The sequence below is a fragment of the Serratia sp. YC16 genome, from assembly GCF_009707615.1.
GTDB lineage: Bacteria > Pseudomonadota > Gammaproteobacteria > Enterobacterales > Enterobacteriaceae > Serratia > Serratia surfactantfaciens.
In genome coordinates this window covers 1-56,682 of the sequence record NZ_WLYN01000011.1, presented here as the reverse complement: position 1 = coordinate 56,682, position 56,682 = coordinate 1, and the positions used below count along the sequence as shown (strand labels likewise).

Below are 56,682 nucleotides of genomic sequence, written 5' to 3'. Positions count from 1 at the left end.
CGGCCGTGTTTCCTCATGCAGAAAAAGGTTTGGTGAAGCCCAGCCGCTCTCCTTCGGTGGTTTCCCTGGTTCAAATCTTTTAGGGAAATGAGCATGCAAGAACATGTTATGCAGGCCATATATGAGCATGCCCGCTCGGTGTACCCGAATGAAAGCTGCGGTTTTGTGGTACTCAGTGGTCGTAAAGTACGGTATTTGCCGTGTGATAATGTGGCTGACAGCCCGCTGGAGGGGTTTGTTATTGCTCCGCAGGACTATGCTCGTGCGGAAGCGTGTGGGGAAATTATTCGCATTATTCACAGCCATCCCGATGTGCCAAATGTAGTTCCTTCTGAGTTGGACCGGGTTCAGTGCGATCATTCGGGTATTGTCTGGGGCATTTTGTCGTGGCCTGAAGGGGATTATCTCGAAATTGCACCGCGTGGCGATCGTCCGTTGATTGGCCGTAACTGGCTGCTGGGACATGCCGATTGCTGGTCATTGATCATGGATTATTACCACCGGCAGCATGGAATCATGCTGAATAATTACTCCGTAGAGCATGAGTGGTGGAGAGATGGTCATACCCGACTCTATGACGAGCATTGGTATCGTGAAGGGTTTCGTGAATTTGCGGGAGAAATACGGCCGGGTGACATGATCATGATGCAAATTTCAGCTCCGGTGACAAACCATGCGGGGATTTATTTAGGGGATAGCATGATGTTGCATCATCTCTATGGCCAGTTAAGCCAACGTTATCCCTATAACGGCTATTTCCAAGAACGAACGGTACGAGTGGTCAGGCGTAAGGAGTTGTTATGAACAAGGTAGCGAGAACAATCAGGTTAGGAGGCCAACTGGGCAAGCGGTTTGGCAAGACTCACCGGTTGGTGGTCGAAGATACTTGTGAAGCCTTGCGCGCGTTGTGCGTCACGGTCGAGGGGTTTGAGAAATATATGATGGGCGCTCATCGCCAAGGCATTCACTTCGCTTTTTTCAACGGTGATCAAAATATCGGGGTTGAAGAGTTCGCAACCTCGAAAGGTGATGCCGTGATCCGCATCATGCCGATCATTGCGGGCAGCAAGAACGGCGGCATGTTCCAGATAGTGCTCGGCGTTGCCGCTTTGATAGGGGCATTTTATACAGGGGGCGGCACGTTGGCGCTTTGGAAGGCATCCATGGCAACTTCTCTCACCGTTTCAACGCTCAGCATGATGGGTGCTTCCATGGTGATGGGCGGTGTCATCCAGATGCTGACACCGCAACCCAGCTTCGGCATGTCTGTTTCACAATCGGTGGAGAACAAACCCTCGTATGCTTTCGGTTCCCCGGTCAATACCACTGCACAGGGCTACCCTGTGCCCATTTTGTACGGTGAACGCGAGATCGGGGGAGCGGTGATCTCAGCGGGCATTTACGCCGAAAACCAACAATAGGACGTTTCTTTATTCATCACGGTCGCTCAGGCGGCCTTTTTTTATGGGCGCAATATGGCACAGACACTTATTCGCGGGCGCAAAGGTGGTGGTGGAGCGGCGCATACACCGGTCGAATCACCTGATGACTTGCAGTCCAATGCAAAAATTAAAATCCTCCTGGCGTTATCGGAAGGTGAGATCGCCGGCGAACTAGACGGCACGCGCATTCTGCTGGATGGCACGCCGATACACAATGCCGACGGCAGCGAGAATTTCACCGGACTGAAATGGGAGGTGCGCAATGGTACGCAAATGCAGGATTACATTCAGGGGATGCCGGACGTTGAGTCGGAAACCTCCGTCAACGTAAAACTGACGACGACCAATGCCTGGACACGTACTTTCACTAATACCGACATTGATGCATTGCGCATTCGGATGGGATTTCCATCGCTGTTTCGTTATGAAAATAACGGTGATATGCATGGCGCGGTTGTGGAATACAAAATTGAACTCTCTACCGACGGCGCTGCTTATCAAACGGTCGTTGCCGGAAAAGTAGAGGGCAAAACCACCAGTTTGTATGAGCGTGACCATCGGGTTAACTTGCCCAAGGCAACAAACGGCTGGACGTTGCGTGTAAGTCGTCTGACGCCGGACTCCACCAGCAGCAAACTGGTAAATAATACCCAGGTTCAGACTTATACCGAGATCGTTGACGCGAAGTTTCGTTATCCCAATACGGCACTGCTGTTCATTGAGTTCGACGCAGCTCAATTCAACGCGGTCCCTAAAATTACCGTCAGGCCAAAAGGCAAGATTATACGCATTCCCGCCAACTACGATCCGTTGGCTCGCAGTTACTCCGGCGCTTGGGATGGCAGTTTCAAATGGGCTTGGAGCAACAACCCTGCCTGGGTGTTCTACGATATTGCGCTTGATAAGAACTATGGGTTGGGGAACCGGGTTTCCGCATTGGAAATGGACAAATGGGGACTCTATCGAATCGCCCAGTATTGTGATGAGCTCGTCAGTGACGGACTGGGTGGTGAGGGTAAGGAACCACGCTTTTTGTGCGATGTGTATATTCAATCTCAGCAAGATGCTTACACCGTCTTACGCGATATTTCGGCTATTTTCCGCGGTATTACCTACTGGGGTAACGATCAGCTATTTGCCTATGCGGATATGCCGCGCGATATGGATTTTGTCTATTCGCGAGCCAACGTGATTAACGGTGAGTTTACCTATGCCTCAGGTTCTTACAAGAATCGCTATACCTCGGCGTTGGTCAAATGGGGAGATCCATCCAATCATTATGCCGAGGCCGTTGAGGCGGCCTACGATAACGATTTGGTTAAACGGTATGGGGTGAACCAGACCGAAATAACGGCTATTGGCTGCACACGCCGGACCGAAGCTCATCGCCGCGGTCGCTGGGCTATTTTAAGCAATGCCAAAGATCGTACCGTCAGTTTTAACGTTGGACTGGACGGCAATATTCCTCTGCCTGCGCGTATTATCGGCGTCGCGGACGCGATGTTGGCCGGTAAGGCCAATGGCGGCAGGATCCGAACTGCACAGGAACGAACAGTCGTTTTGGATCGTGAGGTCGAGTTTACCGCGGGCGATCGTTTGTGCGTCAATCTGCCGGATGGCACGGCCCAACGCCGCACCATTGCCAGCATTGCCGCTGACAAGAAAACCGTAACGCTCACTGCGGCTTTTCGTCAGCAACCGGAAACGGAAGCGGTCTGGAGCATCGATTCTGACGACCTGGCCGTTCAACAGTTCCGCGTGATTTCAGTGCAATCCAACGATGATGGCACTTTCACCATCAGTGCGGTAGAGCACGATCCAAATAAATACGCGTTTATCGATAACGGTGTTCGGTTGGATTCTCCGCCGCTTACTGTCACCCCCCCTGGCACGATAGCCGCACCCGCCAATATCACTCTTTCCCGGTATGACTATGTCAGCCAAGGGATCAATATCGCCACTCTGCGCGTGCAATGGGCGAGGGTGACCGGTGCGCTGAAGTATGAAGCGCAATGGCGCAAAGACAGCGGCAACTGGGTGAATATCGGTGCGACCTCTTCGCTGGGGTTTGAAGTCAACGGTATTTTCGCAGGCAATTATGATGTTCGGGTGCGTGCGGTTAATGCAGTCGACGTCTCCTCACCTTGGGGCCGCTCAGAAACCACCTATTTGGCCGGTAAAGAAGGGGCACCGCCGCGAATCGTTGGGCTGCGCGCTTCTATCGATCGGGTATTTGGTATCCAACTTTCCTGGATGTTTGGTACAGGGGCTGAGGATGGTCTGAAAACAACGCTAGCCGTTGCTGCACGAGCGGATTTCTCTGATGAGAAACTGTTGGCAGACGTGCCTTATCCGCAAAATAACTATGACATGCAAGGACTCAGGGCGGGGCAAACGCTGTATTTTCGCGCGGCGTTTACGGATAAAAACGGCTTACAGTCTGAATGGACGGAGTTTGTACGCGGCATTTCCTCCGATAAAGCGGATATCGTTTTGGAACAGATTGCCAACAGCATTACCGAGACGGAGTTAGGTAAAGAACTGTTGGATAAAATCTCCAGTCTGCCGTCCGATCAAAACGTTCAGGATCTGGCGAATAAGATCGCTAAGGCGCAGCGTGACATTGAGCAAAACAAGGAGGCACTGGCCGGCGATGTCGGTGCGTTGGAGCAGGCTCTCGAGAGTGTTAAAGAACAAGTTGCCGGCACCAATACCGATCTGAACATGACCGTAGAAGGTTTGCAGCGCAACCTGGAGCAAATCAGCAAGGCGGCGATTGAGAATAGCCTGACACTCGATTTGGCACGCACTGATTTGACGATGGCGAAGCAAACGTTGGCCGGAGATATTCAAGATGCCCGGCATGAGCTTAGCGGGACGCGAGCGGCTCTGCAGCGGGCCGATACCGAGCTACAGGCTAAAGTAGACGCATTGACCGGCGGTGACGGCACCAGCATTGCAGAGGTGATTTCTCAGGTTAGCGTCTTGCGGGAACAGGACCAAGCGCTGGCAGAGCAATTGGCTGCCGTCGTGGCCAAATCAGCGGGCAATGCGGCGCAAATTGCTCAAGAAAAGCAGGCAAGGAGTGATGCCGATGAGGCAATGTCCCAAGTTATCAATTCGGTAAAAGCCGTTTCCGATAAGCAGCAGGGAACGATCGCCCAATTGGAACAAACGCAGGCAGATGCTCAAGCGGCGTTGGCCAAAGTGGAATCGGATGTGGCCGCCAGTGCCCAAATTGTCGATGACCATCATGCGGAACAAGGTCGGGTTAATGCGGCCGTTACGGCAAAAACGGAAGCATTGGCTAACCAGCAGCAGGCAATGGGTGAGCAGTTGGGCGGATTGGGCGCCGAGTTTAGCGATAATCAGGCCCAGGTTACGCAGCAACTGAAGACTTTGACGGATAGCGAGTCGGCTCTGGCACGGCAACTCAGTGCCCTGGAATCACAAGCGGGCTCCAATACGGCAGCGATAGCAGCGGAATCGCAGACTCGCGCAGAAGCTGACAGCGCTCAGGCGAAAGCGCTTAACACGTTGGGAACGGCCGTTGATGGCCAGGCTTCGGCCATCAATGTACTTCAGCAGGCAGCCAGCAATGCCGAGAGTTCAATGGCGGGCATTACGCAATCGCTGGAAGCACTCAGCAAAGCGGATATCGAGAACGCATTAAATCTTGATAACAGCAAAAAAGATCAGCACGAAGTTAACGCCACGATTACCGTCCAACAGCAAGTTCAGGCCGATCAGTTGGCGTCTCAGGCACGGCAGTTGGCACGTTTGCAGGCCAACTTTGGTGATGTTTCTGCAGAACTCCAGCAAGAGTTAACCGTGCGTGCAACGGAAGACGGCGCGCTGTCACGACGTTTGGACTCGCTCAATAGTCAAGTGGGCGATAGTCGTGCAACCTTGGCCCAACTGCAGCAGGTTGTCAGCGATGCCGAAAGCGCACGGGCGGGAATGACGCAGTCGCTGGAAGCCTTGAGCAAAGCGGATATTGAGAATGCGCTAAACCTTGATAACAGCAAGAAAGAACAGGTTGGGGTAAACGCCGGGCTTATTTCGAAACAGGAGGTTCATGCCGACAAGCTGGAGTCGCAGGCACGGCAGTTGCTTATGCTGCAGGCTAACTTTGGCGATGTTTCTGCCGGGCTGCGGCAGGAGCTCACCGTACGCGCGACCGAGGACAGCGCATTATCACAACGGCTGGATTCACTTAATAGCCAGGTAGGGGAGAGCCAGGCTGCAATTACGCAGCTGCAGCAAACGCAATCTGATGCCGATAGCGCCAATGCCAGTCTGTCACAATCGTTGGCAGCGACGGCGAAAGCCAATATTGAGCTGGCATTGAAGCAAAGTGGGGATGTTCAGCAACAAAACACCATTACTGCGGGGCTCCAGACTCAACAGACGGTTTTGGCCGATAAGCAACAAGCGCAGGCTAGGCAGTTGATTGGCTTGCAGGCCAATTTTGGTAGCGTTGCGGCTAAATTGGCCACAGAGTTGACGGTAAGGGCGCAGGCCGATAGCGCTTTGGCACAACAGTTGACGACGTTAAGCGGCACGGTTGATGAGAATCAAGCGAACGTTGAACAACAGCTGCAGGTTTTGGTGGATACGGGTAGCGCTCAGGCAAAACAGCTTACCGATATATCCAGTAAAACAGAGGGAAACCGCGCTGCACTGACCCAACTGGCGAAAACAGTTACCGATAACCAATCGGCCTCTTCACAACAGATTGTTCAACTTAATACTGAAGTGGGTAAGGTCAAAACCAATCTGCTGAATGAAAGCAGCGTACGTTCAAGCGCCGATAGTGCATTAGGACAACGTATTGATCACGTGACGGCGACCGCCGGTAATAACACTGCGGCGGTACAGGAGGTCAAACAGGCACAGGCTTCATTGAACGGAAAGATATCGGCATCATGGAGTTTGAAGGTACAGGTTGACAACGCAGGGCGGCAGTTTGTTGCAGGGATGGCGTTGGGCGTAGATGGCGCGGGCAACAGTCAGTTCTTGGTCCAGGCGGATCGTTTTGCGTTGCTGAATAATCCAAACGGAAGTGTCTCCTCCCCGTTTGCCGTGCAAAATGGCCAGACGTTTATTAACGCCGCGTTTATCGCCAATGCTTCGATAGACAGTGCAAAAATAGCACAGGAAATCACGTCGTCAAACTACGTTTGGCATGACGACCCCGCTTATCGGCAGGGATGGGCGATCAATAAGAATGGTTATGCCACGTTCAGTAATATGGATGTGCGCGGACGTATTTTCGCCACTTCAGGCGTATTCAACAACGTGACCATCAATGAGAACTGCGATGTCAGAGGCAAGGTTTATGCGAATAGGATAGATGGTGATATTGCCAGCATGCAGGCATTCAGTGCCCAGACGCTACGCAAGCATGATGGCGTATATACCTACGTCTATGCGGGTGGAATGAACTATGCCGTGAGACTCGTCATTCCCAATATCAAGGTCGTGTATTACAGCAGCCCGCGAGGTTCGGTATGCAATATGCGAATCAAACTGAATGGGAATATCCTTCGTCAACATCGATTCAGTAGAGTGAGCGGAGGGGATGTTTATGAAGATGCTATTTCAATCGATATTCCAGCGTATGCCGGCGAGCAGCAAATTAGAATTGAGACTGACGCTATGGATGATCGAGATAGCACAATAGTTTCCTCTTTTGTCATGATGGTTTTCCCTCTTAAGAATAATAGGTTCTGGTCCTGGAGAGGATGAATGTTCTTTGGCGTTTAATTACCTTAATTTAATTTTTAGAAACATGGAGAAATAAGTATGTGGTATAAAGCGGGTAAAATTAATGTTGTCGCTAATAGCGCCTCTGTTTCTGCGACCGGCACACAATGGGGAGATGCAAAGTACGGCGTGATGCCGGGGATGATGTTGCTGGCACCAGATAATAAGCTCTATGAAATCAAGAGCGTTAACAGCAATGCTTCATTGACCTTGAACAGTAGTTATTCGGGTGAGACGGCCAATGGGCAACCCTATGCCATCATTACGACTTACGAAGGAGATATCAGTCAGTTCTCTGCTCGATTCAGCGCCTTGCTAACCTATTTTCAGGGAAGTCGTAGTGAGTTGATCGATGTCTTGACTGGTACCGGCGACGTTAAATTAACCAAAGAAGATGGTTCGTTGATCACTGTACCTTCGTACAGCAAATTGATGGCGGATATGCAAGACAAGGCGCTTGTTTCCATCGATCGTTTACGCTTTGCGATGCCGGTGACAACAACGGCAGATGTCACTTATTTGTGGGGGACGCTGGTGAACTTCCCGCAAAATGGCGCAACGGTGAGTATAGATATCGTTGGCGGGGCGGGATTTAATGGCCAGGTTTACAATAACACTGGAGCACAGGTTATTATCAGAACGGGGACGCAGAATAACGTTGTTAATTCACGTGGGCGCATTTCAGCTAGAGTGGTTCACTCAGGTAATGAAGTTATTATTAAAGCTCTTTCTTTAGTAGAAACATCGGCAAATAATTACGATGTTTATGTGACTCTGGGCAGTTTCATGGCCTCCAACTACTATACGGTGCAAGGAGGGTCACTTTCGACCATGCTGAGCCGTTGGGTCAACAAAGGGACTCGTTTCGAGGGCGACCTTCCTGCCAGCAATATGAACGTGGGAATCTATGCGCAGTATGTCGAGAGTTTGGCAAACAAAAAAATAGATCTGCAGAAGTGCATTTGGGCTGGCGATGGTACCGGGATTGGCGGCACTTCTGTGCACAAAGATGATGCGTTTGAAATGCTCAACCGTTTTTATCGGATAAATCAAGACTCGGCTAACTATCCAGGTGGTGCGGGTAACGTAGCGGTGGTTTCCCTGCCGCTGGATGGCAGCCCATCGGCGGCTTATTTGGCGGTGAGCGGGCAGCGGCATGCCTGGGTAGGGCAAGGAAGCAACTATGGGGAAAATAAAGGAAAAATATTCTGGCAGCGCGTGTTTACCGATCTCTATGCTCCTGCCGTTTCGGAGTTGAGAAATGGCAAAGATTACGGATTGACGGGGGCAGTCACCGCTGCAGCTCGGCTTAATTTAGATTCGCTATACCAGTCCAGTCCGTTGATGGTGATTAATGACGCTATTAATCGACCGGCGGAATTGGGGGTGGGCGCCGCGTTTATTAAAGTTGAAAGCTGGAAAGTGGATGGCGGAGCGGAGCCCGGTTCGCTTCGCACGCGGCAGGTGGTTTCCGGTTATGGCAGCCTTGGTTCTGAAAGCGGCAAGGTTTTTACCCGGGTGTGGAACGGTACGAAATGGACTGGATGGATTAAGGACTGGACAGAAGCGACGACGACGGTAGATGGCAACGGCTTTATCAAGAAAGCTTCGCCGATTGCTCGCTTGTCCAGCGATCCGCAGCGCATGAACAGTGATTTTTTAGCCGGCTTTATGCTTGCCGGCGTAGCGGCGATCAATCCCGAGGCGGCGGGAGTCACTGCAGAAAAGCTCACGACTGGCGTTTATCGCCTCACTGGTGCTCGTGGCTTCGCAAAGGAGGGGTGGACGTTTGAAATACCTCAAGATGGCAACGGCAACCGTTTGTGCTTCGTAGAGACGGAGACTGACGACGATGGCGTCGTCACGGTCAGAGTCAGTAAACGGCGATTCGATGCAGATACGGCGATGGTTATTGCCGGTGAGCCTATGGATATTCCGGCGGGGCGCTGGATCGATCTACGACTGGATGTCCTTCAGAATCAGGAAGTTGATGAGAAGGAAAAACATGCGGCAGATTTTCGCGATATTGATCTTGCCGATGCAGATGATGCCAACGTTGGACCTTTGCAGTAATTAGAATCGACTATTTATTTCTCTCTTTCGTGAGTTGCTAATTATAAATATGTCATTAACGGCAGGCATTGGCGCGCCTGCCTTTTAATCATGATGCAATTGCATATCAAGGAATTTAAGCATGTGGTACAGAACGGGAAAAATTAATGTTGTCAGCAATGGGACATCCGTCGCAGGGGTGGGGACGCAATGGGCTGACGCAAAAAATGGCGTGATGCCTGGGACGATTTTGCTGGCTCCAGACAATCAACTTTATGAGATTAAATCTGTAAGTAACAACAATCTCTTTGTATTAAGTTCGCCTTATGCAGGTTCGACGGCCACTGGGCAAGATTACGCGATTATCACTACTTATGAAGGTGATATCAGCCAGTTTTCCGCAAGATTGTCAGCTTTGCTAACTTACTTTCAAGGAAGCCGCAATGATTTGATGAATTTATTGACTTCATCAGGTGATGTCACCATAGAAAAAGACGATGGGCAACGCATTATCTTGCCGGGATATAGGAAAGTGCTCGATAGCATGGATGTCACGGTTAAAAAAGTCATTAATAACACTCGTTGGAAGATGCCTGGTACGGCAAAGAACCCAGGATGGTATTTGCTTGGTGAAATCAGCAAATTTACGCAAGGTGGAAGTACGCTAAAGATCGATGTTACCGGCGGACCAGGTTATAACGGAGCTTGGATCCATAATGCGATGGCGAGTATTGTTATACGTACCGGTGATGGGCAAGTTTCGACTGTCAACGCAGCTGGACGAGCGGGGGTGACATGTTGGAACGCACTGCAAGAGCGTGCGGCGGTCATTGACGTTTGTTTGATTGAGCGAACGGCGAATATGTATGAGGTACATGTCAATCTTGGTAGCTTTATCAATCAGTGTTTCTATGAGATTTCTAGCGTAGATATGGCTATGGTCGATAACTGGAATCATGTCGCCACCAAAGATAGCGTTATACCTGAGAGCCCTCTGGGTAAAAAAGTGATTGCGAACTTGACCGATGCAACTGTCGTCGATCGTGATTATCTCGACAGCCGGTTGATTTCAAAAGGGGAGTTTGGTCTGGGAGCAGGTGCCCAGCATAAAGATGATGCTTTTCAACGAATTTACAACATGTATCGAGTGACGCCGGCCTCTGACAATGCTCCACTTCCCAACAACATTTTTGGCTGTGTCTCACTGCCGATCGATGGTGGCCCAACAACAGGGTATATGGCTGTGGGCTCATCGGGAGCACTCTTTACCGGTGTATCCAACTCGGTATCGGCGGGGAAAATCAGCTGGGGGCGAACCTTCGGTGATACCTGTTTGCCTACGGTATCGGATATTTCCAACCTGAAAGATTGGGGATTGACCTATGGTGTAACGGCAGCGAGAAAACTGGATTTTAATGATCGATACTTCTCGCGCAGAGGGATGGTAGGAACGGATCCTTTGGGGAATCCGTTCAAAGATGTCGGGACGTATTTTCTGGATGTGTATGGCTGGAAAGTCGGTCAAGAAGACACCAAAGAAAATTATCGCGCGGCGCAAACTTGTTACGGTTATGGGGTGTCGGGAAACCAGAGTGGGAAGATGTTTTTGCGTACCTGGAATGGCACCGAGTGGAGCAAGTGGTTCAAGGTTTGGACAGAGGCCTCCACGATCACGGACACCAATGGGTATCTCAAACCCGCCTCCCCGGTAGTCAAGCTCTTTGGTGATGGCCGCAGCGTATTCAATGAAGACGTTCTGGGGGTAAAAACGGAGAGGCTCAGCGAAGGGGTTTACCGCATGGCAGGGACGCTCGGATTCAATGCCGACCCAATTTGGGGGGGGATAAACGGTGGGATTGAAATCCCATTAGACAGTAACAAGCAAGCATTGATTTGGGTTGATTATCAGGTTGAAACCAATGGCGATATCATTATTCGCAGTTATCACCGTACCCACGACGGTGTTCCTGTTTTCGCGCGGAATATTAAAGAAGGGTATGTGGATGGTCAGCCTATCGACATTCCTGAGGGACGTCATATCGATCTGCGCGTACAAATGCCCGAATTCCCCATAGCGGCAGAGGTGTAAGCGAGACAACGTCTGATAGGCAGCGGAAAAGGGAGGAACGTCAATGGCAGCAGGAGCTGCCATTGACGTATCGATGAATTATTTATTAAATATTTTATAGTCCAGCGAATAACGGCCGGCGCCGGTCACCGCCAGCAACAGCAAACCGCCAATGATGCTGATGTTTTTAAAGAAGTTGATTTCGTTACCCATCATTTCCATGCCGGTCATCTTCCAGAACGGATGGCCGATAAACGCGGTGCCCAGAACATACAGGGCGAAAATGACCGCGATAGGGCGAGTAAACAGGCCGAGAATAAGCGCGATGCCGAAAATAAACTCCACCACCACGGCGATAATCGCCGCCAAATAAGGCATCGGCGTGCCATAACCTTCCATCGCCGTGACGGTCGCACCGAAGTTGACCAGTTTCATCCAGCCGAAAATGATAAACAGAACCATCAGTAGAATGCGGGACAGCAGAATTACGCCGTCTTTTGAGCTATCACCCATTTCGAACTCCTTAGCCACTGTCGGAATTATGTTGTCTTGCTGATTAAAGATTAGATCAATTTACGTTTTTTTCTAGCGGCGGCGGGCGGTTGCGCCTCTTTTTTCGGTGAGCGAGACGCGTGGTGAAGCCGGCGACATTGCCTATACTTGAGCCTGGAGCAAAAACAATAAAACAGGCAATGTGAGGCCATGATGGACGAGGAATTGACCGCAACCGGTTACCGCCGTTATTCCGGCGATAAGATTGACGTTTATTTTAACAGCGCGATATGCCGCCATTCCGCCAACTGCGTGCGCGGCAACGCGGCTATTTTTACCCTGAGCCGCCGCCCGTGGATTATGCCGGACAATGCCGACGCGGCGGAGGTGAAACGCGTTATCGACACTTGCCCCAGCGGCGCACTGAAATATAGGGAGAAATAATATGGATCTTAAAATACTGGCAGACGAGAAGCGTTTTTATATCAATGACGAGCAGGGCAAGACGATCGCCGAGATCTCTTTCGTGCCGAGCGGCGACAAGCTGACTATTATCGATCACACTTGGGTAGATGAGTCATTGAAGGGACAGGGCGTCGGCAAAAAGCTGGTGGCGCTGGTGGTGGAGAAAATGCGCGCGGAACAGCGCAAAATCATTCCGCTGTGCCCGTTCGCCAAGCATGAGTTCGATACCACACCGGCCTATCAGGACATTCGCGCCTGAGGCGATAACGGGGCGCGGCGCGCCCCGGTCATTCAGCAGACGCCGAAATCGCCGTCTTCGTGGTACAGCGCCACGTCGCTGGCCTGCACCTCCGTGCGCAGCTCTTGACCCAGTTCATTCCAGCTGCAAACCAGGGTTTCGCCGTCGATCGCCACCACGGTCATCTTTGGGCCGCCGGTGGTGCGTTGCACAAAATCACCGATATTGAATGCCATGCGTTCCTCCACAACAGATTAAACCTCATCTATTGATAACACAGAATGGCGCTGCCGTTGGCAGATGTTTCGTTATGTATTAATTTATACAGCGATTATCAACAAGGAGAGCAGAATAACATGCCGGGATTATTGATGTTTTATGTGGGCGGTACGGCGCCGGGCGCCAATATTGAGTTGCACGACGTGCAGTTTGCGGCGGCGGATCGGCCGGAAGAGGCTTACCCGCTGCTGCGTGAAAAGTGGTTTGGCGACAAGCGCAAGGTGCATGTCGACGGCTATGCGCGCATCGACTGGGCGGACGGTTACGACGTAAGCCTGGAACCTGCGCCGTTCGCCGGTGAAGAGAAGCTGTTTTTCGTCAATGTGGGCGGTTACCGCAGCGATGAGCTGGCGGAACTGCACCAGTTCGGCCTGTTCGTGGCGCGTTCCGCCGATGAGGCCAAAGACAAAGCCAAGCGGGTGTTGCTGAGGGACAGCGCGCAACAGCACAAGGATGATCTGGCCGAAGTGGACGACTGCCTGCTGCTGCAGGCGCTGCAGGGCTACCACGTTCATCTGCGGGCCAACCCGCATGGCAAACCGGCCCGGCCGCTGTGGCAGGGGTATCTGCCGATCGGCGAACCGGCGTTATAACGCCGCCAGCGCCTGCAGCTGTTGCCGTAACCAGCGGCAGGCCTCCGGTCTGCCGTTCTTACGGTGCAGGTAGATTTTGATCTGATACGACGGCACCGGAAACGGCAGGGGGTGGACATCCAGTACCGCCGCCTGGCGTAATTTTTGCGCGGCGTAGCGCGGCATGCTCATCACCAGTTCGCTGTCGGCGACGATGAACGGTGCGCCCAGCAATGAAGGCGTGCGAATGGCGATATCGCGTTGCAGCCCCAGTTTGTCGAGCTGATAGTCAATGACGCCGCGCTGCTCGTTCCACGGCGTCACCACCAGATGGCGCGCCCGCAGGTAATTTTCCAACGTCAGTTCGCCGTATCTTGCGCTGAACGCGGGCGAACAGATCGCCACATACTCATCCTCCAGCCAGCTCACCTCGTCGATCTCCGGGTAGCTTTCGCCGTCAGTTTCGGTAAAGCCCAGTGCGAAATCGATGCGCCCCGCCAGCAGATCGTTCAGCGCCACTTTGCGCTCGGAATAGCGCAGCTGAAATGACAGCCCAGGCGCCAGACGCTGCATTTGCGCCATCAGCGCCGGAAACACCGCGAAGGCGGTGTAATCGGTAATGGCGAAAGTGAAGCTTTCCCGGCTTTCGGCAGGGACGAAGCGCGGGCGCGGATGCAGCCCTTTAGACAGCAGCGCCAGGCTTTCGCTGACGGTAGGAGCCAGGCTGTCGGCATACACCGTCGGGTGCATGTCGTTGCCGACCCGGTAGAACAACTCGTCCGCCAGCGCCTTGCGCAGCCGGATCAGCGCGTGGCTCAGCGCCGATGCGCTGAGGGCCAACTCTGCGGCGGCGCGCGTCACCGACCGCAGCCGATACACCGCTTCGAACACCAGCAGCAGGTTGAGATCGAGACGTTTCAAATCCAGATGCATGATATTCATTACCTGTTGATGAAAATGCAGTTCATACAGTATTGGAGGCGCTATATGCTGGCAAGCACAGTCATCAATACACTCAGGATTCACCATGACCATTGAGATTTACCCGGCGCAAAAAAGCGATGCCAAACTGATTCTGGATATGATTATCGAGCTGGCGGTGTACGAAAAGGCGCGGGAGCAGGTGCTGGCCAGCGTGGAAGATATCGAACGCAGCCTGTTTGGACCGGGCGCCTGTTCCGAAGCACTGATTTGTACGGTGAACGGCGAGCCGGCGGGCTATGCGGTGTTCTTTATGAGTTACTCCACCTGGCTGGGTAAAAACGGCATCTATCTGGAAGATCTGTACGTGGCGCCGAAGCATCGCGGCGCGGGCGCCGGTAAAACCCTGCTGCGGCACATCGCCCGGCTGGCGTGCGAGCGGCAGTGCGGCCGCCTGGAGTGGAGCGTGCTGGACTGGAATCAACCGGCCATCGATTTCTACCTCAGCATCGGCGCTCAGCCGCAGGGCGAGTGGGTGCGCTATCGCATGGAGGGCGAGGCGCTGACGCACTTCGCGGCGCACGGGGCGGCGCTGCCGGCGCAATAGCCGTTGGGGGGAGGCGGCCTCCCCAAATTTGGCGGTGTTAATGGTGTACTGCGGGTAAATCAGGCAAGCATCAGGCGGGTTTGCGGGCGGCGAGAATGAAGATCATCGGGCGTTCCTGCTCTTCGTCCAGCGCCGGATTAGCGGCGATTTGCTGCGCGCTGGGGCCCCATTCGTTCAAATACGCAATGATAAACCCTTGCTGCGCCAGCGGATTGATATAGCTGCCGAGCGTGCGGTGCTGCTTGATGACGCCTTCCGCCAGCCAGTTGGAGACGCGCTGGCCTTCCCGTTGGTAGCCGTTGACCGGCCAGGATTTCTGCCCGTTGCCGTCGGTCAGCCAGCCCTGCTGCGCCGGGGCGGTGTAGATCGGGTGCTCGGCGGTGAAGATAAACTGCCCGCCGGGTTTCAGCGCGGCGTAAACCGTGGCGAACAGCGCGGCCAGATCTTCCAGGTAGTGCAGCGTCAGCGAGCTGTAGACCAGATCGTAACTTTCCGGTGGCAGCTGCAGCTGCGCCAAATCTTGCCGACGATACTCGATGTCCGCGTCGGCAGTCATCTCCCGCGCCCTGGCCAGCATCTTTTCCGAGACGTCCAGCCCCAGTACGTTGGCGGCGCCCTGTTCGCGCGCGCTGCGGCAGAACCAGCCGTAGCCGCAGCCGAGATCGACCACGCTTTTGCCCTGTAAATCCGGCAGGATGCGGCGGATGGCGGGCCATTCCGGCGCGCCGTCCAGGCCATGCTGCGAACGGCTGAGCTGCGCGTAGCCGTCGAAAAAGGCCTGATTGTCATAGATGTTTTGCGTCATGATGACTCCTTGGAATGAACGATGGCGGCGGAATGCCGCTGCCATACTCTGCATATTGCTGCATAATTCTACGCTGACAATATCGATAACAGGAATGACGATGGACATGATTTCGGTGCGGCAAGCGCCCGAGCTGGCGCCGCGCGCCATTGCGTATTTTCAGCGGCACTGGGCCACGGCAGAAACGCTGATGATGTATGAAGACGCCATCAACCGCAGCCTCGGCGCTGCCAACCCGCTGCCGCAGTGGTACCTGCTGATGGAAAATGACCAGATCCTCGGCTGCGCGGGGCTCATCACCAACGACTTTATCAGCCGTGGGGAGTTGTATCCCTGGCTGTGCGCGCTCTACGTAGAAGAGACGCAGCGCGGCAGGGGATACGGCGCCAAACTGATTGAGCATGTAGCGGCGGAAACCCGCCGGCTGGGCTTCCCGCAACTGCACCTTTGCACCGATCTGGAAGGGTACTACGAGCGTAATGGCTTCGTTTATAACGGGCTCGGCTATCACCCCTGGGGCGAGGCCTCGCGGGTCTATTCGCGGGTGCTGTGAGCCGCCTGCCATTTGCCAGGCTGGCCCGGCCGCTATCCGGGGGATGGGTTACGCTGGTGACTTCAGTTTTGCTCTGTCTGCTACGCTCGGTGTTTCCGGTGCGTCTGAGTCGGGGCGGTTTTGGTTGGTCGTATATTATCATTCATTTTTTTAATTTAAATTAAATGATTCATCTGGTTTATTATTTATGCGGTTTTTCGGGTTTGATGTTGTATATATATGGTTATTAATGGTGGCTGGTGTTGGTTAATCATTAATTAAATATAATTATCATGGGTGTTTATCTGTGGGGTGGCGCATTGCCGCTGTTTTTATGTTGTTGTTCTCTGCGTTTTTGTTATTTATCTTCCTATATATTCTGAATTTTCCTTCATATTTGGCTTTATATTTCAATTGGCTTCGTAGGGCGTTAGATTAGCATCTCCCGTGTCAGCGACGACAACGATGCGGGTAAAACCGTGCCAAGAAATAAAAACTGATGGTTATCTAATGAGAAAACGTTTATCGCCTCTGTATCAGGAGAGGCGGGAACTATTTATCTCGTCGATGGCTTGCGTAATTGCAAGCGTGCGGATTAATGGGAATGGAAACCACGCTGGGATGAAAAAGAGACTGTTGCAAACAAGCCTGATCGCTTTATGGGTTCTTTTTTCCGGTCAACTTATCGCTGCGCCTTCGGCTGAGTTGAAAGTATCAGGAAAAATAAAACATTCAGGATGCACCGTTATCGCCGGTAATGACGGCGTTTATGATTATGGCGCCGTGCGGGGAGGTACTCCGGGTGAGGCGCAGAGATTACCGACCTTGAAACAAACCTGGCAGGTACGCTGCGAAGGCGATGCCTATCTGGCCATCATTCCGACGGATAACCGAGCGGCCAGCCGCAACGAGCCGGATCTGCGCCGTTTCGGGCTGGGCAATGCGCCGGATGGGCAACCCGTTGGCTATTTTCTGCTGGGGCTGTCCCACTCTGCCGTGAATGGCACGCTGGCTACGTTGCGTTCACGCAATGCGTCAGTGCCGCCGAACACTGAAGCCGCGCTGATTTCCGGTGAGCGTACCGATTGGTTGCTGGCGGATGCGACGCGCGCCGCCGGCCAGACCTACACCATGGATATTTCAGTGACGCCGATTCTGACCGCCAATATCCCCGCCGCCGATAAAGTGGAGCTGGACGGCTCTGTCACGTTGAATTTCGTTTTCGGGCTCTGAATAACAAGCAACAAGTGCGCAGCGTCCATTCATGCATTGTTTTTACGCCAGCATGGGTAACGACAACGAATTTGAGTGGGCACAATGGGGATTTATCCCCGCTTAACATCCCGTCATCTGTTTTGAACGGGATAATATTAACTATGAGTATGGATATTCATGATGAAAAAAACAGTAATCTCTGCAAGCATCGTCGCTGTCATGATGATGGCGAATCAGGTCTCTGCGGCCTCCATGTCGCCGGAACTGAAAGTAAAAGGGCAGATGGCGGTGCCATCCTGTGAGGTGTCCATCACCAACGATGGCGTGTTCGATCTGGGCAAGCTGTCGAATAAGATGATTAGCTCCACGGCGGCCACGGCGTTGGCCAAATCGCAAAAACAGCTGGTCGTTAACTGCGAAGCCGAAACCTTCCTGAACTTCACCGTGGTCGATAATCGTGAGGGGACCGCCAGCGCCACCGGCGGCGCCAACTTTGGCCTGGGCAGCGTCAATGGTGCCGGCAAGCTCGGTTATTATAAGGTCAACGTACTCAACCCCGCGGTTAATGCTTCGGTTTCGGCGTTGTTCAGCGTGAAGAAAGGCACCACGGCGTTCACCACCGTCAGTTCGGCCTATATCGATAAAAACAACGTCACCGGCTGGGCAAAGTCGGGCAACGTACAAAACAGCGGCAAGCTGTTTACCGCCATGCTGGAGGTCGAACCTTATCTGGCCTCTTCCAAAGACATGAATGGCCCAATTACCGACAACGTAAAGCTGGATGGATCTTCCACCCTGAGTTTTGCGTACGGCATCTGAGTGCCTGAAAAGTTATTTGGATTGTAGCGATATAAGGATATCGACTGATGAATAAAATTGCGTTGCGCATGTTGGTGGCTTCCACGCTGCTGGTCGCCGGGGGCAGTCTGGCCGCCGGCCCGACTGCGGAAATCAAAGTGGTGGGAGAGCTGGTGGCGCCGGTCTGTGAGGTGTCACTCCCTAACGACGGGGTTTTTGATTACGGCAGCATCAGCCATACGAAAATCAGCAGGGACAAAGCGGTCAGCCTGGGGGTAAATGGTAATGGCATCATGGAGGTAAAATGCGATGCCGAAACGCCGATGACCTTCAACGTTATCGACAACCGCCTGGGCACCGCCAGCGAGGCGGGAAAAACCTTTGGTCTCGGTAGCGTCAATACTACCGGCAAGCTGGGGTTCTATGCGATAGCGGTCTATCACCCACAGGTTGATGGCAAACTCGGTCGGCTGTTCGTGACCCAGGACGGTACTATCACCTCCCCAACGGGTAGAGTACAACTCGAACACGGCAAGCGCGTAGGTTGGGTTTCAAATGACGATACGCTGGCCATCGGCAAGACCTTCACTGCATATCTTAATGTTGAAGCCTATCTGGCCAAAAGCGGCGATATGCATGGCGGTATCGGCGAAGATACCCAGCTGGACGGCTCCACCACGCTGGATTTCGCGTTCGGACTGTAATGTCTGATGGATAACGCAAGGGGGAGGGTTCTCCCCCTTTTTCTGAATCAGTCGCTCCCGGCATTAACCCAGAGAAGATGACGTGTCTATCAGGCAAAGGGCATCGGCGTTGCTGTTTTTGTTGGTCTGGCCGATGACGAAAACCGCCGCTGCCGGATTTGATGTTAAAACCCTGGCGCAGCTGGGGTACAACGCGGATATTGCCGAATTTTTCAATACCGCCCGGTTCTTGCCGGGCGTGCACCGGGTGACGCTGGAGGTCAATGCGGCGCAGCGTTACCAGGAAGAGGTGCGTTTCGATTCGCAGGGGGCGCTGTGTCTGGATGAACGGCTGGCGCAGACGCTGCGTCTGCGGGTCACGCCGCCGCCGGGGGCCTGCGAACGTTTCGCTTCGCACTGGCCGCAGGCGGTGGTGCAGGTGTTTCCCGGCGCCTTTCGGGTGGAAATCACCCTGCCGGAGGCGGCGTTCGATGCGGACAAACTGCGCAGCGAGCAGTCGGGCGGCCATGCGGTGCTGCTGAACTACGACCTGTACGCCAACCGGCGTCAGGGGCGCTACGGCCATCAGCAGACGCTGCAGGCGATGCTGGAGCCGGGCGTCAACCTGCGTAACTGGGTGCTGCGCAATCGCTCAAGCTACAGCAACGACGAGAGCGGCGGTCGGCTCGAGGTGTACGAGACCTCGGCGAGCAAAGACTTTCCCGGCTGGGGTGCGGTGGTTCAGCTCGGCGAGTTCAGCGCCGGCGGCGCGCTGAGCGGCAACGTGCCGCTCAGCGGTGGGCAGTTGCTCTCCCTTGAGGCCGGCGCGCCTGATGCGGCGCTGACGGTGCCGCTGCAGGGCAGCGTGGCGAGCCCGGCGACGCTGGAGGTCAAACAGCGCGGGCAGGTGATGTACCGCACCTTGCTGCCGGCCGGGCCGTTTTCGCTGAGCGAGCTGGGCCCGGTGGCGGCCGGGGTGGAGGCCGAGGTCACGCTGACCGAAACCGACGGGCGGCGGCAACGCTTTACGGTCACCCCCGACGCCGGCGACCCGGCGGGCCGGGCGGGCGGTTATCGGCTGGCGGCGGGGCGTTACCGGCCCTACGGCGCCGGGCGTGAGGGCGCATCGCCGCCGGCGCTGCTGCTGGGGGAGCAGGAGTTCCGTCTCGGTCGGGGGCAGATAACGGCGGGCGGGCTGCTGGCGCGCACCTACCAGCGGCTGGGCTGGCAGAGCAGTGTGAGTGACGACGCCGGCAACTGGCTGTCGGGCGGCGCGACCTTCACCCGTGGCCGGCAGCCCGGCGTGCAGCTGGAGGCTCAGGGGCAGGTGGCGCTGGGACAACATCTGGCGCTGTCGCTGTCGTCGCAGTACCGCACCGAAGGTTTTCGGGACGCGGATGAAGGGTTAAACCCACCGGCAGAGGCGCAAGAGACGACCCGGCTGCGCTACAACGGCGGGGCGGCGCTCGCCTGGCACACCCTGAGCGCCGGGGCGCTGACCTACTCGCTGTCGCACGAGCGCTATTACCGCGACAGCCGGCGCAGCTGGACCCATGCGCTGGCGTACGGCGTCAGCCTGGGAAGGGCGACGCTGAGCGTCAACCTGCAGTCTTCCGCTTACGACCGCGCGGCGGTCTACGCCGGGCTGAGCCTGCCCTGGGGGGCGGGCAGCGTCAGCAGCCGCCTGCAGGCGCGGCGCAACAATCAGCTGACGCTGGGCGGCAGCTGGCAGGGGCCGGTGAGCGAGCGGCTGAACGGCTATCTGGACGTGACGCGGGACGCGGACGGCGAGTACCAGGGAGCCGGCAATCTGAACGGCGAGACGGCTTATACCCGGCTGGCGCTGGGGGCTTCGCACAGCGGGCAGGGCAGTTCCTCGCTGTCGCTTGCATCGTCTGGCGGGCTGGGGGTGGCCAACGGCACCTGGGTGACGTCGCCGCAGCGCATCGGCGACACCTTCGCGGTGATGAGGGTGGCGGGACAGTCGGGGGTCAGGATGTCGGGCGGCGGCAGCGGCATGACGGATTTTGCCGGCGACGCGCTGCTGCCGATGCTGATGCCTTATATGCCGCTGCGCGCGCAGGTCGATACGCTGTCGCTGCCGCTGAACCTGCGGCTGGACAGCACCGAAGCGGTGTTCGAGCTGGCGCGCGGCACGGTGGCGGAGCGGCGTTTTCGGGTGACCGAAGTGCGCCAGCTGCTGCTGACCCTGCGGGATGAGAGCGGCACGCTGCTGCCGACCGGGGCGTCGGTGCACGACGAGCGGGGGCAGCTGCTGGGTACGCTGATAGGCGAAGGCAACCTGATGCTGGTGAACGACGATATCGGCAAGGCGCTGCGGGTGCGGCGGCTGAACATGAACGAATGCGTGGTGAGTTACGTGGTGCCGGCGGCGTTCGACCCGTCGGTGCTGTACGAAGAGGGCGATGCCGTCTGCCGTCCGGCGGGCAGGACCGATAGCGATAATGGATGAAAGGAGAACGGCAATCATGACGATAAAACGGAGTCTGGCGCAGTTGCTGGGTGGGCTGTGGTTGACGCTGGGGGTGGTGCATGCCGCCGGGGCGTCGTTTCAGCTGGAAAGCATGGGCATCGTGCTGGAAGAAAACCCGGGGCGGGTGAACTTCAGCATCAGGAACAGCTCGTCGGAGCCGATACTGCTGGCGACGAAGGTGGAGGATTTGGATGGCAAAGGGTTCAGCAAGGCGGTGCTGCTGTCGCCGCCGATAGCGCGCATCGAGGCGGGGCAGAGCCAGCAGGTGAACTTCGTGCTGAAGCCGGGGACGGCGCTGCCGCACGAGGTGATGCTGAAGGCGTCGTTCGAGGGGATAGGGCAGGCGGTGGACAACAGCGCGCGGATGCCGGTGCGTCAGAGCATCGGGCTGATATTGCAGCCGAAATCGGTGGCGGTGAGCAAGACGCCGTGGGACGACCTGCGGTTGAGCGCGGCGGATGGTCGGCTGACGCTCAGCAACGGCGGGTTGCACGTGGTGCGGCTGGCGCCGCAGCTGACGCTGCAGCCGTCGGGCAAGGTGGTGACGCTGGAGAACTACTACCTGATGGCGGGCGAGACGCAGACGCTGGCGGTGGAAGGGCGACCGACGTCGGTGGTGATCACGCCGCTGAGCCGCTACGGCTTCAAGCAGGACGCGGTCACGCTGGCGGTGAAGTAGCGTGATGCAAGTTAAGGGGCCCGGTGACGTTTACCGGGCTTTTGGGCTTATTTTTTCGCACCGCAACACTTCTTATACTTTTTACCGCTGCCGCACGGGCAGGGAGCATTGGGTTTGGCGCTGCCGGCGCCGGCCCGCTGTTCCTGAGCCAACGCGTACATGATGGCCTGTTCCGGGTAGCCGTTGGCGAGCAAGTCCTTCATCACGTTCATTTCGCGAGAGATATGCCTGAAGAAATGCTTGTATCCCGGGCAGAGATAGTTATGCCCAGGATGACCGGACGGCGACACGGCGAAGCGGTGTTTGGGGCAGCCGCCATGGCAGACAAACCTGAATTCGCATTGGCGGCAATCCGGCGTTAGCGACGTCTTTTTCGCGCGGCCGAACGTATGTGCCTGCTCGCTGTTATTTAAGGTGCGGATATCTTGCTGATGAATATTCCCCAGCCGATGCTCCGGATAGACGAAGTGATCGCAGTTATACAGATCGCCATTGGCTTCCAGAGCGAAGGCGTGCCCACAGGTTTCGGCGAATACGCACAGCACCGGCGGCTGATCGCACCAGGCGGAAAGCGCCACGTCAAACATCTGTACAGAGACGTGCCCGACATCCCGCCGTACCCAGATATCGAAAATCTGATTGAGAAACTCGCCGTATTGCCAGGCAGGCACTGTCCAGGGCGCCAGCGTGGCGGCGCTTTCACCCGGCATGACCAGCTTCAGCGCGGCGCTCTGCGCCGTGCTCAGGCGTTCAACCAATGGAATGAATTGAATATGGCGAGAGCCTGCGGCCAAAAGAAATTCGTAAACCTCGCGCGCCTGGCCGACGTTATGCTTACCGACGACGGTGAGCGTGTTGAAGTCGACGCCGTGTTCTTGCAGCAGAGTGAGGGCGGCCAGTACCTGGGCATGGGTGCCTTTGCCCGAACGCGAGGTGCGGTAACGATCGTGCAGCGCTTGTGGGCCGTCGATCGATATGCCGATCAGGAAGCGGTGTTCGGCGAAAAAGCGCGCCCACTCATCGTTCAGCAATAGCCCATTGGTTTGCAGCGCGTGTTGAATGCGCTTGCCGCCGGCATATTTTTGGCACAGTTCAACGATGCGACGGAAAAAAGGCAGCCCCATCATGGTGGGCTCGCCGCCCTGCCAGGAGAACATCACCTGCTCGCCATCCTGAGCTTGGATATGCTGTTGAATATACAGCGCCAGCGTTTCATCTGACATGCGCCAGTTCTGCTGGCGTTCGGGATAAAGCGCCTCTTTTTCAAGATAAAAACAGTAGGTGCAGTCGATGTTGCAAACCGATCCGGTGGGCTTCGCCATCACCAGACAACCGTGGGTAGCCGTCATTGAATACTTCCTTCCGATAACAGCATGAGCGCGCTGTGTAGCGCGAGACCCAGCGCATTAAACAAGAGGGCGAGGCTGAGCAATCTTTTAAACCACGCCGACCAGACAAGCGGGAGCGCCATCGCGCCCATCAGCGATTTTTGCCGAACAAAAGAGCCAAATACCAACAGCATCGCCACGAAAAAAGAAGCGCAGCCCAGTGCGGCGAGCACATATTCTTCGCGGTAAAGGCCGGTACGCGCGGTGATAAGCGCCAGCAGCAATAGAGAGAATGCGGTTCTCTGCCACGCCAGCGCCGTTCTTTCCGGCTGCAGGCCAGGATCGCGCTGCGGACAAGCGGCGTTCATGGCCGAACCAATGTGGCCAGCGTCAGCAATATCCCTGCCGCCAGGCCCGTGCTGAGCCAAATCAGCAGGCGTGGATAGCCTAAGGCTTGTTCATGCCGCATCGCTTTCTCGTTGCCCGCCCAGCGATGGTAGGCGTAGCAGGCCAGCGCCGCCGCCGTAAGCGCCAGCGCGATGATCAACACCTTCAGCGATGTTGAGTCCGTCAACTGATCCAGGCCGACGGCGGCGGCCATAAAGGTCAGCGCGGTGCGGATCCAGGCCAGAAAGGTGCGTTCATTGGCTAATGTAAACCGGTAATCCGGCGATTTTCCCTGCGTCCACCAGCTCATTTGCTGTTCTCGACGATGTATTGATAGTAACGCGCGATATGCTTGGCGATGGTGTATTCCACCAGTAGGCCCTGCTCGTTGTACCCTTTGCGGGTTTTGACCAGCAGCGGCACCGAGGGGGAAACGCCGAGGATTGCGCAGTCTTCCGGCGTCGGCAGTTCGGCCGTGATGATGTCCTCGAAGGCATCGATGTTTTCGTTGTGCTGTTCCAATGCGCAGTACAACCCTTTTTCCAGATCCGACAACGTCAGCGTGTTTAAACGCGGGGTCAGATAGATATAGTTGACCTGCGCCGGTTCCTCGTTTTGGCGGTAAATGGTGCGCGTCAGCAGTAGCGCGTTGTCGGCGTCGAACAACTGCGCGATAGGCTCCGGCGGCTGCACAGGGGCCAGGGACAGATTGTTGCGTGCTATCGCCTCCGTTTGCTGGCCGTCGATCAAGCTGATGCGGGTCTTGACGCTCTGCTTTTCCGATGTGCTGATGACCATGGTGCCGATGCCGGCCTGACGTTTGACCAACCCTTTTGCGACCAGTTCGGCCAGCGCCCGCCGCGCGGTGATGCGACTGACGCCGAACATTTCTTCAAACTCGGCTTCTGTCGGCAGTACGTCGTTCTTCCGATATTCGCCGTTTTTCAGCTTCTCCAGCAGGATGTCATACAGCTGGGCATACAGCGGCTTGGCGCCGCGCGAGTAGTCCAGTTCTTGTCCCATCGTTAATTTTCCTTCTGTTCTGCAGTCGCCCCGCCGAAAGGGCGGGGCGACCTCTCAATCAAGCCGCATTTCCAGCGCCAGTTTATAAAACACGCTGGCGTGCTGTTCAGGTGGGACTTCTTGCTGCACGAAGGCCCACAGATCGGCGGGGGTCCATGAGGATTTGGCGGAAGCATTCAGTTTATCAATTATTGCCGTTTGATGAGTGCCTTCCAGATGTTGCGTCAGGGCCAACATACCGTAGCGCAGTTGCGGCGCATAATCTTTGAATGCCGGCACCCAGTCTGGATCGGCGCCCAGCAGCGGAGAGGCGGGATCAGACAATTGGTAGCGTGCCCAGAGTTCCGGCGGCGCGTCGCTTTGTTCCAGCATGCAACGGATGGCGGATAGCAGGCGTTCGGCGACGGCGGCGTCCCGGCACTGACGATCCTGCTTCGGATTTTCCGCCAGGTCATACAGCCGGTGCCCGAAGCGATCGGCACCCCGGGTCATCACCGAAGAAGCGGGGATGCGCAACACCTGGCAGCCCTTGGTGAAACGGAATCCCGGATGCAGCGTCATGTGCCGGAGTTCTTCAGGGGACAGCCGGCGGTTGATGCTGGTGGGCATCAGGGTGTATTCGAACAGGTTCTCGGCGCCGTGTACCTGCGGTGAACGCATATAGACATAACGGCCGTCGGTAATGTTGATATGGCAGCCGTGGTAGCCGAACAGCGCATAGTCGCGTATCGGCGTATCGTCGCAAATCGCCGGCACCAGAGAGGCGCCTTGCATATCCGCCGGCTTGTCCAGCTTGAAGAAATCCAGCAGCGTGGCGGGAATGTCGATGGTTTGCGCCAGCGCCTGCCGCGCTTCGCCGCGATAAGGGTGCTCGGGATGCCAGATGAAGAAGGGGATATTCGCCACTTCGTTATACAGCGGCATGATATTTTTGCCCCACCACTCATGCTCCCCCAGCAGGAAACCATGGTCGGTGTTGACGATCAGCAGGGTATCCCGCCATAAATCGTATTTGTCCATGTAGTCCAGGACCTTGCCGACATAGGCGTCCACCATGGTCAGCAAGGCCAGGTAGTACTTCTGAATGGCGTCCTTGCGTTCTTCGCTTTCGGTGACGAAGTAATAGGGCGGCCAGCCGTCGAAAACGCTGGCGTCGTCAATGCCGTACATCCGCAGGTATTTTTCCGGCACGAAAAACGGCTCGTGGGGATCGAAGCACTCCAGTTGCAGGAACCAGTTATCGGCCGCGTGGTTCTCGTCGATGAACGCCAGGCCTTTCTGGATGGTTCTGGCCAGCGGATGATCCTGCTCGTCCTTCATAAACTGCACGTTAATTTGATGTTGCGTGCGGCTGGCGATGCGGCGCTGTTTGATCTCTTCCGGCTCGCCGGATTCATAATGATAAATCGGCTTGTCGACCACGCCCTTCCAGGAGTCGCCCTCTTGCCCGCGCACGAACTCATAGGTGTTGTAACGGGAGTGGTAGGTGGCGCCGCCGTCGCGCCAATAATGTTTATGGTCGGTGACCAGATGGGTGTGGATACCGTGCTTTTTCAGAATTTCCGGCATGGAGTCGTCGAAGGGCTCCAGCGGCGACCAGGAGCGGTGCAGGAAATTGTAGCGGCCGGTATGGATCTCGCGTCTGGCCGGCATGCAGGGCATGCTGCCGACGTAGAAATTGTCGAAACGCACCGTTCTTTCTTTCAGCCGCTGGAAGTTGGGCGTGATGGCCCGGTCGCTGCCATAGGCGGACAGCAGATGCTTGTTCAGTGAATCGAACATCAACATGATGGCTTTCATTTTTTGCTCCCTTAACTGTTTGTCGTCCCGTCAGACGCTTTCCCGATCGTATTTGCGCAGCTTGCCCGTGATGTAGGTCAGCACAAAGGCCGCCAGGCAGCCGGTGAGCCAGGCGAAGATATACTGCAGATATTTGCCGTCGGCGATCAGCGGCAGGGCCGACAAACCTGCGGCGCCGACGCCATTGGTGGAAACACCGAGCAGCACGACCATCATGCCGCCGAAGCCGGCGCCGATAGAGCCGGTGATAAAGGCGAATCCCGCCGGAATATTCACGCCGAAGATGGTGGGTTCCCCTACGGCGAGGATCGAGGTGGGAATGGCGCCTTTGGCGATTTTTTTCATCACCGGATCGCGGGTGAGCAGCAGCACCGCCGTGGCGGCGCCGACCATGCCTGCATTGGACATGATCTGGATGGCGAACAGCGGAGCATGCCCGGTCGCATTGATCATCTCCAGATGGATCGGGAACAGGCCATGGTGCAGACCGAGCGAAATCAGGAACGGGAACAGCGAGGCCAGCACGAAGCCGGCGGCCAGCCCACCCGTGGCCAGCAGGCCGTTCAAACTGTGCAGGATGCCGTTAGACACAATGCCGGCGACGGGCATGATGGCGAACAACAAGGCACCGGCCATCACCGTTAGCACAATCGTCGGCGTCAAGACCACGTCCAGAATGTCGGGCACGATGCGACGCACCTGTTTTTCCAGCACGCACATCAGCCAGACGCAGAAAATAACGCCGATCAACCCGCCCTGGCCGGGGAGCAGCCCCAAAAGAGGCAGTTGGGGTGCGATGGTGATGGCGCCCAGCAGGCCGCCCATGATGGCGTTGCCGTTGAACTCTTTCGCCGTGGTGACGCCGGTATAGATGGCCAGGAAGCTGAACAGCGCTTTGGAAACGATATCAAGAAATTGGCTCAGGCCCAGCAGATGGCGCTGATCCAGCACCACCTGGGCCGGAGAAAGCTCGCCGCTGGTCGCAATGGCGTGCGTCAGCGCATAGGAGGCGGCGGAGTTGACCAAGATGTTGTTCAGCCCCATCAAAATCCCGGCGGCGATCAGCGGCGGCAGGATGGGAACGAAAATGTTGGCGATATGCTTCAACACGGCTTTGGTGCGTGTGGGTTTGCGGGATTTCTCGCGCGCCAGCGCCGCTTTTTGCTCTACGTCGCTCAGCGGCGCCGTTTGCGGGTCCGAGGCCAGCAGTTCATTGATCGCCGTCGCCACTTTAGACGACTTGCCTGGGCCGACAATCACTTGCAAAGTATCGTCTTCCACTACGCCCAGCACGCCTTCGATGCCTTTAAGCGCCTGAATATTCACTTTTGCAGGATCGACCAGGGTCATGCGAACCCGTGTCATGCAGTTGGTGACATGGCGTAAGTTATTTAAACCGCCGCTGTGCTCAACAATGGCGCTGCCAACAAGAGGGTAGTTCATCCAGAGGTTCCTTTTGGTTGTTGTCGCCATTTGTTATAACAATATAATGTTATCATGTTTGTGAGGGCGATCATACAATGCCGTTTTTTTACGCAGGAGCGGAACGAAACAATGCGTGTGGTTGGTTTTAAATTTAACTAAATCAGCATGTTGTTTTTTTCGGGGAGTTTGAAAGGTTCGCAGGGAAGGAGGAAAGGTGTTCAAACCAAGGGGAGCAGAGATTTGAGCCTGGGGCTGTTGACTGCGCCAATTTTTCGCTTGTCAGTACATTTTATCTTCGGTATGAAGAATGTTCTTATAAAAACCATTTGCCATTTTGAGGGTGCGATGAATAAAAAGGTTATTCATATGTTAATTGGCGTGCTTATTGGCGCAGTCGTCAGCACTCTCTATTTCAAGCAATTCGCTAACCAGAACCGGCAAAATGTGAATGAATTGTCACTGAGTATGGCGATAGAACGCGCAATACCATCTGTTGTATATATATATGCTAAAGATTGTAATGATGTTGCTTATGGTTGCCCGTTGGGCACCGGGGTTATTATGGACAATCGTGGGCATGTGGTGACGAATTATCATGTGGTCAATGGCGTCAAGAACATGGTGGCGCTGCTCAGCGACGCGACGGTAAGAGAAGCGAGCGTCGTTGGCTATGACAAACTGACCGATTTAGCCGTGATGAAACTGGATCCTGTGGCGACCACGCCCATCCGTATCGATGAAGATAACAAAATCAAAGTCGGTGATTTTGTTTTAGCCATCGGCAATCCTTACAACCTGGTTGGCTCCGTTTCGCACGGTATCGTCAGCGCCATTGGCCGCAGCGGCTTCGGCGTCATTGGCAGACAGACGTTTATTCAAACCGATGCGCCGATCAATAAAGGCAACTCCGGCGGGCCACTGGTTAATGCATCTGGAGAAATGATCGGCATGAATACGTCGGTTTTCTCGGTAGACCAGGCTCTGAATAGTGTAAAAGGCATCAGTTTTGCCTTGCCGACGAGCCTGGTGAATAAGGTAATGAAAAAAATCGTGGCGGATGGGCGAGTCATTCGCGGCTGCATCGGCGTGGAAGCCGCTAATGTTTCCGTGATTCATGGAAAGCTGGGGGGACGATATAATGTGCTGGTGACGGGCGTAAAACACGCGGGGGCTGCGAGCGACGCCGGTTTACAGGAAGGCGATGTCATTAATAAAGTGGCAGGGAAAATGATTGATAATGCCCAGGACGCTTTGAATATCTTTGCCGAGACGCCGCCGGGTCAATATGTTGAGGTTATGGTGGAAAGAAAAGGTAAAAACAGGGTTTCATCGCTGAAGGTTGATGATTGTGATGACGAATAGCCAAGGGGGATTCTCTGACAGAGAAAATAGTATGGCTATGATAACATTTAAATATAACCTCATGTATTAAAAGGTTAATTATTCTTATTTAAGAATATTCCTATAAAAAGTGCGTTGTGATATCATTTTAGCGTTCAATAAGAGGTGCGCTATGGCTTATGTGATAAACAACAAAATTATTTATCGGGATGATGTTTCTGAGCTTTGCGTTATTGATGATGAACAGTCTAAAGTCTCGTTAACCGCGACGGTTAATCGGTTGTTGTTATTATTTGTCCGAAATGAGAGTAAAGTATTAAGCCGCGAATTTTTGCTGAGTCAGGTTTGGGGTAGCTATGGCCAGATCGAGTCGGGCAATAATCTGAATAATGCGCTTTCTCAGTTGCGCAAGGCGTTTACCGAACTGGGTGAAGGCGAAGTGTTGATCACCCTGCCAAAGCAGGGAATTCAGTTCCAGGCGGGGGTTGCGCGTACCGATGAGACAGCAAACCAAGACAAACCTGAGTTGAATAAAATCCTTATCGGGAAAGGGGCCACCCGGCGGATGAAGTATTTATGGCTCTGCGTGGCAATGGCCGTTTTTATCGGTGGCCTGGTGATGTTGGCTGCAGGGATGCGCCAGGTTTATATCCCGACGGCGCAGTTTGTGCCCGCTCAGCGCATCGATAATTGTGAAATAGAAATGATTAACAGCCACCACAAGCTGGTGCGTACGGCTATTTCAGTGCAGGATGTGAGGAACATCATCGCGGAAAGCGGCTTTGACTGCAATAAACCGGCCACGGTTTATTATTATAACGGCGGTGCGTTGGTTCTCAGCGCTTTGCATTCTTTGGCGACCTTTTTCGCTTATTGCCCAAAAAATGAAAAAAACATTAACGCGGCCTGTGAGAATGTCTATGTTTCCAGGAAATAAAAAAGCAATAAAAGGGTGGCTCGCATCGCTGATGATTATTGGTGTCGCCTTTCTATTTTTCGGCATCTACCTGCAGTTTTTTGCTCCGGTCATGCCGGAATGCAACGCGGTAATCCGCACCGATTATCATGATGAAAAACATTCGCTATCCAGAGTGTTGTTTGTCAGTATTGTCAATATAAATGCGAGGGAAAGTGCATTTATCATCAATGGGTCCGCCACCTATAATAATGAACATGTTACGATCTCTCGTACTATTACCATGAACTATACGGCGAATGCAGGTCGCTTCTTGCTGCGCCCAACAAAAGTTGTTCGGCGCGCCAATGACAATAACGACAGCAAGGAGATTAACCGGCTGTTCCCGGCAGTCGGGAAGGACATCTTGTTTACGGTCGAGAGGATCAATGACCGGCAATACATCTTTGCCGACAACAGTTCCCCCAATTTTATTTGCAACAAGCGTTGATGCGCTAACGACTGCACCCTTCTGATGTGAAGGGTATATGCCCTACTGTTGCAGCTTTACCGTTTTGCACGCAGCCAGGCCTTGCCGGGGGCAGTAGGTCATCACGGCCGCTGTGCTGTCGTCATCGGCAACCTGATCGTATAAGTATACGCTGGCGCTGCTGTTGCAATCATAATCAAACTCGCTCAGCAGCCGCCTGGCCGAAGAAATATCCTGCCTGCTGTCGATGGCGAACACGTTGCAGCTGTGATATTTACCGATAAAGCTCAGGTCATTATTGGTAGTGTAATAATGCAGCGCGACGCCGATGGCAATAAGGCCGGCGGCCAGGGGCAGCAGAAGCAGAATGAGCGGTTTTATACGTCGGGTTTTCTTTTCCGCTAACGGATGCGCTTCCGGCGTTTCGCCATTATCTTCACCTTCTTCTTCCCCCAAAAGGGTTATCGACTCGGCGACGAACTTAAACCCTTGCCGCGGGTAAGTAACCAGAATGTCATCCTCACCTAGCTGAGCCAGCGTCTTGCGTAACCCTGAGATATAATTGCTCAGGTTATTGTTCGATGCCGTCAGGCCATGATTATTCCATACCTCATCCAGCAAACGCTCCCTCTCTACAATTTCATTATTGCTTTCAATAAACAATGAAAGCAGTCGCTGAGCAGGCTTTAATAAAACCACCTCTTTATCGCTACTCTTACTGAGTGATAATGTACCTCTGCGAGCATCATAGAAAATGGTGTTATTTATAATGTATTTCATGTTTTTCCCTGTAAATAATCTGTCCGTACTTAATATTGTGGCTGCGCGAGTTTTTTTTCAACCGCCTGATGGGGATTGGAATTGGGATTTTCTTATATTGCATGGGTAATTGGTTAATTAAACCTGAATCAAGCGGTTTTTTTATTTACAGATTGGTTAATTTCACGCCTCGATTGGAGTTAAAATCTATTTTTAAGGTATTTTATTTATACATATTCTTAATTTTATTTAATTTACAGTTTTATATTTCAAGAAGTGCGCTGTGATAGTAGATTGTTCTCACTGGTTTGAAGGCCAGAAACAGAAGGTTTCCTGTGCTGATACGAAAATGGCGATAAGCCGGGAAGCGTTATCTTCTGCAGATAAAGTTAGTTGTTTTTAACTCTTTCACTTACTAAGGAATGTAAGAAACTATGAAACTGAATAACATCATGATGGCGGCGGCGGTTGTTTTTGGTCTGTCTTCTACCGCTTTCGCGGCTGACCAAGGCCACGGTAAAGTGACCTTCAGCGGTTCTATTATCGATGCGCCATGTTCGATTGCTCCTGAAGCCGCAGATCAGACCGTTGAACTGGGCCAGGTCTCTAAAGCGGCGCTGCTGAACGGCGGTAAATCTACCCCGCGTAACTTCGCCATCCAGCTGGAAAATTGCACTTTTGCCAATGATGAAGCTACTGGCAACCCACAGAAAAACAAGGTAACGCTGACCTTTACCGGTATGGAGTCCAAAGCCAATAACGGCCTGCTGGGTATTACCGGTACCGCACAGGGTGCCAGCGTAGCGATTACCGACGGTTCCGGCCAGGTGATCAAACTGGGTAAACCAACCAAGGCTCAAGAGCTGCAAAATGGCTCTAACTCCCTGAACTTTGCCGCTTACCTGCAGGGTGACGCTGCCTCTGGCGCGGTGCTGACCGAAGGCGAGTTCCAGTCGGTGGCCGACTTTACCCTGGCTTATAACTAAGCCGCGTTAATTTCTTCAATATTGAAGTGAATTAAACATGTTTATGCATGCGGGCTTCCCGCATGCATTTTTCAGGGCCGCTTTATCGGGGAATAACGTATGTGGACTAGAAAAACGGTTTTACCGGTGGCAACTTGCCTATTTATCTTCACTGCCTTTATCGCACAGGCAGGCAGCGCTATTCAGGGCTGGGGCAGGGTGAATATGCAAGGCGCTATTATCGATACCGCCTGCGCCATTGCGGTTGAAAGCCGTTATCAGACCGTGGATATGGATATCGTGCCGATAGCGGATATTATTCGCGACGGGCAAAGCCAAACAAAACCTTTCGTTATCGAATTGGTTAATTGCACCCTGGAACGCGCCAATAATAAATTGCCGGACTGGAAACAGTTTCAGGTGACCTTCGACGGCGATGCCGAAGGGGATTTATTTGGCATGCGCGGCGAGGCCGCCGGCATTGCTCTGCAAATCACCGATGCCGCCGGCAATATCGCCACGCCTGGCCACCCGTTGCCGCGCGGCGATATCATTCCCGGCGATATGCGGCTGAATTACGCCCTGAAATTGGTTGCCAATAATCATGCGCCGAAGGCCGGTGATTATTTCTCGGCCGTCCGTTTCAAGCTGGATTATTTCTGAGGCCGGCGGTGAGGACAGATTGCAAAAGCACAGGGACAAGAAATAATTATAAGGGAACGGGGACATGAGGAAATCACCAGCAGGAAAAATGGCGCGTATTAATACGCTGGGATTATGTATCGCGTTGGCGCTTGGCGCTTCCCCGGCACTGGTATATGCCGCCGACGACATTCAGTTCAATACCGACGTGCTGGACGTGCATGACCGGCAGAACATCGATCTGAGCCAGTTTTCACGCGGTGGCTACATCATGCCGGGCACCTACGGCATGGTGGTGCACATCAACAAAAACGATTTGCCGGAACAGCAAATTCCGTTCTACCCGCCGCAGGATGACCCCAACGGCAGCCGCGCCTGTATCAACCAGGCGCTGGTGGAGCAGCTGGGGCTCAAAGAGAGCGTGATGAAAAACCTGCGCTGGTGGCATCAGGGCGAGTGCCTGGACGAGGGTAGCGTGGCGGGCATGGAGACGCGCGGCGATCTGGCCACCTCGTCGCTGTACCTGAACATTCCGCAGGCGTACCTCGAGTACACCGCCGAGAACTGGGACCCGCCGTCGCGCTGGGACGAGGGTATTCCGGGGCTGCTGTTCGACTACAATCTCAACGCCCAGACCCAGCGCCAGCAGCGCAGCGGTAACCGCAGCTACAACCTGAGCGGCAACGGCACCGCCGGCGCCAACCTCGGGGCCTGGCGCCTGCGGGCGGACTGGCAGGGCAGCCTCAGCCACCAGACCGGCAGCGGGCAGCCGACCGACAGGCGGCTGGACTGGAGCCGTTACTACGCCTACCGCGCGCTGCCGGCGCTGCGCTCGAAGCTGACGCTGGGCGAGGGCTATCTGGACTCCGGCATGTTTGACAGCTTCCGCTTTGCCGGCGCCAGCCTGGTGTCGGACGACAACATGCTGCCACCCAACCTGCGCGGCTATGCGCCGGAGGTGGTGGGCGTGGCGAAGACCAACGCCAAGGTGGTCATCAGCCAGCAGGGGCGGGTGTTGTACGAGACCACGGTGGCGGCCGGGCCGTTCCGCATTCAGGACATCAACGACGCGGTGAGCGGCGAGCTGAACGTGCGGGTGGAGGAGCAGGACGGCAGCGTGCAGGAGTTCGTGATGAACACCGCCAGCATCCCGTACCTGACGCGGCCAGGCTCGGTGCGCTTCAAGCTGGCGGCGGGCAAGCCGTCGGACTGGGAACATCGCTCACAGGGGCCGCTGTTCGGCACCGGCGAGTTCTCCTGGGGGGTGAGCAACGGCTGGTCGCTGTACGGCGGCGGCCTGTTCGGTGGCGACTATAACGCGCTGTCGCTGGGGTTGGGCCGCGACCTGATGGCATTGGGGGCGCTGTCGTTCGACGCTACCCAGTCGCGGGCGCGGCTGCCGCAGGAAGACGGCGCGCTGAGCGGCGGTTCGTACCGGCTCAGCTACTCGAAGAGCTTCGACGAGTACGACAGCCAAGTGACCTTTGCCGGCTACCGCTTCTCGGAGCGGGATTTCATGAGCATGAGTGAGTACCTGGACGCGCGCTATTACGGCAACCGCAACGGCAGCGGCAAGGAGATGTACACCATCACCTTCAACAAGCACTTCCGCGACTGGGGGCTGAGCTCGTACCTCAACTACAGCCACGAGACCTACTGGGACCGGCCGGCCAACGATCGCTACAACCTGACGCTGTCGCGCTATTTCGATATCGGCCGCTTTCGCAACCTGAGCCTGTCGCTGTCGGCCTACCGCAACCAGTACAACGGAATGAAGGACGACGGGGCCTACCTGTCGCTGTCGATGCCGTGGGGCGAACGCTCGACGCTGAGTTACAACACCACGGTGAACCGCAACGACAGCACCCACCGGGTGAGCTACTACGACCGGCTTGACGAGCGCAGCAACTACCAGCTGAGCGCCGGGCACTCGCGCAGCGGCGCCAACGCCAGCGGCTACTACACCCGTGAAGGGGATATCGCGCGGCTGAGCGCCAACGCCAGCTATCAGGAAGGCCGCTACAGCGCGGTGGGGCTGAACGCTCAGGGCAGCATGACGCTGACGGCGGAGGGCGGCGCGCTGCACCGCAGCGGCATGGCGGGCGGTACGCGGATGCTGATCGACACCCAGGGGGTGGCGGGGGTGCCGGTGCGCGGTTACGGCAGAGTCAGCCGCACCAACGCCTGGGGCAAGGCGGTGATCGGCGACGTGAACAGCTACTACCGCAACAAGGCGAGTATCGATCTGAATCAGCTGGGCGACAACGCCGAAGCCACCAAATCGGTGGTGCAGGCGACGCTGACGGAGGGGGCCATCGGCTACCGGCAGTTTGACGTGATAGCGGGCGCCAAGGCGATGGCGGTGATCAAGCTGNCTGGGGCAAGGCGGTGATCGGCGACGTGAACAGCTACTACCGCAACAAGGCGAGTATCGATCTGAATCAGCTGGGCGACAACGCCGAAGCCACCAAATCGGTGGTGCAGGCGACGCTGACGGAGGGGGCCATCGGCTACCGGCAGTTTGACGTGATAGCGGGCGCCAAGGCGATGGCGGTGATCAAGCTGGCGGACGGCAGCGAACCGCCGTTCGGCGCCACGGTGCTGAACGCCCGCAAGCAGGAGACCGGCATCGTCAACGACGGCGGCAGCGTCTATCTCAGCGGCATCAACGCCGGTGAGGCGATGACGGTGCGCTGGAACGGCGCGGCGCAGTGTGAAGTGCGCATGCCGAGCCCGCTGCCGGCGGAGATGCTGATGAATACGCTGCTGTTGCCATGTCATCAATTAGGCCAAGTAACGGCAGGTGAGTTAGATGAAAAGTAAAATAGTGCGGTATCTGGTTTCCGTATTTTTTCTTTTATTAGCGGGGAATACCTATTCCGCAACGGTGGAGGGGAGTTTTTCCGACTGGTATTGGTTAAATAACCAACCGGCGATAAATTATAACTTCACCAGTGTTGTCGTTACCGGGGTGGAGGACGGAGCATGGTGGGCGTGGACACCTAAGCGTATTGTATGTGCCTGGCAGTGCAATCTCATGGTATATGCCAATTTTGGGTGGGGCCCCGGCGATTGCTTTGCTGCACCTAAAAGCTGGGGGGGGGATTAAAATCGGCGATCAAGGAAGTGAATTTACTCTTGCTGAGTTTAACCAGAAACTGAAATCAGTGATGCCATTTGTGGGGACGATTAATTACCGGGTGCCGCCTAATTGTAAGCCGATACTTTGGTTGCGATTAGAAAATGGAAATACAATTCGTCTGGCATCGACGGAAGACGGTACGCTGCCACCGCTGGACAAATTACCGCCCGTTGACGTTTTCTGCCGGGTCGAGGGTTTAAGCAACAGCGAAATTAATTTTGGCGTAGTCAATCAGGAGTCTAAAACCGCCAGTATTAGCGCCTCGTTGATTTGCGATGGCAATTACGCTGGTCAGGCGACGGCGCGCTTAATATTTACCGATGCCAACCGCAGCGGCGGCAATACCATCGTATTGACCAATCCGCAAAATAAACAGCAAATTAAGGTGAAACTGTCCGTTGATTCACCGGGCGCCGGCAATAAACGGGATGTGACCGTCAAGGTCGGTTATAAGGGTAGCGTCGAGCTGTTCGCCTCTATCGATGAGGCGGAGCTGAAAAAAGAAACCTCGGGCGACTTTACCGGCAGTGCGGTGATTATTTTTAACGTGATTTAAATGAGCTTTTATTGCTTGGATAGATTTTTATATTTATTGAGTTGAGGTAACCATGAAAAATACAAAACGTTCATTGGCGGCGTTTGCCGAAAAACACATTGTGACGGCGGCGGGGGCCGTGCTGCTCGTCTGTGCGTCGCTGCCTGCCCAGGCGGCTATCGCGCTGGATCGCACCCGCGTAGTGTTTGACGGTTCGCTGAACTCGGTGAGCCTGAGCGTCAGCAACCAGAACAAGCAGCTGCCCTATCTGGCGCAGGGCTGGATTGAAGACGCGCAGGGCAACAAGATCCAGAGCCCGCTGACGGTGCTGCCGCCGGTGCAGCGCATCGAGCCGGGCAAGCCGAGCCAGGTGAAGATCCAGGCGCTGCCGGCGGCCAAACAGCTGCCGCAGGACCGGGAGACGGTCTACTACTTCAACCTGCGCGAGATCCCGCCGAAGAGCGGTAAGCCGAACACGTTGCAGATCGCGTTGCAGACTCGCATCAAGCTGTTCTACCGCCCGGCGGCGATTGCGATGGACAAGAATGCGCCGCCGCCGCAGGAGCAGCTGACGCTGACCCTGCAGGGCGACAAGTACGTGTTGAACAATCCGACGCCGTACTACGTCACCCTGGTGGATGCGGGCAGCGGCAAGAACGCGCCGGTGAAAGCCTTCGAACCGATGATGGTGCCGCCTAAGGGCAGCCTGCCGCTGACGGTGAGCGCGGCAGCGGTGGGCAACAGCCCGGTGCTGACTTACGTCAACGACTACGGTGGCCGGCCGCAGCTGAGCTTCAGCTGCAGCGGCAATATCTGCAAAGTGGTGCCGGAGCAGAAAGGCGCTTAACCGCTGCATCCAGATAAAAGTAGACAGGGGGATAAATGGCAAAGGAGCTGATGGCGGAACGCGCTTACTGGCTAAGCGAGCTGCGATATTACGCCGTGCTGACGGCGCTGGCCTTGATGGTGCCATTGAGCCTGACCGCGCTGCTGTGGCTGCCGCCGCCGGCGCAGGCGGCGGATAACTGGCAGGTAGAGGGCGCTAATGGCGTGTTGTACCTGCAGGGCGCCCTGACCGAGAGCGCTTGCCGGCTGGAGATGGCCAGCGCGCGCCAGGATATCGCGCTGGGTGAAGTCGGCAGCGGCCGTTTGAAGCAGCCCGGCGATCGCGGCACGCCGGTACGCTTTGAGCTGCGGCTGGCGGACTGCCTGCGCAGCCCGGCGGGCAGCCGCGACCTGCGTACCGGCGGGTTGGTCTGGGCCAATAACCAGCCGGCGGTCACGGTAAGCTTCCGGGCGCCGCGTGATGCGGACAACCCGCAGCTGGTGCAGGCGCGCGGCGTATCCGGTCTGGGGCTGCGGCTGGAGGACGGCCACGGGCGCGATGTGCGGCTGGGTGAGCGGGGCGCGCCGCTGTTGCTGACGCCGGGGCAAAGCACGCTGAGCTATACCGTTGCGCCGGAGCGCACGGCGGCCAGCCTGGCGGCAGGCAGCTACCGGGCGACGGTGGATTTTCATCTGAGCTATGACTGAGGCGGAGCTGAACATGGATGAAACGATAACGAGAGTAAGGAACCGACAACGAATCGGCCGCCTTGGCGCATTGTTGATCACCGCGCCGCTGATGTTACAGGCGGCCACCACGGTAACGGTCAAAGTCACCGTGGTGGCGCCGCCGCCCTGCGTGATTAACGGCGACCGGCCGATCGAGGTGAATTTTGGCGAAGTCTTGACCACCCGGGTGGACGGCAAAAATTACCGTACGGCGGTAGGTTATACCCTGTCCTGCAGCGGCCAAAGCAAAAACGCCATGAAGCTTCAGGTGCAGGGCACCGGCGCGGCCTTCGACGCGACGGCATTGAAAACCAATAAAACCACCTTGGGCATCCAATTGCAGCAAGGCAGCAGCAAGCTGGCGCTCAATAGCTGGCTGAATTTCACCTATCCGAATGTGCCGGAACTCTGGGCGGTGCCGATTAAACAGGGCGGCGCGACGCTCAGCGGCGGTGAATTTACGGCGGGCGCCACGCTGAAGGTGGCCTATCAGTAAGGAAACGAAAATGAATACAACGATGCGTGCTCTGTTGTTGATAAGCGGCTTGGCTGGGCCGTTGAGCGCCGCGATGGCTGCGGAGAATATGACCTTCCGCGGCACGTTGCTCACGCCGCCACCGTGCCGCATTAATGACGGCAACCAAATTGAGGTGGACTTCGGCCAGCGCGTCGGCATCAACAAGGTGGACGGGGTGAACTACCGCCAGGCGCTGAACTACCAAATCACCTGCGACAGCGCAGCCAGCGGCAATTGGGCGCTAACCCTGAGTTTGAAGGGGGGCGCCAGCGGCTTCGATAAACAGGCGCTGGCGACCAACAAAAGCGATTTGGGCATCCGCCTGTACCGGGACGATGAGCCTTTTACGCCGGGCAGCACGTTGAACATCACCTTGGATAACCCGCCGCAGCTGGAGGCGGTGCCGGTACAAAAACAAGGAGTCACGCTGAGCGAGGGGGCATTCGAGGCCTGGGCGACGTTGCAGGCCGATTATCAGTAAGGAGAGACAGATGAAGCAGGCGATCGGAAAACATCTGGCGGCAGTGGCCCTGCTGCTGGCTCTGACGATGGTGGGGAATATGGCCTGGGCGGCGGCGAATAACCTGCGTTTGCATGGCGCTCTGGTGGCAGAGCCGTGCGTGATCGCGCCGGGAGATGAAGAAATCGAGCTGGATTTCGGCACCATTATCGACAAATACCTGTACCTCAATACCCGCACGCTGGGGCAGAAGTTTGAAATTCGCCTGGCGGAATGCGATATCAGCTTAGGCAAAACGGTGTCGGTGGATTTTCTTGGCGCGGAGAACCCGGTATTACCGGGGTTGCTGGCGATTAGCGCTGCCAGCCAGGCGAAAGGGGTCGCGATAGGGCTGGAGACGGTAGAGGGAAAAGCATTGCCGATCAACAAAGCCGGCGGCAAGTATACCTTGCAGGCCGGTGGTAACGTGATTGCGCTGCGGGCCTATGTTGAGGGGGAGCCTAAAGCGTTGGCCAACCAGGCTATCGGCCGTGGGGCATTTGGCGCGGTGGCTACTTTTAGGCTGGAGTATGAATAATTTTATAGGTGGTGTGCAATGAAACGTCTTTTCCTTTTATTCTGTCTGTTTTTTTATTCTTCGGTGGCGTGTTCTGCTGCCTATGAACTTAAAGTTATAAAGACGCCTGGATACTATGATACTGTGAGCGTGGAATCGTGGGATATTAACGATCCACGTCCTAATCCCATGAAGACTTTTTCCGGGTGGGGCGGGGGGTTAAAACTGATGATATTTATTTTTACTATAACGATAGATTTGGTAATAGGCATAATATTAATGCGTCTACCGTTCCTGGCGCCAGGAATGCAAAACTATGGGGGATTTAGGTAAATTATTTATTGCGTACGGATTCATCGGGAAAACAGTCGTTGGCCATAGGGATTCTACGCCAACGAATAAAAGTTGCTGGCGGTTGGGATATCTTGATATCAGTTTTGGGGATGGAAGTGCAACACCATTTGATATAACTTGTAATTATGCCGAGTATCCACCAACCGTATGCTGGATCGACCAGCCGGCCTTGGAAATAAACCATGGTACATTGACCGTCAGGGAAGTTAACGGCAACTCGGCTTATACTGATTTTTATGTTACGTGTTCTTCTGCGATGTCTGTTTATGTTATTTCACCTACGGCAATAAGCTCGGTGACTTTATCCCAGACTGATGGATTGCGTAGTGATATCACTATCAACGATAGAAAGCTGGGGGATGGTGTCCGGATTTCCGCGTCGACATCACCGATCCGGGTGAGGATTACCTCAACATTAAACGGATTTACCTCTCAACTGGGCGGGGATTTTTCTGGGAGTTTCACTATTATTGCTCCCGTGTAATATTGAAAAAATAACGTGTCATTTTTACCAAAAGAGAGGTTGGCGGCAAGCTCGCTTATGCTGATTTTTATTTTTCGTGTTTTTCTGTTATGTCTGTTTATGTCGTCTCATCGACAGAAGATTGCTCGGTTACCTTACGGTTATTTATAATAATAGATCTAAATGGTTGTGTGAAAAAAAACGAGGTTTTGATATGAATAATGGCGTGTGCTTTCAGGAAAAGCTTATTTGTTTATCAAGGTGGCGACTATTTTTTGCGATAATATGGGCCGGTTATGGAGGGATTTTCCCTACGTTTGCATTAGCTTATCCCGTGGAGTTAAGGGCCGTTGACGTTTCTAAAGTAGGAAATACCGGAGCTTATGTATATGTTTCTCATTGGGATCTCGGTGATGGCGGCCCTAATCCCATGTACGGATATGGCCTGGATGACGATATTTATTTTGTTTATAAAAACTCTTTCACTGGTGGTCAGGATGAGATGCCATACCCAATGCATGTTCCAGGTGCCAGGAAGGCAAAAACGATGGGAGAGTTGGGGGCGTTAGTCGAAGCTGCAGGATATATTGGTCGCGGTTCAACAGTCTATAATCGCCGTTCAGGCCGAGACGTTTGTTGGCGGTTGGGACATACCTCGAGGTTGCTTCCTGGTTATGTGTTTACTTTTGAAGGGATGCCGTGTCAGAAATCAGAGTTAGCCCCAGATGCCTGTTGGATAAGTGATTCATTTCTTGAAATAAATCATGGTGTGCTGTCTCCTTCAGCCGTTAACGGTAATTCTGCTTCCACCTATTTTAGCGTTACGTGCTCTTCATCATTGCCGGTGAAGGTGATTTCTCCATCGGGGGTGAATTCGATAGCCCTTTCTACAACGGATGGGTTGCGTAGTGATATTACTGTGAATGGTTCCTCTCTGGGGGAAGGATATGCGTTACGTGCTTCGGAAATACCTACCACAGTAACGATTACATCGACCTTAGGTGGGTTTAATTCACAATCCGTCGGGGATTTCTCAGGGGCTTTTACTATTATTATTTCACCGAATTAAAATGTATTTGATGTTTTTTTATATGTGAAGCTTATCATTAATACTTGTTTTGTCTGTTGATAAATAGGGCGCTCGTAACTATATGGTGACGGCGAAAGTAATAATGGTTTGTTGAGGGGGGGGACGTCATCTGACTCTGGCGTGGTTGCAACTCTGGGAAGGCGGGTTTTCAGACCTTATTGTGTAGGCATTGTTTTCCAGAGGAAAGTGAAAAATTCGATATCGATACTTATTTTATCAGCGTTGAAAAATGAGGTGGTAATTTGTTCGGTTCGTTTAGTGACAGTAACGTCTTGATATTGGATGTGATGTGAGTTGTGATATGTTGTAGTGTACGTCGGTTGGTTTGTTATATTTTATAGTGAGTGAGAATGTATTTTATTGAGTGAAGTGTTATTCAATGTTTCTTTTAGGAGATGAGGGATGCGCTGCATTAATTTACCATCGATATTTGTTTTTTTTTTTGCTAATTACAGTTTTGCGCTCTCGGTTGATATGTCATTTGGCGATCCCTATGTGAAGGATGGAGTCTATTATCAACCGGTTAGCATTAACCAGGTTTTAAATCCGGGGCCTCAGTATGATGTGCATCAAGGTTATTGCACGGCAGGCAGCTGCTACGCTGGGGTCGCCATAGTCAGTAAAATGGGATTTGCGATGGGGTCCCCTAGCACTAAAAAAATATTGTCTCCTCGTTTACGTTTTGACGGGATGGAAAGTGGCGCTTACCCGACGGTATCGCAAGTTCTGATAAGATATGGCATATGGGCATTACCAGACTCTGGGATCGTTGCGGTTCCAGTAGGCCGCCTTATTCCTGCCAAGCCCTATTGTGTTGGTTTTGTATTCCAGGACACCGATCGTGATGACGCAAACACGTACAGCCCTAGCGGGCTTTTTGCCTGCACGGATGGTTCTGGTAATACGGAGTTGCCTATTCCGCCGGATCCTGAACCTTCACCGGTGGCCTGTGAGATTAATGCGGTTTGGGGGGAGTTCGATTTTGGTACCGTGTCCGTTCATGAGCTCCAGGGAAGAGTAAGCGATATTTCGGTGAATATTCGCTGTAAAGGCGGCGTAGGGAAAAACGCTTCGGGGTATTTGACGTTAACAGGGAGTGATGGCAGTCCCATCACTAAAATGAAAAATAAATCCGGAGATAGTATTGATGTGAAGCTAATGGCTGAAGCGGGTAGTAACACGAATAAGTTGAAGTTTGCGGCTAAGGCCGGGTATTTTGAAGCGCATCAACTGTATGCAGAGATCATGCCTTTCGATATTTCAAGCTATGGTGATTATTCAGGTCATGCCATTCTGACTGTTACGGTAAATTAATGCACGTTGTCTTTCTCCTGTGCTGATGGGAATGGTGAAATATAATTATGGAGTGAGAGTGAAAATGACAGTTTATGTTGGCTTGCTTGATAGGGACCTCTTCCATTCTCAGGGGTTAATGTTTTTCTTAAAAGAATACTTTTATCAAAAAAATAAGAACGTGATTTTTGTCAATAAGGACAGGCTAGATATTGCTGATGTTATATTTTATGAGTCAAGCAACCACATGGCCTATTTTATTGGCAAAGTTTTGCGTTCGTCTACCAAGAGTATCATTCTTTTTTCACTGGGTGAGGGAAAAAATAGCTTTTCAACATGGCGATTGGCGCGCTTTCAGCAGGCATTGTTAAAGAAAGAAAGTTTGCAACAGCTGCGTTTCTACCTGGATACCTTATGGCGTGAACGAGAGAATTTTGGTTATCAGCGCCGGGTGAATTCGCCTGAAGAAGATTTGACATCTCGTCAGCAACAAATCATGCGCCTGTTGGCAAAGGGTTTCACGCCGGCAGAAATTTCAATGCGGCTGAATATCAGCATTAAAACCGTCAGTTCCCACCGTGGGGCTGTGATGAAAAAGTTCGGTTTTAACCGCAAAATTGAGCTCTATAACTGGCTGATTTTGCGTGGTAATGAGCTTTAACGGAATGTTTTAATATAAGGAGTATTGATGTTCTTATTGCTTTCGGCGTTCTTGCTATTTTTGCTGAGTTTGTTTTCATTCTATATGCACTATAAAACGGTTAGTGCAAAAAGACTCAATATAAAGACTAAGGCGATGGTTTGGGATTCAGTAAGAAAGACAGGGCAACCGGCAATCCGTCGTCGTATCGCGAGTTTGTAGCGGATACCAAATCGTTAGCTGCATATACCACACAAATCTCGCTTTTCATTCACCTCACCGTTCATTGAGGTTACACTGGCCGCTTGTTCGCCACCGACCGGGTTAATTCGCCGCCGCGATGAGAGTGCCACGTCAGCTACAGCAACGCCTTACCGCCTGCATCGCCATTATGGCGGTGCTGTTGCTGTTTGTGGCGCCGGTGGTGTCGAAATCGCTGATGCACCATCAGATGATGGGCGGCATGGCGCAGCCGGCAGCCGCCATGCCGCATGAGATGCACGCGATGGCGATGCCTGCCGCCGATCATATCGGCCACCACGGCATGAGCCCGGAGGAAATGATCTTCTGTGGTTATTGCGAACTGCTGATCCACGTCCCGTTGCTGCTGTGGGTATTCGTACCGCTGCTGTGGCTGATGACGCGCATCGCGCGCCTGCCTTGTGCGCCGCGCGTCGTCCCTCCGCCCATTCGGCGTCTTTCCCTGCGGCCGTGCCCGCGCGGGCCGCCCGGCCAGCCGTTTTTCCTTATTGCTTGATCATGGGTAACGCCGTTCGTATCGCTGCGGACGGTTTGCCTGCGCGCACAGTTTGAAAAACGAGAAAGGCCATGTCTTCGATAACCAAAACTCCACCTGCCGCATCGCCGAGAGGCGCGATGCTGAACCTGATCAGACGGCTGCATTTTTATATCGGCCTGCTGGTCGCCCCTTTTATTCTGGTCGCCGCACTGACCGGCACGCTGTATGTGCTGACCCCGCAGCTTGAAGAGGCGCTGTATCGCGATGCGCTGTCTACCGAGCCGCACGGGCACGCGAGACCGCTGGCCGACCAGATCGCCGCCGCCCGCCGTGTGGCGGGTGACGAGGCGCGCATTTACGCCGTGCGTCCGGCACCCGGCGCAATGGACACCACGCGCGTACAGTTTACGGGTGCCGATTTGGGCGCTTCCGAGTCGCGCGCGCTGTTTGTCGATCCTTACACCCTGGCGATCAAGGGCGATATGACGGTGTACGGCACCTCCGGCGTGCTGCCGCTGCGCACCTGGCTGGACAAGCTGCACAGCAGCCTGCTGCTCGGCGACCTGGGCCGCAATTACAGTGAGCTGGCGGCCTCCTGGCTGTGGGTGGCCGCGCTGGGCGGCATGGCGCTGTGGCTGGCGACGCGGCCGAAGCGCAAGCTGAAAAGGGCGAAAGGGGGCTTTGCCGCCAGCCGCCATTGGCATATCACGCTGGGCGTGGCGTTGCTGGCCGGGCTGCTGTTCTTCTCGGCCACCGGGCTGACCTGGTCGCAGTGGGCCGGCGGCAACATCGACGCGCTGCGGGCCAACCTGGGCTGGCTGACGCCGCAGGTCAACACCAGCCTGCAGGCCGATGCGCCGCAGACGCCGGCCGATCCGCACACCGAGCACCGCGGGATGATGCCGGGCATGAAGATGGGCTCTGCCGCGCAGGCCAATGCGTTGAACGGTGATTGGGATCGGGCGCTGCACGCCGCGCGCGCCGCCGGGATTGACGCCGCCAAGGTCGAGCTGCGCCAGCCGAAAGGCGAGGGCAAAGCCTGGACGGTAACCGAAGTGGATCGCAGCTGGCCGACGCAGGTGGACGCGGTTGCCATCGCGCCGCAAAGCTTCGCCGTCATCGACCAGGTGCGGTTCGACACCTTCCCGCTGATCGCCAAGCTGACCCGCTGGGGCATCGACGCCCACATGGGCATTCTGTTCGGCTTGCCGAATCAGCTGCTGCTGGCGGCGTTCGGCCTCGGGCTGTGCCTGATGATTGTGCTGGGTTACCGCATGTGGTGGAGTCGCCGCCCGGCGGCGGGTGCGCAGCATCCGGTGCATACGCTGGTTGCCGCCTGGCTGGCGCTTTCCCTGCCTGCGCGCGCCGGCACGCTGCTGGTGGCAGCGGCGCTGGGTTATTGCCTGCCGGTAATGGGCGTGAGCCTCGCGGCGTTGCTGCTGGTGGACGTATGGCGCTGGCGCGGCCAGCGGCAAGGCCAGCGGGATGACACGCCGGAAGCGGCCGCCCGCCGCGCCGAGGTGCGCAAGTTCCGCGCGGCGGTGGCGACGGTGGCGGTAGCGGTCGGTTGCGTGATGGGCCGAGCGATCCTCGGCGGCACCGTCGAACAGTTTCAGCTGCCGATCGGCGACTGGAGCGCCCAGATGGTGATCATGCAGAGCCTGATGGTGTTGCTGTATACGCTGGTATTCACCCTGCTGCTTTCCATTCCGCTGTGGTATTTCTTCCTGGGGGAGAAAGAGGGGCGGTAAAGGGGGCGCCCGGTATGCGGTTTAGCCTGCTGGGCGCTGCGAATGCAAAACGGGCGGAACGCTGCGTTCACCTGGTCTGTGATTCATATTGTGGCGCGTTGGGATAATGTGATGCGCCTCTCATACTGGTTTTTGATAGAATTTATTTCTTCTTATTCTTTTTTTATGGGATTTTTTTCTCTTTGATAGCCTTAATCCATACAAATATTGTGACTTTTTTCTCTTGTTTCAGGGGTAAGATTTCGCACATTAAAACGATAACTCGCCTGCATTTTAGAATTATCCATCGTGCAGAAACTATTAAAAAAAACCTCTACCTACACAAGCGAGAACCTTATGGAAACGGCTTCAAATAATAGCGTGCTATTGGATGACACGTCGCCGGCGTTGCGGGCGAAGATGACGGAAAGTGAATGGCGTGAGGCAATTAAATTCGACAGTACCGATACCGGCTGGGTGATTATGAGTATCGGCATGGCGATTGGTGCCGGCATTGTTTTTTTACCGGTGCAGGTTGGATTGATGGGGCTGTGGGTATTTCTGCTCTCCTCTATTATCGGTTATCCGGCTATGTATTTATTCCAGCGCTTATTTATCAATACCCTCGCGGAATCGCCCGAGTGCAAAGACTATCCCAGCGTGATTAGCGGCTATCTGGGGAAAAACTGGGGCATCCTACTCGGCGCACTCTATTTTGTCATGCTGGTGATCTGGATGTTCGTTTATTCCACCGCCATCACCAACGACAGCGCGTCTTATTTGCACACCTTCGGCGTGACGGAAGGGCTGTTGTCCGACAACCCTTTTTATGGCCTGGCGCTGATCTGCATTTTAGTGGCGATTTCATCGCGCGGTGAACAGCTGCTATTCAAACTTTCAAGCCTGATGGTGCTGACCAAGCTGCTGGTTGTGGCGGCGCTCGGCGTGTCGATGATTGGCCTGTGGCATGTGCATAACATCGGCGCGCTGCCACCGGCGGCGCTGTTGATTAAAAACGCCATTATTACGCTGCCGTTTACTCTGACTTCGATTCTGTTTATTCAGACGCTTAGCCCGATGGTCATTTCCTACCGCTCGCGTGAAAAATCGATTGAGGTTGCCCGCCATAAAGCGCTGCGCGCCATGAATATCGCCTTTGGCATTCTGTTTACCACCGTCTTTTTCTATGCCGTCTCTTTTACGCTGGCGATGGGGCATGATGAGGCGGTAAAAGCCTATGAGCAGAACATTTCCGCCCTGGCGATCGCCGCTCAGTTTATTAGCGGTGACGGCGCCGCCTGGGTCAAAGTCGTCAGCGTGATCCTTAATATTTTCGCCGTGATGACCGCCTTTTTCGGTGTTTATTTGGGCTTTCGCGAAGCGACGCAGGGCATCGTGATGAACCTGCTGCGCCGCAAGCTGCCGCTGGAAAACATCAATGAAACCTATGTGCAGCGCGGCATTATGGTGTTCGCTATTCTGCTGGCCTGGAGCGCCATTGTGCTGAATGCGCCGGTGCTGAGCTTCACATCCATTTGCAGCCCGATCTTCGGCCTGGTGGGCTGCCTTATTCCTGCGTGGCTGGTCCATAAGGTGCCGGCGCTGCACAAATATAAAGGCGCATCGCTGGTGCTTATCATCGTGACCGGCTTGCTTCTGTGCGTCTCCCCGTTCCTGGCATTCTCCTGATAGAGCTAATACGGTATTAAGGTTGTCATTATGTTGAACCCTGAAAGTCTTTCATTATGGAAAAAATACATCCGCGTCGTGCAGGAGGAGGTGAAGCCTGCATTGGGATGTACCGAACCGGTTTCCCTGGCGCTGGCCAGCGCCACGGCGGCGGCTCATTTACCGGGGCCGGTGGATCGCATTGAAGCCTGGGTTTCGCCGAATTTGATGAAAAATGGCATGGGCGTGACGGTGCCTGGCACCGGCATGGTGGGATTGCCGATCGCCGCCGCGTTGGGGGCTATCGGCGGCGATGCCGACGGCGGTTTGGAAGTGCTCGAGAAGGCCTCTGCAGCGGCCATAACGCAAGCGAAGCGGCTGTTGGCGCAGGGGGCGGTGCGCGTCATGCTACAGTCGCCTTGCGAAGATATCCTCTATTCCCGGGCGAAGGTTTACGCCGGCGATCAATGGGCCAGCGCCACCATCGTCGGCGGGCATACCCGCATCGTCAGTATCGAGCGGCAGGGCGAGACGCTCTATACGCTGAAGGCGCAGCCGCAGGGCGCCGAGCCGGCATGCCCGCTGCAAGTGCTGGAGCAGACTTCGCTGCGTGAGATCGTGGATTTCATCGAGCAGGCGCCGTTCGCGGATATCCGTTTTATTCTCGATGCCGCGCGCCTCAACGGTGCGCTGTCGCAAGAAGGGCTGCGCAGCCAGTGGGGGCTACACGTGGGTGCCACGTTGCAAAAACAGCGCGCACGCGGATTGATGGCGAGCGATCTGGCCAGCGACATCGTGATCCGCACCAGTGCGGCGTCCGATGCGCGGATGGGAGGGGCGACGCTGCCCGCGATGAGCAACTCCGGCTCGGGCAATCAGGGGATCGCTGCCACCTTGCCGGTGATGGTGGTGGCGGAGCACTTCGCGGCCGATGAGGAACAGCTGGCGCGTGCGCTGATGCTGTCGCACCTGAGCGCCATTTATATCCACTATCGCCTGCCGCGCCTCTCCGCGCTGTGCGCCGCCACTACCGCCTCGATGGGGGCGGCCGCCGGAATGGCGTGGCTGGCGGATGGCCGGTACGACACCATCGCCAAGGCCATCGGCAGCATGATTGGCGATGTGAGCGGGATGATTTGCGATGGCGCTTCCAACAGCTGTGCGATGAAGGTTTCCACCAGCGCCTCGTCGGCGTGGAAGGCGGTGCTGATGGCACTGGACGACACGGCGGTAACCGGCAACGAGGGGATCGTGGCGAATGATGTTGAGCAGTCGATCGCCAACCTTTGCGCGCTGGCCAGCCGCTCGATGCAGCACACCGACAGGCAGATCATCGAGATTATGGCGAAAAAAGCTTCCTGAGCTTTCCCCGCTGCGGCGGGATTTTTTGTTAAATCAGCCGATGTGCGTGCGAGCGTACAGGCGGTGGTATGCACTGGGCGGATCGAACACGCCCCTATGATACGCAACGTGCTGCTGCACACAACCGGCTGGCTACGCATGGTCTCTATCGGGAACACTCGCCTTTGCCGGCCAGAGGGCGTTCGGGTTGTGGGGGCCTTCGCCCCTGAGTGCCACAAAAACAAAAAAGCCCGCAACCGAAGTTGTGGGCTTTTTCGCTATTATCGCCGGGTCTATCTGGTTCACTGGCGACGTATTTGGTGGAGCTGGGGGGATTTGAACCCCCGTCCGAAATTACTACACCGTCGGCACTACATGCTTAGTCCAATCTTTACATTCGCCGGCCAGCTGCGGATGGACACGCTACTGACAGACTAGCCTGATTGAGTTTAACGCTTCAGCCCCAGGCAGGACATCCACGCGATCTCTTTTGGGTTTGACCTCTCTTGATCCCCGTCCTAAGAGCGGAGGCTAGGGAGAGAGGGCTCTAAGCAGGGTATTAAGCTGCTAAAGCGTAGTTTTCGTCGTTTGCGACTATTTTTTTGCGGCTTTTTACGAGGCCAACCGCCCCTCGGCATGCTCCTAGGGCTTCGCAAATCCCGTCGAATCCAGAATCAGCCCCAAGTAACTTTGTGCAGTATACCAGAAGTTTACCTCGATAAGCCAGCGGCTTAACGATTGGCGTGCTTCATGATACGGGCTTTCGCCGTCTGCCATTCGCGATCTTTGATGTCATCGCGTTTGTCGTGCTCTTTCTTGCCTTTGGCTACGCCGATCTTGATCTTGCTCCAGGCATTTTTCCAATACAGGGACAAGGCCACCACGGTGTAACCCTCGCGGTTGACGCGGCCGAGCAAGGTGTCCAGCTCGCGTCTGTTCAGCAGCAGTTTACGGGTACGTGTCGGATCGCACACCACATGCGACGAGGCCACGTTGAGCGGAGTGATGGTGGCGCCAAACAAATAGGCTTCACCGTCACGGAACGTCACGTAGCTGTCGCTGAGGTTGGCTTTGCCAGCACGCAGCGATTTAACTTCCCACCCTTGCAGCGACAGGCCAGCCTCGAACTCTTCTTCAATGAAGTATTCGAAACGCGCGCGCTTGTTTTGGGCAATGGTGGCGGAACCGGGTTTGTGTGCTTTTTTCTTTGTCATAGTGCGTTCATTATACTGGATGCTTCAGCGAAAGAAATCCTTTCCCGTTCAGCACCTGCGCAATTTTTCGCATTTTTGGTTCCCTCATCCCTTAGCAGATTTTTTGTTTGCCGCCAGATAAATGGTATTATCTGTACGTTTTATGTCTTACAGGAAATGATATGCCCCAGATCAGTCGGTCTGCATTAGTGCCGTTCAGCGCCGAGCAGATGTATCAGTTGGTTAACGATGTTCATTCTTATCCCGATTTTCTGCCAGGCTGCACCGGCAGCCGGGTGCTTAACGCTACCCCCAATGAAATGACCGCCGCGGTGGACGTCGCCAAGGCCGGTATCAGCAAGACCTTCACCACGCGCAATACGCTGTTGGATAACCAACGCATCAATATGCAGCTGGTCGATGGTCCGTTCCGCAAGCTGATGGGTGGTTGGCAGTTCACACCGCTGAGCGAAGAGGCCTGCAAGGTGGAGCTGCACCTGGACTTCGAGTTCACCAACAAACTGATCGAACTGGCGTTCGGCAAGGTATTTAAAGAGCTGGCGGGCAGCATGGTGCAGGCATTCACCCAGCGCGCGAAAGAGGTCTACAGTGTCTGACATTCAGGTCGAGGTGGTGTACGCCTTACCGGAGCGCCAGTACCTGCGCAAGGTGAAGCTGGCCGAGGGCAGCAGCGTCGAGCAGGCGATTGCGGCTTCGGGCCTGCTGGAGCTGCGTCAGGATATCGATCTCAAGAGCAACAACATCGGTATCTACAGCCGGCCGGCCAAGCTGGGCGACACGCTAAACGACGGTGACCGGGTTGAGATCTACCGGCCGCTCATCGCCGATCCGAAAGAACTGCGCCGGCAACGGGCAGAAAAGGCAAAAAAATAAGGCGCTATGAGCGCCTTATTTTTTATCTGAAACTGATTCTCTCTTCCGCGTTGCAGCCTGCGACTGTCATGAGGAACATCATGCCTCCTCATGGGCCGGAAGAGCGGGCGGCGCCGATTACTTGGTCAGTGCCGGTTTGTTCTGGATATCGGTCAACACGCCTGCGCTGTCGAAGGTCAGCGTCAGCGTTTGCTGGGTGATATCTTCATGGCCAGGCTGCTGGCGGAACACATAGAACCACGTCTGAGTCCCGAATGGGTCTTGCAGCATTGGGGTGCCCAATGTGTAAGCGACCTGTTGCTGGGTCATCCCTTTCTGGATTTTCGCCACGTCGGTCGACGTCAGGTAGTTCCCCTGGTTGATGTCAGGACGATAAACCACCTTTTCAAAAGTAGAACAGCCTGCAGTCAGCATCACAAGAACTACAGCGGCGGCAGTCAGCGTTTTACAGCGCATAGTAATCACATTCCTTTAGGGCATAGGATGCCGATGATAATAGACCTTGCGGCAGTTGGAAACCTTTATACCCTTCATCTTTCACGTTGCGACGCATTGGCTTTCCTTCAGCACCTCAAGCGCTTGGCCTGTTTCAGGCCGTTGAGATGGCTTCGGATCGCCGCCGCGGCGCACTTTAGATATTTCTCGGGCCAACAGCGTCACTGTCAGACCGCAGGAAAGTGAAAAAGTTGAGCTTTTTTATGCCGCCAGCAGTTCTTTGGCATTGGCCAGCGTATTGCGGGTGACTTCGCTGCCGCCGAGCAGGCGCGCCAGCTCTTGCAGCCGGGCGCGTTTATCCAGCGGCGCCATCTGGGTTTCGGTCACCGTGCCGTCGGTCTGCTTGCTGACGAACAGATGCTGATGCCCGCATCCGGCCACCTGCGGCAGGTGGGTGACGCACATCACCTGGGTGGATTCGCCGAGCTGGCGCAACAGGCGGCCGACGATGGCGGCGGTAGGGCCGCTGATGCCCACGTCCACTTCGTCGAAGATCAGCGCCGGGGTTTCCATCTTGCGGGCGGTGATCACCTGAATGGCCAGCGCGATGCGCGACAGCTCGCCGCCGGAGGCGACCTTCGCCAGCGGCTGCAGCGGCTGCCCCGGGTTGGTGGAGACGCAGAACTCGGTGCGGCTGGCCCCTTCGGCGCTCAGATGCTGCGGTTCGAAGCGCACGTCGATGTTGAACTTGCCGTGTGGCATGGAGAGCGCCTGCATGCTGTCGGTGATGAGCGTGGTCAGCTCGGCGGCGTAGTGCAGGCGTTTCTGGTGCAGCTCTTCCGCCAGCGCCAGCGCCTGCTGATGATGCAGGGTAACCGCCTCGTTCAGGTGCTCATGGTCGCTTTCCTGCTGCGACAGCTGCTGTTGTTCATCCAGCAACTGCTGATGCAGCTGCGGCAGCTCTTCCGGCGCGACCTGATGTTTGCGCGCCAGGCTGATTTGGCGCGACAGGCGTTGTTCCAGTTCGTGCAGGCGGTTGGGATCGAGATCCATGCGATCGGCGTAGTGGCGCAGTTCGTCGCTGGCTTCGCTGATCTGGATCGAGGCCTCTTCCAGCATGTCCAACAGGCCGCTGAGCTTGTCGTCCAGCCCGGCCAGCTCGATCAGCAGGTGTTTGGCGCTGTAGAGCTGGCTGAGCATGTTGTTCTCGTCGCTGTCGGCGAGCAGCTGCAGCGTCTGCTGGCTGAGGGTCAGCAGCTGGCCGCTGTTGGCCAGGCGCTTGTACTCGGCGTCGGTCTGCTCGAACTCGCCGGCCTGCGGCGCGAATTCGTTCAGCTCTTTCAATTGGTATTGCAGCAGCTGCTTGCGCGCTTCGCGCTCGATGGATTGCTGCTGGTGGTGCGCCAGCTCGCGGCAGCTCTGGTGCCAGCGTTGATAGGCCTGGCTCATCGCCGCCAGCAGGGCGGGTTCGTCGGCGTAGGCGTCGAGCAGCGCTTTTTGGTGCTCCGGCTTGAGCAGCAGCTGATGGGCGTGTTGACCGTGGATTTGGATCAGGCGTTGCCCCAGCTCGCGCAGCTGCGACAGCGGCACGGCAGTGCCGTTGATAAAGCCGCGCGAACGGCCGTCGGCGTTGATCACCCGGCGCAGCAGGCATTCGTTGCTGTCATCCAGCTGGTTTTGCTCCAGCCACTCGCGCGCGGACGGGGTGTCCGCCAGCGAGAAGCGGGCGCAGATGTCGGCGCGGGCGGCTCCCAGGCGCACCACGTTGCCGTCGGCGCGGTTGCCGAGGCACAGCCCCAGCGCATCGATGGCGATGGATTTGCCGGCGCCGGTTTCACCGGTGATCGCCGTCATACCCGGTTGAAAATCGATTTCCAACTCACGAACGATAGCAAAGTTGCTGATGGTTAATTGCGCCAGCATGGGAACCTTCCTGTGTATAAACACATAACTGTAGTTTCATACAGTATAAACTGGTTTTATATACAGTAAAGTGGCCGACGCAGATTTTAGAACAATTTTTTCGACCAGCCCAACTTGGTGCTTAACGTGTTGAAATAGCTGTAGTCCTTCGGATGAATCAGATTCAGGTGGAAATCGCTGCGGCGGATCAGCACTTCTTCGCCTTCCTGGATCGGCAGCGCGATCTGGCTGTCGCAGCTGATCTCCAGATCGCTGCCGATCTGCGAAAACTTCAACCGGATGGTGCTGTCGCCGTTGATCACCAGCGGCCGAGCGGAGAGGGTGTGCGGGAACATCGGCACCAGCGCGATCGCTTCCAGCGACGGGGTGAGGATTGGCCCGCCGGCGGAGAGCGAGTAGGCGGTGGATCCGGTCGGGGTGGCGATGATCAGGCCGTCGGAACGCTGCGAGAAGGCGAAGCGATCGTCGATGTACACTTCGAATTCGATCATGTGCGCCACTTTGCCGGGGTGCAGCACCACTTCGTTGATGGCGGTGCTGATGCGGCACTGCTGGTGCTCTTTATGCACGATGGTTTCCAGCAGGAAACGCTGTTCGTCGATATACTCGCCTTCCAGCACGTCCGCCAGCTGCTGCAGGGCGTTGTCGGGATCGAGATCGGTGAGGAAGCCGAGGTTGCCGCGGTTGACCCCGATCACCTTGATGTCGTAGCGCGCCAGCACGCGCGCGGCGCCGAGCATGTTGCCGTCGCCGCCAACCACCACCGCCAGATCGGCCCGCTGGCCAATATCCGCCAGGCTGCCGGTGACGGCGTCTTTCAGCCCCAAATCATGGGCGATTTGGCGTTCGACCATCACCGAATAGCCGCGGGCGACCAGCCAGTGGAACAGCATCTCGTGGGTTGCCAGCGCTGAAGGGTGACGCGGGTGGCCAACAATGCCAATACAGGCGAATTTTTTATTCATTTGTTGTGATTTTCCTCACCGGGACCCGTTTATGCCCCACATTGTGACCGGTTGACTTGAAACCCCGGTTTTGATCCCCATAATAAGCCAAGTTGCGAGATTAATGCTAAAACGCGGAGATATTCATGAGTAGTAAAGAACAGAAGACGCCAAACGAGCAAGTCTCGGAAGAAATGGAACAACACGCTCATCACGAGGATACGCTGCCGGAAGCGGCGGAAGGCGTCGATCTGCGCGATGCGCGTATCGCCGAACTGGAAGCCCAACTGGCGGAAGCGCAGCAGCACGAGCGCGACAGCCTGCTGCGCGCCAAAGCGGAAGCGGAAAACATCCGCCGCCGCGCCGAACTGGACGTTGAGAAAGCGCACAAGTTCGCCCTGGAGAAATTCTCCGGCGATCTGCTGCCGGTGATCGACAACCTGGAGCGCGCGCTGGATCTGGCGGATAAAAACAATCCGGAACTGGCCGCAATGATCGAAGGCATCGAGCTGACGCTGAAATCGCTGCTGGACGTGGTGCGCAAGTACGGCATCGAAATCGTCGGCGAAGTCAACGTGCCGTTCAACCCGGAAGTGCATCAGGCGATGAGCATGATGGAATCCGCCGATCACCAGCCGAACCATGTGATGATGGTGATGCAGAAAGGCTACACGCTGAACGGCCGCCTGCTGCGCCCGGCGATGGTCGCGGTCTCCAAAGCCAAGGCGTAATCGCCCCGGCAACGGCATAAAAAAAGGCACCCGAGGGTGCCTTTTTTGTCTCTGGGCTACGCCTGCGGCAGACGCGGCATCCAGTCGATCGGCGTGAGGCCTTGCTGCTCCAGCAGCTGATTGGCCTGCGAGAAGTGGCGGCAGCCGAGGAAACCGCGGTGGGCGGAGAGCGGCGACGGATGCGGCGCTTTCAGCACGTGGTGGCGGTTGCGGTCGATAAAGTTGCCTTTCTTCTGCGCGTGCGAGCCCCACAGCAGGAATACCACGCCTTCACGGTTCTCGTTCAGGGCGGCGATCACTTTATCGGTAAAGGCTTCCCAGCCCAGGTTGGCGTGCGAGTGCGCGCGGCCGCCTTCTACCGTCAGCACGGTGTTGAGCAGCAGCACTCCCTGCTCGGCCCAGCTTTGCAGGTAGCCGTGATCCGGGCGTTCGAAGCCGGGAATGTCGGTCGCCAGCTCTTTATACATGTTCACCAGCGACGGCGGCGCCGGCACACCGGGGCGCACCGAGAAAGAGAGGCCGTGCGCCTGATTGGGGCCGTGGTAGGGATCCTGGCCGAGGATGACGACCTTGACGTCTGCCAGCTCGGTATAGCGGAAAGCGTTGAACACGTCCTTCTGCGGTGGATAAATGGTCTTACCGGCCTGGCGCTCAGCGGCAACAAAGGCGAGCGTTTCAACAAAATAGGGCTGCTCTTTCTCTTTGCCGATCACGTCATGCCAGGTGAGGGAGGTGGCCATAAACGCTCTCCTTTGTTTTCTTTAGCAATTCATAGGCTATAGCTTACCGTGTCGGCACGCGCAGTGAAACCCGCTTTTCGTTTCTCGCCGTCGCGCGCAATGCAATTATTTTTGAAAATTTACAAAAATAATTGGTTTTTGGCGCGACGGGAAAATTGATATAAAACATAAATTTGCCCATTCACGCGTTGTGCCTACCCGGTAAAAATTGACTTTAATCAAAGAACTGGCCCGGTCAGGCTGGTATACAGAACAACAAGACAACAATGGTTTTACCAAATGGCCGAAACCAGAATTGGGTTTTCTCACGACGTGAATTTTTACGCCCTTGTACGGAGGCAACATAATGATTACCGGTATTCAAATTACCAAAGCGAACGACCAGGCGCTGGTGAATTCTTTCTGGCTGCTGGACGATGAAAAAGCGGAAGCTCGCTGCGTGTGCGCCAAGGCCAACTACGCGGAAGATCAGGTTGTCGCAGTCAGCGACCTGGGCCAGATCGAATACCGTGAAGTGCCGCTGGAAATGCAGCCGACCGTGCGCGTAGAAGGTGGCCAGCACCTGAACGTCAAC

The 56,682-nt window shown here is 55.3% G+C and carries 57 protein-coding genes, 1 other RNA gene and 1 pseudogene (1 of these 59 only partly in view); 42 read left to right on the top strand and 17 right to left on the bottom strand.

Going from position 1 to position 56,682, the window contains the following annotated elements:
* The 6 genes from GKN89_RS21105 to GKN89_RS21080 all read left to right on the top strand — a co-directional run.
* Window positions 1–91, top strand: the 3' portion of a protein-coding gene (locus GKN89_RS21105; protein WP_154747712.1) for a phage minor tail protein L. 662 nt of this gene lie to the left of the window's left edge; only the last 91 of its 753 coding nucleotides appear in the window; the start codon falls outside the window, past its left edge; the stop codon is at window positions 89–91.
* Between the two features lie 2 nt (window positions 92–93).
* Entirely contained in the window at window positions 94–804 is a 711-nt protein-coding gene (locus tag GKN89_RS21100; RefSeq protein ID WP_019455556.1) for a C40 family peptidase, read from the top strand.
* A complete protein-coding gene (locus GKN89_RS21095) occupies window positions 801–1,421 on the top strand; it encodes a tail assembly protein (RefSeq protein ID WP_060441078.1) in 621 nt (206 codons plus the stop codon). Before GKN89_RS21100 ends, GKN89_RS21095 begins: the two co-directional genes overlap by 4 nt.
* 54 nt (window positions 1,422–1,475) lie before the next feature.
* Complete coding sequence (locus GKN89_RS21090) at window positions 1,476–7,193, top strand: DUF1983 domain-containing protein (protein WP_154747711.1); 5,718 nt, start codon at window positions 1,476–1,478, stop codon at window positions 7,191–7,193.
* A gap of 57 nt (window positions 7,194–7,250) precedes the next feature.
* Window positions 7,251–9,284: a hypothetical protein gene (locus GKN89_RS21085; protein WP_060441076.1), complete on the top strand. Its 2,034-nt coding sequence runs from the start codon at window positions 7,251–7,253 to the stop codon at window positions 9,282–9,284.
* A gap of 121 nt (window positions 9,285–9,405) precedes the next feature.
* Window positions 9,406–11,352 (top strand): hypothetical protein, encoded by a 1,947-nt coding sequence (locus GKN89_RS21080; protein WP_154747710.1) that lies wholly within the window; start codon window positions 9,406–9,408, stop codon window positions 11,350–11,352.
* Window positions 11,353–11,430: 78 nt separating this feature from the next.
* On the opposite strand, the gene GKN89_RS21075 is transcribed toward GKN89_RS21080, so the two are convergent.
* Window positions 11,431–11,844, bottom strand: a complete 414-nt coding sequence (locus tag GKN89_RS21075) for a DoxX family protein (RefSeq protein WP_019452262.1) — start codon at window positions 11,842–11,844, stop codon at window positions 11,431–11,433.
* 192 nt (window positions 11,845–12,036) lie between these two features.
* On the opposite strand from GKN89_RS21075, the gene GKN89_RS21070 reads away from it, so the two are divergent.
* On the top strand, window positions 12,037–12,267 hold the full coding sequence (locus GKN89_RS21070; RefSeq protein ID WP_154747733.1) for a (4Fe-4S)-binding protein: 231 nt from the start codon (window positions 12,037–12,039) through the stop codon (window positions 12,265–12,267).
* A 1-nt stretch (window position 12,268) separates the two neighbouring features.
* Complete coding sequence (locus tag GKN89_RS21065; RefSeq protein WP_019452264.1) at window positions 12,269–12,547, top strand: GNAT family N-acetyltransferase; 279 nt, start codon at window positions 12,269–12,271, stop codon at window positions 12,545–12,547.
* 32 nt (window positions 12,548–12,579) lie between these two features.
* Here GKN89_RS21065 and GKN89_RS21060 read toward each other — a convergent pair whose 3' ends face one another.
* Window positions 12,580–12,762, bottom strand: coding sequence for a DUF2158 domain-containing protein (locus tag GKN89_RS21060; RefSeq protein WP_154747709.1), 183 nt, complete (start codon window positions 12,760–12,762; stop codon window positions 12,580–12,582).
* A gap of 120 nt (window positions 12,763–12,882) precedes the next feature.
* Here GKN89_RS21060 and GKN89_RS21055 point away from each other — a divergent pair, with 120 nt between their 5' ends.
* Window positions 12,883–13,398 (top strand): DUF1543 domain-containing protein, encoded by a 516-nt coding sequence (locus tag GKN89_RS21055; RefSeq protein ID WP_063919941.1) that lies wholly within the window; start codon window positions 12,883–12,885, stop codon window positions 13,396–13,398.
* On the opposite strand, the gene GKN89_RS21050 is transcribed toward GKN89_RS21055, so the two are convergent.
* Complete coding sequence (locus GKN89_RS21050) at window positions 13,393–14,319, bottom strand: LysR substrate-binding domain-containing protein (protein WP_154747708.1); 927 nt, start codon at window positions 14,317–14,319, stop codon at window positions 13,393–13,395. The two genes, GKN89_RS21055 and GKN89_RS21050, sit on opposite strands and share 6 nt — an antisense overlap.
* Window positions 14,320–14,404: 85 nt before the next feature.
* Between GKN89_RS21050 and GKN89_RS21045 the strand changes: the two genes are divergently transcribed.
* Window positions 14,405–14,905, top strand: coding sequence for a GNAT family N-acetyltransferase (locus GKN89_RS21045; RefSeq protein ID WP_154747707.1), 501 nt, complete (start codon window positions 14,405–14,407; stop codon window positions 14,903–14,905).
* Between the two features lie 70 nt (window positions 14,906–14,975).
* On the opposite strand, the gene GKN89_RS21040 is transcribed toward GKN89_RS21045, so the two are convergent.
* Window positions 14,976–15,710: a bifunctional 2-polyprenyl-6-hydroxyphenol methylase/3-demethylubiquinol 3-O-methyltransferase UbiG gene (locus tag GKN89_RS21040; protein WP_154747706.1), complete on the bottom strand. Its 735-nt coding sequence runs from the start codon at window positions 15,708–15,710 to the stop codon at window positions 14,976–14,978.
* A 100-nt stretch (window positions 15,711–15,810) separates the two neighbouring features.
* Here GKN89_RS21040 and GKN89_RS21035 point away from each other — a divergent pair, with 100 nt between their 5' ends.
* The 6 genes from GKN89_RS21035 to GKN89_RS21010 all read left to right on the top strand — a co-directional run bounded on the left by GKN89_RS21035 (window position 15,811) and on the right by GKN89_RS21010 (window position 22,111).
* Window positions 15,811–16,263 carry a GNAT family N-acetyltransferase gene (locus GKN89_RS21035; RefSeq protein WP_080440182.1) on the top strand — a complete coding sequence of 151 codons (453 nt, stop codon included), beginning with the start codon at window positions 15,811–15,813 and terminating at the stop codon, window positions 16,261–16,263.
* Window positions 16,264–16,863: 600 nt separating this feature from the next.
* On the top strand, window positions 16,864–17,475 hold the full coding sequence (locus tag GKN89_RS21030) for a DUF1120 domain-containing protein (RefSeq protein ID WP_195934028.1): 612 nt from the start codon (window positions 16,864–16,866) through the stop codon (window positions 17,473–17,475).
* A 162-nt stretch (window positions 17,476–17,637) separates the two neighbouring features.
* The gene (locus GKN89_RS21025) at window positions 17,638–18,276 is read left to right on the top strand and encodes a DUF1120 domain-containing protein (protein ID WP_230329020.1); all 639 of its coding nucleotides are present in this window, start codon (window positions 17,638–17,640) and stop codon (window positions 18,274–18,276) included.
* Between the two features lie 47 nt (window positions 18,277–18,323).
* Window positions 18,324–18,959, top strand: coding sequence for a DUF1120 domain-containing protein (locus GKN89_RS21020; RefSeq protein ID WP_154747703.1), 636 nt, complete (start codon window positions 18,324–18,326; stop codon window positions 18,957–18,959).
* 82 nt (window positions 18,960–19,041) lie between these two features.
* Entirely contained in the window at window positions 19,042–21,411 is a 2,370-nt protein-coding gene (locus GKN89_RS21015) for a fimbria/pilus outer membrane usher protein (protein ID WP_370520275.1), read from the top strand.
* A gap of 16 nt (window positions 21,412–21,427) precedes the next feature.
* A complete protein-coding gene (locus GKN89_RS21010) occupies window positions 21,428–22,111 on the top strand; it encodes a fimbria/pilus chaperone family protein (protein ID WP_154747702.1) in 684 nt (227 codons plus the stop codon).
* 47 nt (window positions 22,112–22,158) lie between these two features.
* On the opposite strand, the gene GKN89_RS21005 is transcribed toward GKN89_RS21010, so the two are convergent.
* From GKN89_RS21005 to GKN89_RS20980, 6 genes are read right to left on the bottom strand one after another with little or no spacing between them, the layout of a single operon-like run.
* A complete protein-coding gene (locus tag GKN89_RS21005) occupies window positions 22,159–23,460 on the bottom strand; it encodes an anaerobic sulfatase maturase (RefSeq protein WP_154747701.1) in 1,302 nt (433 codons plus the stop codon).
* Window positions 23,457–23,807, bottom strand: coding sequence for a DUF202 domain-containing protein (locus GKN89_RS21000; protein ID WP_049242273.1), 351 nt, complete (start codon window positions 23,805–23,807; stop codon window positions 23,457–23,459). Before GKN89_RS21000 ends, GKN89_RS21005 begins: the two co-directional genes overlap by 4 nt.
* Window positions 23,804–24,136 (bottom strand): YidH family protein, encoded by a 333-nt coding sequence (locus GKN89_RS20995; RefSeq protein WP_154747700.1) that lies wholly within the window; start codon window positions 24,134–24,136, stop codon window positions 23,804–23,806. The genes GKN89_RS21000 and GKN89_RS20995 overlap by 4 nt, the downstream gene beginning before the upstream one ends.
* Window positions 24,133–24,849 (bottom strand): GntR family transcriptional regulator, encoded by a 717-nt coding sequence (locus GKN89_RS20990; protein WP_015378844.1) that lies wholly within the window; start codon window positions 24,847–24,849, stop codon window positions 24,133–24,135. The genes GKN89_RS20995 and GKN89_RS20990 overlap by 4 nt, the downstream gene beginning before the upstream one ends.
* Before the next feature lie 54 nt (window positions 24,850–24,903).
* Window positions 24,904–26,649, bottom strand: coding sequence for a sulfatase (locus GKN89_RS20985; RefSeq protein WP_154747699.1), 1,746 nt, complete (start codon window positions 26,647–26,649; stop codon window positions 24,904–24,906).
* 30 nt (window positions 26,650–26,679) lie between these two features.
* The gene (locus GKN89_RS20980; protein ID WP_154747698.1) at window positions 26,680–28,092 is read right to left on the bottom strand and encodes a PTS transporter subunit EIIC; all 1,413 of its coding nucleotides are present in this window, start codon (window positions 28,090–28,092) and stop codon (window positions 26,680–26,682) included.
* Window positions 28,093–28,314: 222 nt separating this feature from the next.
* On the opposite strand from GKN89_RS20980, the gene GKN89_RS20975 reads away from it, so the two are divergent.
* The 3 genes from GKN89_RS20975 to GKN89_RS20965 all read left to right on the top strand — a co-directional run bounded on the left by GKN89_RS20975 (window position 28,315) and on the right by GKN89_RS20965 (window position 30,821).
* Entirely contained in the window at window positions 28,315–29,436 is a 1,122-nt protein-coding gene (locus tag GKN89_RS20975; RefSeq protein WP_230329019.1) for a S1C family serine protease, read from the top strand.
* Between the two features lie 151 nt (window positions 29,437–29,587).
* The gene (locus GKN89_RS20970; protein ID WP_154747697.1) at window positions 29,588–30,352 is read left to right on the top strand and encodes a winged helix-turn-helix domain-containing protein; all 765 of its coding nucleotides are present in this window, start codon (window positions 29,588–29,590) and stop codon (window positions 30,350–30,352) included.
* Window positions 30,336–30,821, top strand: coding sequence for a hypothetical protein (locus GKN89_RS20965; RefSeq protein ID WP_154747696.1), 486 nt, complete (start codon window positions 30,336–30,338; stop codon window positions 30,819–30,821). The genes GKN89_RS20970 and GKN89_RS20965 overlap by 17 nt, the downstream gene beginning before the upstream one ends.
* A gap of 42 nt (window positions 30,822–30,863) precedes the next feature.
* Here the strand turns inward: GKN89_RS20965 and GKN89_RS20960 are convergent, their stop codons facing one another.
* Window positions 30,864–31,580 carry a winged helix-turn-helix domain-containing protein gene (locus tag GKN89_RS20960; RefSeq protein WP_154747695.1) on the bottom strand — a complete coding sequence of 239 codons (717 nt, stop codon included), beginning with the start codon at window positions 31,578–31,580 and terminating at the stop codon, window positions 30,864–30,866.
* A gap of 413 nt (window positions 31,581–31,993) precedes the next feature.
* Here GKN89_RS20960 and GKN89_RS20955 point away from each other — a divergent pair, with 413 nt between their 5' ends.
* The 19 genes and pseudogenes from GKN89_RS20955 to GKN89_RS20870 all read left to right on the top strand — a co-directional run bounded on the left by GKN89_RS20955 (window position 31,994) and on the right by GKN89_RS20870 (window position 49,269).
* On the top strand, window positions 31,994–32,545 hold the full coding sequence (locus GKN89_RS20955; protein ID WP_154747694.1) for a fimbrial protein: 552 nt from the start codon (window positions 31,994–31,996) through the stop codon (window positions 32,543–32,545).
* Window positions 32,546–32,644: 99 nt separating this feature from the next.
* Window positions 32,645–33,187 (top strand): fimbrial protein, encoded by a 543-nt coding sequence (locus GKN89_RS20950; protein ID WP_154747693.1) that lies wholly within the window; start codon window positions 32,645–32,647, stop codon window positions 33,185–33,187.
* A gap of 88 nt (window positions 33,188–33,275) precedes the next feature.
* A complete protein-coding gene (locus GKN89_RS20945) occupies window positions 33,276–35,558 on the top strand; it encodes an outer membrane usher protein (RefSeq protein WP_370520273.1) in 2,283 nt (760 codons plus the stop codon).
* Window positions 35,543–35,989 (top strand): annotated as a pseudogene (locus GKN89_RS20940) (FimD/PapC C-terminal domain-containing protein); the annotation flags it as partial. The gene GKN89_RS20945 and the pseudogene GKN89_RS20940, both read left to right, overlap by 16 nt.
* The gene (locus GKN89_RS24320) at window positions 35,979–36,275 is read left to right on the top strand and encodes a hypothetical protein (protein WP_195934027.1); all 297 of its coding nucleotides are present in this window, start codon (window positions 35,979–35,981) and stop codon (window positions 36,273–36,275) included. The pseudogene GKN89_RS20940 and the gene GKN89_RS24320, both read left to right, overlap by 11 nt.
* Window positions 36,244–36,864, top strand: a complete 621-nt coding sequence (locus tag GKN89_RS20935) for a hypothetical protein (protein WP_195934026.1) — start codon at window positions 36,244–36,246, stop codon at window positions 36,862–36,864. The genes GKN89_RS24320 and GKN89_RS20935 overlap by 32 nt, the downstream gene beginning before the upstream one ends.
* Window positions 36,865–36,916: 52 nt before the next feature.
* Window positions 36,917–37,690 carry a fimbria/pilus periplasmic chaperone gene (locus GKN89_RS20930; protein ID WP_154747691.1) on the top strand — a complete coding sequence of 258 codons (774 nt, stop codon included), beginning with the start codon at window positions 36,917–36,919 and terminating at the stop codon, window positions 37,688–37,690.
* A 35-nt stretch (window positions 37,691–37,725) separates the two neighbouring features.
* Complete coding sequence (locus GKN89_RS20925; RefSeq protein ID WP_230329018.1) at window positions 37,726–38,376, top strand: fimbrial protein; 651 nt, start codon at window positions 37,726–37,728, stop codon at window positions 38,374–38,376.
* A gap of 13 nt (window positions 38,377–38,389) precedes the next feature.
* Window positions 38,390–38,893 (top strand): fimbrial protein, encoded by a 504-nt coding sequence (locus GKN89_RS20920; protein WP_154747690.1) that lies wholly within the window; start codon window positions 38,390–38,392, stop codon window positions 38,891–38,893.
* A gap of 10 nt (window positions 38,894–38,903) precedes the next feature.
* On the top strand, window positions 38,904–39,395 hold the full coding sequence (locus GKN89_RS20915; RefSeq protein ID WP_154747689.1) for a fimbrial protein: 492 nt from the start codon (window positions 38,904–38,906) through the stop codon (window positions 39,393–39,395).
* Window positions 39,396–39,405: 10 nt separating this feature from the next.
* Window positions 39,406–39,951: a fimbrial protein gene (locus GKN89_RS20910; protein ID WP_154747688.1), complete on the top strand. Its 546-nt coding sequence runs from the start codon at window positions 39,406–39,408 to the stop codon at window positions 39,949–39,951.
* A gap of 295 nt (window positions 39,952–40,246) precedes the next feature.
* Window positions 40,247–40,768 carry a hypothetical protein gene (locus GKN89_RS20905; protein ID WP_154747687.1) on the top strand — a complete coding sequence of 174 codons (522 nt, stop codon included), beginning with the start codon at window positions 40,247–40,249 and terminating at the stop codon, window positions 40,766–40,768.
* A 193-nt stretch (window positions 40,769–40,961) separates the two neighbouring features.
* Complete coding sequence (locus tag GKN89_RS20900) at window positions 40,962–41,816, top strand: hypothetical protein (RefSeq protein WP_154747686.1); 855 nt, start codon at window positions 40,962–40,964, stop codon at window positions 41,814–41,816.
* Between the two features lie 423 nt (window positions 41,817–42,239).
* Window positions 42,240–43,151 carry a hypothetical protein gene (locus GKN89_RS20895; RefSeq protein WP_154747685.1) on the top strand — a complete coding sequence of 304 codons (912 nt, stop codon included), beginning with the start codon at window positions 42,240–42,242 and terminating at the stop codon, window positions 43,149–43,151.
* Window positions 43,152–43,215: 64 nt separating this feature from the next.
* A complete protein-coding gene (locus GKN89_RS20890) occupies window positions 43,216–43,791 on the top strand; it encodes a LuxR C-terminal-related transcriptional regulator (RefSeq protein WP_230329022.1) in 576 nt (191 codons plus the stop codon).
* Window positions 43,792–44,110: 319 nt separating this feature from the next.
* Window positions 44,111–44,527, top strand: a complete 417-nt coding sequence (locus GKN89_RS20885; protein WP_154747683.1) for a DUF2946 domain-containing protein — start codon at window positions 44,111–44,113, stop codon at window positions 44,525–44,527.
* Between the two features lie 119 nt (window positions 44,528–44,646).
* The gene (locus GKN89_RS20880; protein WP_154747682.1) at window positions 44,647–46,260 is read left to right on the top strand and encodes a DUF2534 family protein; all 1,614 of its coding nucleotides are present in this window, start codon (window positions 44,647–44,649) and stop codon (window positions 46,258–46,260) included.
* A gap of 336 nt (window positions 46,261–46,596) precedes the next feature.
* Complete coding sequence (locus GKN89_RS20875) at window positions 46,597–47,928, top strand: amino acid permease (RefSeq protein ID WP_154747681.1); 1,332 nt, start codon at window positions 46,597–46,599, stop codon at window positions 47,926–47,928.
* Between the two features lie 30 nt (window positions 47,929–47,958).
* The gene (locus GKN89_RS20870) at window positions 47,959–49,269 is read left to right on the top strand and encodes a serine dehydratase subunit alpha family protein (protein ID WP_063919916.1); all 1,311 of its coding nucleotides are present in this window, start codon (window positions 47,959–47,961) and stop codon (window positions 49,267–49,269) included.
* 297 nt (window positions 49,270–49,566) lie between these two features.
* On the opposite strand, the gene ssrA is transcribed toward GKN89_RS20870, so the two are convergent.
* Window positions 49,567–49,930: a transfer-messenger RNA gene (gene ssrA, locus GKN89_RS20865) on the bottom strand.
* 49 nt (window positions 49,931–49,979) lie between these two features.
* A complete protein-coding gene (gene smpB, locus GKN89_RS20860; protein ID WP_004929094.1) occupies window positions 49,980–50,462 on the bottom strand; it encodes an SsrA-binding protein SmpB in 483 nt (160 codons plus the stop codon).
* 161 nt (window positions 50,463–50,623) lie between these two features.
* Here smpB and GKN89_RS20855 point away from each other — a divergent pair, with 161 nt between their 5' ends.
* On the top strand, window positions 50,624–51,058 hold the full coding sequence (locus tag GKN89_RS20855) for a type II toxin-antitoxin system RatA family toxin (protein WP_025159544.1): 435 nt from the start codon (window positions 50,624–50,626) through the stop codon (window positions 51,056–51,058).
* Complete coding sequence (locus GKN89_RS20850) at window positions 51,051–51,335, top strand: RnfH family protein (protein ID WP_370520271.1); 285 nt, start codon at window positions 51,051–51,053, stop codon at window positions 51,333–51,335. Before GKN89_RS20855 ends, GKN89_RS20850 begins: the two co-directional genes overlap by 8 nt.
* A 117-nt stretch (window positions 51,336–51,452) precedes the next feature.
* On the opposite strand, the gene bamE is transcribed toward GKN89_RS20850, so the two are convergent.
* From bamE to nadK, 3 genes are all read right to left on the bottom strand, one after another.
* Window positions 51,453–51,791 (bottom strand): outer membrane protein assembly factor BamE, encoded by a 339-nt coding sequence (bamE, locus tag GKN89_RS20845; protein WP_004929101.1) that lies wholly within the window; start codon window positions 51,789–51,791, stop codon window positions 51,453–51,455.
* A gap of 240 nt (window positions 51,792–52,031) precedes the next feature.
* Window positions 52,032–53,693, bottom strand: coding sequence for a DNA repair protein RecN (gene recN, locus GKN89_RS20840; protein WP_154747680.1), 1,662 nt, complete (start codon window positions 53,691–53,693; stop codon window positions 52,032–52,034).
* A gap of 86 nt (window positions 53,694–53,779) precedes the next feature.
* The gene (gene nadK / locus GKN89_RS20835; protein ID WP_019452304.1) at window positions 53,780–54,658 is read right to left on the bottom strand and encodes an NAD(+) kinase; all 879 of its coding nucleotides are present in this window, start codon (window positions 54,656–54,658) and stop codon (window positions 53,780–53,782) included.
* Between the two features lie 125 nt (window positions 54,659–54,783).
* On the opposite strand from nadK, the gene grpE reads away from it, so the two are divergent.
* Window positions 54,784–55,368 (top strand): nucleotide exchange factor GrpE, encoded by a 585-nt coding sequence (gene grpE, locus GKN89_RS20830; RefSeq protein WP_154747679.1) that lies wholly within the window; start codon window positions 54,784–54,786, stop codon window positions 55,366–55,368.
* A gap of 56 nt (window positions 55,369–55,424) precedes the next feature.
* Here the strand turns inward: grpE and ung are convergent, their stop codons facing one another.
* Window positions 55,425–56,108, bottom strand: a complete 684-nt coding sequence (gene ung / locus GKN89_RS20825) for a uracil-DNA glycosylase (protein WP_154747678.1) — start codon at window positions 56,106–56,108, stop codon at window positions 55,425–55,427.
* A gap of 346 nt (window positions 56,109–56,454) precedes the next feature.
* Here ung and GKN89_RS20820 point away from each other — a divergent pair.
* A partial coding sequence (locus GKN89_RS20820; protein ID WP_195934024.1) for an autonomous glycyl radical cofactor GrcA occupies window positions 56,455–56,682 on the top strand: 228 nt, incomplete at its 3' end.

Bases quoted from the DNA above. Each gene is read 5' to 3' on its own strand.
- GKN89_RS20900 (WP_154747686.1), top strand. From the start codon at position 40,962: ATGAATAATGGCGTGTGCTTTCAGGAAAAGCTTATTTGTTTATCAAGG.
- GKN89_RS20870 (WP_063919916.1), top strand. From the start codon at position 47,959: ATGTTGAACCCTGAAAGTCTTTCATTATGGAAAAAATACATCCGCGTC.
- GKN89_RS20930 (WP_154747691.1), top strand. From the start codon at position 36,917: ATGAAAAATACAAAACGTTCATTGGCGGCGTTTGCCGAAAAACACATT.
- GKN89_RS21070 (WP_154747733.1), top strand. From the start codon at position 12,037: ATGGACGAGGAATTGACCGCAACCGGTTACCGCCGTTATTCCGGCGAT.
- GKN89_RS20950 (WP_154747693.1), top strand. From the start codon at position 32,645: ATGTGGACTAGAAAAACGGTTTTACCGGTGGCAACTTGCCTATTTATC.
- GKN89_RS21085 (WP_060441076.1), top strand. From the start codon at position 7,251: ATGTGGTATAAAGCGGGTAAAATTAATGTTGTCGCTAATAGCGCCTCT.
- GKN89_RS20970 (WP_154747697.1), top strand. From the start codon at position 29,588: ATGGCTTATGTGATAAACAACAAAATTATTTATCGGGATGATGTTTCT.
- GKN89_RS21055 (WP_063919941.1), top strand. From the start codon at position 12,883: ATGCCGGGATTATTGATGTTTTATGTGGGCGGTACGGCGCCGGGCGCC.
- GKN89_RS20920 (WP_154747690.1), top strand. From the start codon at position 38,390: ATGGATGAAACGATAACGAGAGTAAGGAACCGACAACGAATCGGCCGC.
- GKN89_RS20910 (WP_154747688.1), top strand. From the start codon at position 39,406: ATGAAGCAGGCGATCGGAAAACATCTGGCGGCAGTGGCCCTGCTGCTG.
- GKN89_RS21080 (WP_154747710.1), top strand. From the start codon at position 9,406: ATGTGGTACAGAACGGGAAAAATTAATGTTGTCAGCAATGGGACATCC.
- GKN89_RS21005 (WP_154747701.1), bottom strand. From the start codon at position 23,460: ATGACGGCTACCCACGGTTGTCTGGTGATGGCGAAGCCCACCGGATCG.
- GKN89_RS21020 (WP_154747703.1), top strand. From the start codon at position 18,324: ATGAATAAAATTGCGTTGCGCATGTTGGTGGCTTCCACGCTGCTGGTC.
- GKN89_RS21065 (WP_019452264.1), top strand. From the start codon at position 12,269: ATGGATCTTAAAATACTGGCAGACGAGAAGCGTTTTTATATCAATGAC.
- GKN89_RS20855 (WP_025159544.1), top strand. From the start codon at position 50,624: ATGCCCCAGATCAGTCGGTCTGCATTAGTGCCGTTCAGCGCCGAGCAG.
- GKN89_RS21000 (WP_049242273.1), bottom strand. From the start codon at position 23,807: ATGAACGCCGCTTGTCCGCAGCGCGATCCTGGCCTGCAGCCGGAAAGA.
- GKN89_RS20990 (WP_015378844.1), bottom strand. From the start codon at position 24,849: ATGGGACAAGAACTGGACTACTCGCGCGGCGCCAAGCCGCTGTATGCC.
- GKN89_RS20880 (WP_154747682.1), top strand. From the start codon at position 44,647: ATGCTGAACCTGATCAGACGGCTGCATTTTTATATCGGCCTGCTGGTC.
- GKN89_RS20890 (WP_230329022.1), top strand. From the start codon at position 43,216: ATGACAGTTTATGTTGGCTTGCTTGATAGGGACCTCTTCCATTCTCAG.
- GKN89_RS21060 (WP_154747709.1), bottom strand. From the start codon at position 12,762: ATGGCATTCAATATCGGTGATTTTGTGCAACGCACCACCGGCGGCCCA.
- nadK (WP_019452304.1), bottom strand. From the start codon at position 54,658: ATGAATAAAAAATTCGCCTGTATTGGCATTGTTGGCCACCCGCGTCAC.
- smpB (WP_004929094.1), bottom strand. From the start codon at position 50,462: ATGACAAAGAAAAAAGCACACAAACCCGGTTCCGCCACCATTGCCCAA.
- GKN89_RS21095 (WP_060441078.1), top strand. From the start codon at position 801: ATGAACAAGGTAGCGAGAACAATCAGGTTAGGAGGCCAACTGGGCAAG.
- GKN89_RS24320 (WP_195934027.1), top strand. From the start codon at position 35,979: ATGAAAAGTAAAATAGTGCGGTATCTGGTTTCCGTATTTTTTCTTTTA.
- GKN89_RS20875 (WP_154747681.1), top strand. From the start codon at position 46,597: ATGGAAACGGCTTCAAATAATAGCGTGCTATTGGATGACACGTCGCCG.
- recN (WP_154747680.1), bottom strand. From the start codon at position 53,693: ATGCTGGCGCAATTAACCATCAGCAACTTTGCTATCGTTCGTGAGTTG.
- GKN89_RS20980 (WP_154747698.1), bottom strand. From the start codon at position 28,092: ATGAACTACCCTCTTGTTGGCAGCGCCATTGTTGAGCACAGCGGCGGT.
- GKN89_RS20905 (WP_154747687.1), top strand. From the start codon at position 40,247: ATGGGGGATTTAGGTAAATTATTTATTGCGTACGGATTCATCGGGAAA.
- GKN89_RS21010 (WP_154747702.1), top strand. From the start codon at position 21,428: ATGACGATAAAACGGAGTCTGGCGCAGTTGCTGGGTGGGCTGTGGTTG.
- GKN89_RS21035 (WP_080440182.1), top strand. From the start codon at position 15,811: ATGGACATGATTTCGGTGCGGCAAGCGCCCGAGCTGGCGCCGCGCGCC.
- GKN89_RS21030 (WP_195934028.1), top strand. From the start codon at position 16,864: ATGAAAAAGAGACTGTTGCAAACAAGCCTGATCGCTTTATGGGTTCTT.
- GKN89_RS20885 (WP_154747683.1), top strand. From the start codon at position 44,111: ATGAGAGTGCCACGTCAGCTACAGCAACGCCTTACCGCCTGCATCGCC.
- GKN89_RS21100 (WP_019455556.1), top strand. From the start codon at position 94: ATGCAAGAACATGTTATGCAGGCCATATATGAGCATGCCCGCTCGGTG.
- ung (WP_154747678.1), bottom strand. From the start codon at position 56,108: ATGGCCACCTCCCTCACCTGGCATGACGTGATCGGCAAAGAGAAAGAG.
- GKN89_RS20995 (WP_154747700.1), bottom strand. From the start codon at position 24,136: ATGAGCTGGTGGACGCAGGGAAAATCGCCGGATTACCGGTTTACATTA.
- GKN89_RS21075 (WP_019452262.1), bottom strand. From the start codon at position 11,844: ATGGGTGATAGCTCAAAAGACGGCGTAATTCTGCTGTCCCGCATTCTA.
- GKN89_RS21025 (WP_230329020.1), top strand. From the start codon at position 17,638: ATGAAAAAAACAGTAATCTCTGCAAGCATCGTCGCTGTCATGATGATG.
- GKN89_RS20955 (WP_154747694.1), top strand. From the start codon at position 31,994: ATGAAACTGAATAACATCATGATGGCGGCGGCGGTTGTTTTTGGTCTG.
- GKN89_RS21050 (WP_154747708.1), bottom strand. From the start codon at position 14,319: ATGAATATCATGCATCTGGATTTGAAACGTCTCGATCTCAACCTGCTG.
- GKN89_RS20965 (WP_154747696.1), top strand. From the start codon at position 30,336: ATGTTTCCAGGAAATAAAAAAGCAATAAAAGGGTGGCTCGCATCGCTG.
- GKN89_RS20985 (WP_154747699.1), bottom strand. From the start codon at position 26,649: ATGAAAGCCATCATGTTGATGTTCGATTCACTGAACAAGCATCTGCTG.
- GKN89_RS21045 (WP_154747707.1), top strand. From the start codon at position 14,405: ATGACCATTGAGATTTACCCGGCGCAAAAAAGCGATGCCAAACTGATT.
- GKN89_RS20895 (WP_154747685.1), top strand. From the start codon at position 42,240: ATGCGCTGCATTAATTTACCATCGATATTTGTTTTTTTTTTTGCTAAT.
- grpE (WP_154747679.1), top strand. From the start codon at position 54,784: ATGAGTAGTAAAGAACAGAAGACGCCAAACGAGCAAGTCTCGGAAGAA.
- GKN89_RS21090 (WP_154747711.1), top strand. From the start codon at position 1,476: ATGGCACAGACACTTATTCGCGGGCGCAAAGGTGGTGGTGGAGCGGCG.
- GKN89_RS20960 (WP_154747695.1), bottom strand. From the start codon at position 31,580: ATGAAATACATTATAAATAACACCATTTTCTATGATGCTCGCAGAGGT.
- GKN89_RS20925 (WP_230329018.1), top strand. From the start codon at position 37,726: ATGGCAAAGGAGCTGATGGCGGAACGCGCTTACTGGCTAAGCGAGCTG.
- GKN89_RS21040 (WP_154747706.1), bottom strand. From the start codon at position 15,710: ATGACGCAAAACATCTATGACAATCAGGCCTTTTTCGACGGCTACGCG.
- bamE (WP_004929101.1), bottom strand. From the start codon at position 51,791: ATGCGCTGTAAAACGCTGACTGCCGCCGCTGTAGTTCTTGTGATGCTG.
- GKN89_RS20915 (WP_154747689.1), top strand. From the start codon at position 38,904: ATGAATACAACGATGCGTGCTCTGTTGTTGATAAGCGGCTTGGCTGGG.